Origin of the sequence: Brevundimonas vesicularis (genome assembly GCF_014204545.1) — a bacterium.
GTDB classification, from domain to species: Bacteria; Pseudomonadota; Alphaproteobacteria; order Caulobacterales; family Caulobacteraceae; genus Brevundimonas; species Brevundimonas vesicularis_B.
On sequence record NZ_JACHLJ010000001.1, the window covers coordinates 281697 to 335376 of the forward strand.

Annotated in this window: 64 protein-coding genes and 2 tRNA genes (2 of these 66 only partly in view); 45 read left to right on the top strand and 21 right to left on the bottom strand. The window is 65.7% G+C overall.

The features are described 5' to 3' along the window. On the bottom strand, positions 1-350 hold the 5' portion of the coding sequence (locus tag HNP47_RS01325; RefSeq protein ID WP_221414884.1) for an AraC family transcriptional regulator. Its footprint begins 529 nt before the window's first position; only the first 350 of its 879 coding nucleotides appear in the window; the start codon lies at positions 348-350; the stop codon falls past the left edge of the window. A 144-nt stretch (positions 351-494) separates the two neighbouring features. Between HNP47_RS01325 and HNP47_RS01330 the strand changes: the two genes are divergently transcribed. After that, positions 495-1382, top strand: a complete 888-nt coding sequence (locus HNP47_RS01330; protein ID WP_184277772.1) for an oxidoreductase — start codon at positions 495-497, stop codon at positions 1380-1382. Between the two features lie 7 nt (positions 1383-1389). Here HNP47_RS01330 and HNP47_RS01335 read toward each other — a convergent pair whose 3' ends face one another. The 4 genes from HNP47_RS01335 to radA form a co-directional block, all read right to left on the bottom strand. Beyond that, complete coding sequence (locus HNP47_RS01335) at positions 1390-2142, bottom strand: SDR family NAD(P)-dependent oxidoreductase (protein ID WP_184277774.1); 753 nt, start codon at positions 2140-2142, stop codon at positions 1390-1392. Positions 2143-2199: 57 nt separating this feature from the next. Beyond that, a complete protein-coding gene (gene purF, locus HNP47_RS01340) occupies positions 2200-3705 on the bottom strand; it encodes an amidophosphoribosyltransferase (protein WP_184277776.1) in 1506 nt (501 codons plus the stop codon). A 26-nt stretch (positions 3706-3731) separates the two neighbouring features. Continuing rightward, positions 3732-4328, bottom strand: a complete 597-nt coding sequence (locus HNP47_RS01345) for a CvpA family protein (protein WP_184277778.1) — start codon at positions 4326-4328, stop codon at positions 3732-3734. Between the two features lie 174 nt (positions 4329-4502). Beyond that, the gene (radA, locus tag HNP47_RS01350; RefSeq protein WP_184277780.1) at positions 4503-5873 is read right to left on the bottom strand and encodes a DNA repair protein RadA; all 1371 of its coding nucleotides are present in this window, start codon (positions 5871-5873) and stop codon (positions 4503-4505) included. A gap of 172 nt (positions 5874-6045) precedes the next feature. Here radA and HNP47_RS01355 point away from each other — a divergent pair, with 172 nt between their 5' ends. After that, a complete protein-coding gene (locus HNP47_RS01355; RefSeq protein ID WP_184277782.1) occupies positions 6046-6675 on the top strand; it encodes a Yip1 family protein in 630 nt (209 codons plus the stop codon). Here HNP47_RS01355 and alr read toward each other — a convergent pair. The 8 genes from alr to rpsF form a co-directional block, all read right to left on the bottom strand. Then, a complete protein-coding gene (alr, locus tag HNP47_RS01360; protein ID WP_184277784.1) occupies positions 6669-7715 on the bottom strand; it encodes an alanine racemase in 1047 nt (348 codons plus the stop codon). The genes HNP47_RS01355 and alr overlap by 7 nt on opposite strands. A 38-nt stretch (positions 7716-7753) precedes the next feature. Then, positions 7754-9244: a replicative DNA helicase gene (locus HNP47_RS01365; RefSeq protein WP_055754947.1), complete on the bottom strand. Its 1491-nt coding sequence runs from the start codon at positions 9242-9244 to the stop codon at positions 7754-7756. Positions 9245-9355: 111 nt separating this feature from the next. Further along, positions 9356-9721 carry a hypothetical protein gene (locus HNP47_RS01370; RefSeq protein WP_184277786.1) on the bottom strand — a complete coding sequence of 122 codons (366 nt, stop codon included), beginning with the start codon at positions 9719-9721 and terminating at the stop codon, positions 9356-9358. Between the two features lie 160 nt (positions 9722-9881). Continuing rightward, the gene (locus HNP47_RS01375; protein WP_184277788.1) at positions 9882-12305 is read right to left on the bottom strand and encodes a TonB-dependent siderophore receptor; all 2424 of its coding nucleotides are present in this window, start codon (positions 12303-12305) and stop codon (positions 9882-9884) included. Positions 12306-12643: 338 nt separating this feature from the next. After that, positions 12644-15100, bottom strand: a complete 2457-nt coding sequence (locus tag HNP47_RS01380) for a TonB-dependent siderophore receptor (protein ID WP_184277790.1) — start codon at positions 15098-15100, stop codon at positions 12644-12646. A 332-nt stretch (positions 15101-15432) separates the two neighbouring features. Then, positions 15433-16017 carry a 50S ribosomal protein L9 gene (rplI, locus tag HNP47_RS01385; RefSeq protein ID WP_055754943.1) on the bottom strand — a complete coding sequence of 195 codons (585 nt, stop codon included), beginning with the start codon at positions 16015-16017 and terminating at the stop codon, positions 15433-15435. A gap of 1 nt (position 16018) precedes the next feature. Further along, complete coding sequence (gene rpsR, locus HNP47_RS01390; protein ID WP_008259463.1) at positions 16019-16297, bottom strand: 30S ribosomal protein S18; 279 nt, start codon at positions 16295-16297, stop codon at positions 16019-16021. Between the two features lie 12 nt (positions 16298-16309). Then, a complete protein-coding gene (gene rpsF / locus HNP47_RS01395; protein WP_026108635.1) occupies positions 16310-16696 on the bottom strand; it encodes a 30S ribosomal protein S6 in 387 nt (128 codons plus the stop codon). Positions 16697-16915: 219 nt separating this feature from the next. Here rpsF and HNP47_RS01400 point away from each other — a divergent pair, with 219 nt between their 5' ends. Beyond that, entirely contained in the window at positions 16916-18508 is a 1593-nt protein-coding gene (locus HNP47_RS01400) for a carboxyl transferase domain-containing protein (protein ID WP_184277792.1), read from the top strand. 50 nt (positions 18509-18558) lie between these two features. Then, positions 18559-19458, top strand: a complete 900-nt coding sequence (locus tag HNP47_RS01405; RefSeq protein ID WP_184277794.1) for an enoyl-CoA hydratase-related protein — start codon at positions 18559-18561, stop codon at positions 19456-19458. Positions 19459-19493: 35 nt separating this feature from the next. On the opposite strand, the gene HNP47_RS01410 is transcribed toward HNP47_RS01405, so the two are convergent. After that, positions 19494-20105 (bottom strand): TIGR02466 family protein, encoded by a 612-nt coding sequence (locus HNP47_RS01410; RefSeq protein WP_184277796.1) that lies wholly within the window; start codon positions 20103-20105, stop codon positions 19494-19496. Between the two features lie 87 nt (positions 20106-20192). Here HNP47_RS01410 and HNP47_RS01415 point away from each other — a divergent pair, with 87 nt between their 5' ends. Beyond that, entirely contained in the window at positions 20193-22154 is a 1962-nt protein-coding gene (locus HNP47_RS01415; protein ID WP_184277797.1) for a biotin carboxylase N-terminal domain-containing protein, read from the top strand. Here the strand turns inward: HNP47_RS01415 and HNP47_RS01420 are convergent. Beyond that, positions 22151-22441, bottom strand: a complete 291-nt coding sequence (locus HNP47_RS01420; protein ID WP_184277799.1) for an antibiotic biosynthesis monooxygenase family protein — start codon at positions 22439-22441, stop codon at positions 22151-22153. The genes HNP47_RS01415 and HNP47_RS01420 overlap by 4 nt on opposite strands. 104 nt (positions 22442-22545) lie before the next feature. On the opposite strand from HNP47_RS01420, the gene HNP47_RS01425 reads away from it, so the two are divergent. From HNP47_RS01425 to HNP47_RS01440, 4 genes are read left to right on the top strand one after another with little or no spacing between them, the layout of a single operon-like run. Beyond that, positions 22546-22944 carry a DUF1489 family protein gene (locus HNP47_RS01425; protein WP_184277801.1) on the top strand — a complete coding sequence of 133 codons (399 nt, stop codon included), beginning with the start codon at positions 22546-22548 and terminating at the stop codon, positions 22942-22944. Between the two features lie 50 nt (positions 22945-22994). Further along, the gene (locus tag HNP47_RS01430) at positions 22995-24353 is read left to right on the top strand and encodes an MATE family efflux transporter (protein ID WP_311769995.1); all 1359 of its coding nucleotides are present in this window, start codon (positions 22995-22997) and stop codon (positions 24351-24353) included. 54 nt (positions 24354-24407) lie between these two features. Next, positions 24408-26111: a methionine--tRNA ligase gene (gene metG, locus HNP47_RS01435; RefSeq protein ID WP_184277803.1), complete on the top strand. Its 1704-nt coding sequence runs from the start codon at positions 24408-24410 to the stop codon at positions 26109-26111. 17 nt (positions 26112-26128) lie between these two features. Then, a complete protein-coding gene (locus tag HNP47_RS01440) occupies positions 26129-26842 on the top strand; it encodes a 2OG-Fe(II) oxygenase family protein (protein WP_184277805.1) in 714 nt (237 codons plus the stop codon). On the opposite strand, the gene HNP47_RS01445 is transcribed toward HNP47_RS01440, so the two are convergent. The 3 genes from HNP47_RS01445 to rlmB are packed head-to-tail and all read right to left on the bottom strand — an operon-like array spanning position 26843 to position 28900. After that, positions 26843-27181 carry a rhodanese-like domain-containing protein gene (locus HNP47_RS01445; protein ID WP_184277807.1) on the bottom strand — a complete coding sequence of 113 codons (339 nt, stop codon included), beginning with the start codon at positions 27179-27181 and terminating at the stop codon, positions 26843-26845. After that, positions 27178-27984 carry a TerC family protein gene (locus tag HNP47_RS01450; protein ID WP_184277809.1) on the bottom strand — a complete coding sequence of 269 codons (807 nt, stop codon included), beginning with the start codon at positions 27982-27984 and terminating at the stop codon, positions 27178-27180. Before HNP47_RS01450 ends, HNP47_RS01445 begins: the two co-directional genes overlap by 4 nt. Before the next feature lie 31 nt (positions 27985-28015). Then, positions 28016-28900: a 23S rRNA (guanosine(2251)-2'-O)-methyltransferase RlmB gene (rlmB, locus tag HNP47_RS01455; protein ID WP_084375326.1), complete on the bottom strand. Its 885-nt coding sequence runs from the start codon at positions 28898-28900 to the stop codon at positions 28016-28018. A 149-nt stretch (positions 28901-29049) separates the two neighbouring features. On the opposite strand from rlmB, the gene HNP47_RS01460 reads away from it, so the two are divergent. The 4 genes from HNP47_RS01460 to HNP47_RS01475 all read left to right on the top strand — a co-directional run bounded on the left by HNP47_RS01460 (position 29050) and on the right by HNP47_RS01475 (position 32320). Next, a tRNA-Tyr gene (locus HNP47_RS01460) sits at positions 29050-29133 on the top strand. 81 nt (positions 29134-29214) lie between these two features. Further along, positions 29215-29288 (top strand) — tRNA-Gly (locus tag HNP47_RS01465). Positions 29289-29351: 63 nt separating this feature from the next. Continuing rightward, a complete protein-coding gene (gene tuf / locus HNP47_RS01470; protein ID WP_055753383.1) occupies positions 29352-30542 on the top strand; it encodes an elongation factor Tu in 1191 nt (396 codons plus the stop codon). A 182-nt stretch (positions 30543-30724) separates the two neighbouring features. Beyond that, positions 30725-32320, top strand: a complete 1596-nt coding sequence (locus tag HNP47_RS01475; RefSeq protein ID WP_184277811.1) for a carboxylesterase/lipase family protein — start codon at positions 30725-30727, stop codon at positions 32318-32320. Here HNP47_RS01475 and HNP47_RS01480 read toward each other — a convergent pair. Both HNP47_RS01480 and HNP47_RS01485 read right to left on the bottom strand, forming a co-directional pair. Continuing rightward, positions 32317-33384: a L,D-transpeptidase family protein gene (locus HNP47_RS01480; protein WP_184277813.1), complete on the bottom strand. Its 1068-nt coding sequence runs from the start codon at positions 33382-33384 to the stop codon at positions 32317-32319. The genes HNP47_RS01475 and HNP47_RS01480 overlap by 4 nt on opposite strands. Positions 33385-33423: 39 nt before the next feature. Next, positions 33424-33585: a hypothetical protein gene (locus HNP47_RS01485; protein ID WP_165117191.1), complete on the bottom strand. Its 162-nt coding sequence runs from the start codon at positions 33583-33585 to the stop codon at positions 33424-33426. Positions 33586-33728: 143 nt separating this feature from the next. Between HNP47_RS01485 and HNP47_RS01490 the strand changes: the two genes are divergently transcribed. From HNP47_RS01490 to HNP47_RS01500, 3 genes are all read left to right on the top strand, one after another. Continuing rightward, positions 33729-34895 carry a GNAT family N-acetyltransferase gene (locus HNP47_RS01490; protein ID WP_260394562.1) on the top strand — a complete coding sequence of 389 codons (1167 nt, stop codon included), beginning with the start codon at positions 33729-33731 and terminating at the stop codon, positions 34893-34895. 10 nt (positions 34896-34905) lie between these two features. Next, positions 34906-35820 carry a transcriptional regulator gene (locus HNP47_RS01495; RefSeq protein ID WP_184277815.1) on the top strand — a complete coding sequence of 305 codons (915 nt, stop codon included), beginning with the start codon at positions 34906-34908 and terminating at the stop codon, positions 35818-35820. A 98-nt stretch (positions 35821-35918) separates the two neighbouring features. Beyond that, positions 35919-36806 (top strand): GIN domain-containing protein, encoded by an 888-nt coding sequence (locus HNP47_RS01500; RefSeq protein WP_184277817.1) that lies wholly within the window; start codon positions 35919-35921, stop codon positions 36804-36806. A gap of 117 nt (positions 36807-36923) precedes the next feature. On the opposite strand, the gene HNP47_RS01505 is transcribed toward HNP47_RS01500, so the two are convergent. After that, positions 36924-37679 carry a porin gene (locus HNP47_RS01505; protein ID WP_184277819.1) on the bottom strand — a complete coding sequence of 252 codons (756 nt, stop codon included), beginning with the start codon at positions 37677-37679 and terminating at the stop codon, positions 36924-36926. A gap of 589 nt (positions 37680-38268) precedes the next feature. Here HNP47_RS01505 and rpsJ point away from each other — a divergent pair. The 29 genes from rpsJ to HNP47_RS01650 form a co-directional block, all read left to right on the top strand. Next, a complete protein-coding gene (gene rpsJ / locus HNP47_RS01510; RefSeq protein WP_003164367.1) occupies positions 38269-38574 on the top strand; it encodes a 30S ribosomal protein S10 in 306 nt (101 codons plus the stop codon). A gap of 21 nt (positions 38575-38595) precedes the next feature. Beyond that, entirely contained in the window at positions 38596-39345 is a 750-nt protein-coding gene (gene rplC / locus HNP47_RS01515; RefSeq protein ID WP_055753390.1) for a 50S ribosomal protein L3, read from the top strand. Continuing rightward, the gene (rplD, locus tag HNP47_RS01520) at positions 39345-39983 is read left to right on the top strand and encodes a 50S ribosomal protein L4 (RefSeq protein ID WP_017506058.1); all 639 of its coding nucleotides are present in this window, start codon (positions 39345-39347) and stop codon (positions 39981-39983) included. Before rplC ends, rplD begins: the two co-directional genes overlap by 1 nt. Then, positions 39983-40285 carry a 50S ribosomal protein L23 gene (locus tag HNP47_RS01525; protein ID WP_008260292.1) on the top strand — a complete coding sequence of 101 codons (303 nt, stop codon included), beginning with the start codon at positions 39983-39985 and terminating at the stop codon, positions 40283-40285. Before rplD ends, HNP47_RS01525 begins: the two co-directional genes overlap by 1 nt. 4 nt (positions 40286-40289) lie before the next feature. Continuing rightward, positions 40290-41126: a 50S ribosomal protein L2 gene (gene rplB / locus HNP47_RS01530; protein WP_017506056.1), complete on the top strand. Its 837-nt coding sequence runs from the start codon at positions 40290-40292 to the stop codon at positions 41124-41126. A gap of 2 nt (positions 41127-41128) precedes the next feature. Further along, positions 41129-41407: a 30S ribosomal protein S19 gene (gene rpsS, locus HNP47_RS01535; RefSeq protein ID WP_017506055.1), complete on the top strand. Its 279-nt coding sequence runs from the start codon at positions 41129-41131 to the stop codon at positions 41405-41407. Positions 41408-41410: 3 nt separating this feature from the next. Then, positions 41411-41791: a 50S ribosomal protein L22 gene (gene rplV, locus HNP47_RS01540; RefSeq protein WP_017506054.1), complete on the top strand. Its 381-nt coding sequence runs from the start codon at positions 41411-41413 to the stop codon at positions 41789-41791. Next, the gene (gene rpsC, locus HNP47_RS01545; protein WP_017506053.1) at positions 41791-42546 is read left to right on the top strand and encodes a 30S ribosomal protein S3; all 756 of its coding nucleotides are present in this window, start codon (positions 41791-41793) and stop codon (positions 42544-42546) included. Before rplV ends, rpsC begins: the two co-directional genes overlap by 1 nt. A 3-nt stretch (positions 42547-42549) precedes the next feature. After that, the gene (gene rplP, locus HNP47_RS01550; RefSeq protein WP_017506052.1) at positions 42550-42990 is read left to right on the top strand and encodes a 50S ribosomal protein L16; all 441 of its coding nucleotides are present in this window, start codon (positions 42550-42552) and stop codon (positions 42988-42990) included. Continuing rightward, a complete protein-coding gene (rpmC, locus tag HNP47_RS01555) occupies positions 42990-43187 on the top strand; it encodes a 50S ribosomal protein L29 (protein WP_008263673.1) in 198 nt (65 codons plus the stop codon). Before rplP ends, rpmC begins: the two co-directional genes overlap by 1 nt. Before the next feature lie 10 nt (positions 43188-43197). After that, positions 43198-43440, top strand: a complete 243-nt coding sequence (rpsQ, locus tag HNP47_RS01560; protein ID WP_017506051.1) for a 30S ribosomal protein S17 — start codon at positions 43198-43200, stop codon at positions 43438-43440. 18 nt (positions 43441-43458) lie between these two features. Further along, positions 43459-43827: a 50S ribosomal protein L14 gene (gene rplN, locus HNP47_RS01565; protein WP_003164378.1), complete on the top strand. Its 369-nt coding sequence runs from the start codon at positions 43459-43461 to the stop codon at positions 43825-43827. A gap of 1 nt (position 43828) precedes the next feature. Beyond that, on the top strand, positions 43829-44137 hold the full coding sequence (gene rplX / locus HNP47_RS01570; RefSeq protein ID WP_039248554.1) for a 50S ribosomal protein L24: 309 nt from the start codon (positions 43829-43831) through the stop codon (positions 44135-44137). Continuing rightward, positions 44137-44697 (top strand): 50S ribosomal protein L5, encoded by a 561-nt coding sequence (gene rplE / locus HNP47_RS01575; protein WP_017506049.1) that lies wholly within the window; start codon positions 44137-44139, stop codon positions 44695-44697. The genes rplX and rplE overlap by 1 nt, the downstream gene beginning before the upstream one ends. Positions 44698-44716: 19 nt before the next feature. Beyond that, complete coding sequence (rpsN, locus tag HNP47_RS01580; RefSeq protein ID WP_055753393.1) at positions 44717-45022, top strand: 30S ribosomal protein S14; 306 nt, start codon at positions 44717-44719, stop codon at positions 45020-45022. A 15-nt stretch (positions 45023-45037) separates the two neighbouring features. Beyond that, the gene (gene rpsH / locus HNP47_RS01585) at positions 45038-45436 is read left to right on the top strand and encodes a 30S ribosomal protein S8 (RefSeq protein WP_008262310.1); all 399 of its coding nucleotides are present in this window, start codon (positions 45038-45040) and stop codon (positions 45434-45436) included. Between the two features lies 1 nt (position 45437). Beyond that, positions 45438-45971 carry a 50S ribosomal protein L6 gene (gene rplF, locus HNP47_RS01590; RefSeq protein ID WP_184277821.1) on the top strand — a complete coding sequence of 178 codons (534 nt, stop codon included), beginning with the start codon at positions 45438-45440 and terminating at the stop codon, positions 45969-45971. A gap of 3 nt (positions 45972-45974) precedes the next feature. Next, positions 45975-46331: a 50S ribosomal protein L18 gene (rplR, locus tag HNP47_RS01595; protein ID WP_008259637.1), complete on the top strand. Its 357-nt coding sequence runs from the start codon at positions 45975-45977 to the stop codon at positions 46329-46331. 12 nt (positions 46332-46343) lie between these two features. Next, positions 46344-46952 carry a 30S ribosomal protein S5 gene (gene rpsE / locus HNP47_RS01600; RefSeq protein ID WP_055753395.1) on the top strand — a complete coding sequence of 203 codons (609 nt, stop codon included), beginning with the start codon at positions 46344-46346 and terminating at the stop codon, positions 46950-46952. Between the two features lie 3 nt (positions 46953-46955). Continuing rightward, the gene (gene rpmD, locus HNP47_RS01605; RefSeq protein WP_184277823.1) at positions 46956-47144 is read left to right on the top strand and encodes a 50S ribosomal protein L30; all 189 of its coding nucleotides are present in this window, start codon (positions 46956-46958) and stop codon (positions 47142-47144) included. A gap of 142 nt (positions 47145-47286) precedes the next feature. Continuing rightward, positions 47287-47880: a 50S ribosomal protein L15 gene (rplO, locus tag HNP47_RS01610; protein ID WP_055804617.1), complete on the top strand. Its 594-nt coding sequence runs from the start codon at positions 47287-47289 to the stop codon at positions 47878-47880. Positions 47881-48008: 128 nt separating this feature from the next. Beyond that, positions 48009-49388: a preprotein translocase subunit SecY gene (gene secY / locus HNP47_RS01615; protein WP_017506043.1), complete on the top strand. Its 1380-nt coding sequence runs from the start codon at positions 48009-48011 to the stop codon at positions 49386-49388. Between the two features lie 37 nt (positions 49389-49425). Then, positions 49426-49986 carry an adenylate kinase gene (locus HNP47_RS01620; protein WP_017506042.1) on the top strand — a complete coding sequence of 187 codons (561 nt, stop codon included), beginning with the start codon at positions 49426-49428 and terminating at the stop codon, positions 49984-49986. 27 nt (positions 49987-50013) lie between these two features. Continuing rightward, on the top strand, positions 50014-50745 hold the full coding sequence (locus HNP47_RS01625; protein ID WP_184277826.1) for an energy transducer TonB: 732 nt from the start codon (positions 50014-50016) through the stop codon (positions 50743-50745). A 138-nt stretch (positions 50746-50883) separates the two neighbouring features. Next, the gene (gene rpsM / locus HNP47_RS01630) at positions 50884-51252 is read left to right on the top strand and encodes a 30S ribosomal protein S13 (RefSeq protein ID WP_026108555.1); all 369 of its coding nucleotides are present in this window, start codon (positions 50884-50886) and stop codon (positions 51250-51252) included. A gap of 9 nt (positions 51253-51261) precedes the next feature. Beyond that, positions 51262-51651, top strand: a complete 390-nt coding sequence (gene rpsK / locus HNP47_RS01635; protein WP_013268944.1) for a 30S ribosomal protein S11 — start codon at positions 51262-51264, stop codon at positions 51649-51651. Between the two features lie 93 nt (positions 51652-51744). Continuing rightward, positions 51745-52764: a DNA-directed RNA polymerase subunit alpha gene (locus HNP47_RS01640; RefSeq protein ID WP_017506040.1), complete on the top strand. Its 1020-nt coding sequence runs from the start codon at positions 51745-51747 to the stop codon at positions 52762-52764. Positions 52765-52868: 104 nt separating this feature from the next. Further along, a complete protein-coding gene (gene rplQ, locus HNP47_RS01645; protein WP_184277829.1) occupies positions 52869-53288 on the top strand; it encodes a 50S ribosomal protein L17 in 420 nt (139 codons plus the stop codon). Positions 53289-53377: 89 nt separating this feature from the next. Then, on the top strand, positions 53378-53680 hold the 5' portion of the coding sequence (locus tag HNP47_RS01650) for a GNAT family N-acetyltransferase (protein WP_184277831.1). The gene runs 156 nt beyond the window's last position; the window shows 303 of its 459 coding nt (coding positions 1-303); it begins with the start codon at positions 53378-53380; its stop codon lies beyond the right edge, outside the window.

The following is a 53680-nucleotide window of genomic DNA, read 5'->3' on the forward strand; positions in this document are numbered from 1 at the left end:
GGCTGATCCGAGGGGGCTGGCACGTCGATCTCCAGCATCAGGCCAGCGATGGCGGCGGGGTTGAGGTCGAAGCTGAGGGCGCGATACGGCGCCTCGACGATGCTGCCGCACACCGGCAGTTCGGCCGAGACAACCAGGCAATCGCCGGCCTGATAGGAATAGACGGTCTCGCCCAGGATCGTCTGTTTGGCGCCGCACACCACCAGGCACAGCATGGGATCATAGGCGACGGGGACCAGCCGCGTCTGCGCGTCGCTGCCATACAGGCGAAGACCCGGCACGGCCGATCGCGACAGATCAGGCGGCGCGTGACGCGCCACGATGTCGCTCATTTCGGGCAAAAGGCTCATGACGGCATTCAGCGCCCGTCATCGGCTATTCGCAAGCGGGCGAGGGCGGTTTGACAGGATCGTGCAAGCCTTCGCCCGGATCGCCCTAACGCCGGGCGCCCGAAACCGCGTGTTCTCCGCCTGGTCAGGCAGAGGAGATTTCCCATGACAACAACCAACCAAAAGACTTGGCTCATCACCGGAGCGGCGCGCGGTCTGGGCGCCGGGATCGCCCGCGCGGCCTTGGACGCGGGCGACCGCGTCGTCGTCGCAGGTCGAAACCGCGACGCCCTGGTCAAGGCGTTCGGACCGGATAGCGACACGGTGCTGAGCCTGATGTTGGACGTCACCGACACGGCCGCCATCGCAGCCGCCGTCGAGGCGGTCATGGCGCGCTTCGGCCGCATCGACGTTCTGGTGAACAACGCCGGCTATGGCCACCTCGGCATCTTCGAGGAAACCAGCGCACAGGATGCCCGCACCCAGTTCGACACCAATGTCTTCGGTCTGTTCGACATGACACGCGCGGTGCTGCCGATCATGCGCGCGCAGAGGTCGGGTCATGTCTTCAACATCTCGTCGATCGGCGGCCTGATGGGCGGTGAGAGCGGAGCGATCTATTGCGCGTCCAAGTTCGCGGTCGAGGGATTCAGCGAGTCCGTCGCGCAAGAGGTGCGTCCGTTCGGCATACACCTGACCATCGTCGAGCCGGGCTTCTTCCGCACCGACTTCCTCGACGCCTCGTCGATCCGATACGGCGATAATCCCATCGCCGACTATGCCGAAGCATCGCGCGCCATCCGCGCCTTCTATGACGCGCGCAGCCATAATCAGGCAGGCGATCCCGCGAAGTTGGGTCAGGCCTTGGTCGTCTTGGCGAATGCGGAAAATCCGCCGGTGCGATGGTCTGCGGGCACAGACGCCATCGGCGTGGTCGAGATGAAGGCGGACAGCCTGAAAGCCGAACTGGCGGCCTGGCGCGATCTTTCAGCCTCAACCGACGGCGACTTCACCTTCCGCGAAGAGCCAAGGCTAGGCGGCGCCTGGGGCTGATCCCAGCCTAGACCAGCGCTTCCGTCGTCGGTCCGGCCGCCCAGTCGCGGAAGCGGATCGTCAGCGGGGGCGTGGCGTCGGGGCGGGCCAGATCGACCACTAGGGGGCCGATCTCGGAGGGGTGGGGCAGGACGGACGGGTCTTCGCCCGGATAGGCCTGGGCGCGCATGGCGGTGCGCATGCGGCCGGGATCGACGATGCTGACGCGGACGGGCGTGCTCTCGATCTCGTCGGCCCAAGCCTTAACCAAGGCCTCGGCGCCCGCCTTGGTCGCGGCGTACATACCCCAGAAGGCCTTGGGTGCGGTCGCGACGCTGGTGGTGAAGTGGATGGCCCGGCCGGCGTCGGAGGCGCGCAGCAGCGGCTCCAGCGAGCGGATCAGGCGATAGACGGCGGTGAAGTTGGTCTTTTCGACCTTGGCGAACTCGCGCGGGTCGGCGTGCGACACCGGCGTCAGGCCCGACGGGCCCATGGTGGCGGCGCAGTGGACCCAGATGTCCAGCTTCTTGAACCGTTCGAAGATGGCGCCGCCCAGCCGGTCGATGGCCCCGCCGTCGACCAGATCGAACGGGATCAGGGTCGCATGGCGGCCGGTGGCGGCGAAGATGGCGTCGTCCAGCTCTTCCAACCCCCCTTGCGTGCGCGCTGTCGCGATGACGTGGGCGCCGGCCTTGGCCAAGGCCAGGGCGCTCTCATAACCGATGCCGCGCGAGGCGCCGACGACGAGGGCGATACGGTCGTTCAGGGGAAGTTCGGACATGGCCGCTGATAGCGCGGCCTTGACCCTCAAGCCAAGGCCGCGCGCTCAGGTTTCGCCCTAGGCGCTGACCAGCAACGACAGCTGTTTGGCGCCGAACTCGCGTCCGCCTTCCTCGATCTCGCGATCCAAGAGGCGGGTGGGGTAGTCACCAGTGAAATAGTGGTCAGTGAACTGCGGCGCGGCGGCGTTGCGGCCGGTCTCGCCCATCGCGCGATACAGGCCGTCGATGGACAGGAAGCCGAGCGAATCGACCTCCAGCATGTCGCGCATCTCTTCCAGCGTCTTGTTGGCGGCCAGCAATTGGGCGCGCTCGGGCATATCGATGCCGTAGAAGTCGGGGAACAGGATTTGGGGGCTGGCCGAACGCAGGTGGACCTCGGTCGCGCCGGCGGCGCGCACGGCGCGGACCAGTTTCAGCGACGTCGTGCCGCGCACGATGGAATCGTCGATCAGCACGACGCGCTTGCCGGCCAGGGCAGACTTGTTGGGGCTATGCTTCATCCGCACGCCCTTCTGACGGGCGCCCTGGCTGGGCTGGATGAAGGTGCGGCCCAGATAGTGGCTGCGAATGATGCCCATTTCGTAGGGGATGCCGCTTTCCTGGGCGTAGCCGAGCGCGGCCGGAACGCCGGAATCCGGCACCGGCACGACGATGTCGGCTTCGACGCCCAGTTCGCGAGCAAGGCCGCGGCCCATTTCCTTGCGGACCTCATAGACGGAGCGGCCGTTCACGACCGAGTCCGGGCGCGAGAAATAGACGTATTCGAACAGGCAGGGGCGGGCCGCGCGGGCGGGGAAGGGCTTGAGCGAGCGCAGGCCGCTGTCGTCGATGACGACGATCTCGCCGTGTTCGACATCGCGCACGAAGGTGGCGCCCATCATGTCCAGGGCGCAGGTCTCGGACGCCAGAACCCAACCGTCGCTCAACTGGCCCAGCACCAGCGGGCGGATGCCCAGCGGGTCGCGCGCGCCGATCATCTTGGTGCGCGTCTGCGCCACCAAGGCGTAGCCGCCCTCGATCCGGGCTAGGGCGTCGGTGAAGCGATCGACGATCTTGGCTTTGCGGCTGCGCGCGATCAGGTGGAGGATGACTTCGGAATCCGAGGTCGACTGGAAGATGGCGCCTTCGCTGACCAGCTGGCTGTGCAGGAATTTGAAGTTGGTCAGGTTGCCGTTGTGGGCGATGGCGATGCCGCCCTGGTCCAGATCGGCGAACATCGGCTGGATGTTGCGCAGGAAGCTGCCGCCGGCGGTGGAATAGCGGGTGTGGCCCACGGCCGCGCGGCCGGGCATCCGCGTCATCAGGTCGGCGCCGCCGAAGGCCTCGCCCACCAAGCCCTGGTGGCGTTCGGTGTAGAAACGCTCGTCCTTGACGCTGGCGATGCCGCAGGCTTCCTGGCCGCGATGCTGAAGGGCGTGAAGACCCAGGGCGACGACGGAAGAGCCTTCGTCCTCGTCCGCGCCCCAGACGCCGCAGACCCCGCATTCCAGACGGAGCTGGTCATCCTCCGGCTCGCGCCAGTGCTCGCGGTGAACGACGGGATCGGCGATATGGTGGCGCATCGTGGGGCTCCGATGACCGGGGAAACTTAAGGGGCGGCTTCGCGCGGCGAGTTAGGCTCTGATTGCGTCGGGGGCAAGGCTTCGTCGTCCGAAAAGCCCCGGCGTACGGACGAATCCACGACGGGCGTGATGGCGTCGGCGCCGCGCCCGATGCTGGGCAGGACGATCTGGATCATCCGAGCGCCCATGGCGCTGACTGGATAGAGCGCCGCCTTCCCGAGCCAGAGCGGCGTGCGCTCGCCCGGCAAGGCCGCGACGATGACCAGATGAACCGCGCCGATCAGGACCAGCGCACGGACGCCGCCGATGAAAAGTCCGAAGATGCGGTCGATGACGCCGAGGTGCGGATGGTCCTTGGCGCTCTTGGACATCATCGAGCCGACCAGGCGCAGGCCGAAATAGACGACGAAGAAGGTCAGGACGGCGGCCAGGATCGACCCGGCCCACTCGGGATCGACGAAGGCGCGCGTGACGCCCGCGGTCCAGGGCAGGGCGATCAGGGCGACCAGGGCCGCCAGGGTCGCGCTGAGCAGGGTGATGACCTCGCGCACCCCGCCGCGCACCCAGCCGGCGGCGACGGAGAACAGGATCACCACTATGGCGAAGACGTCGTATCCGGTCACTTAAGTAACTTGCTCTCCAAAGAGCCCCACCGTCCCCAACCCCGTCATCCTAGGGCTTGTCCCTAGGATCCATACGCCCGGTGGCGCCGGGGACTCCCGGCTTCGACGGAGTTTATGGATCCTCGCCACAAGGGCGAGGATGACGAAGCGAAAGAAAGCGCGACCGTCTATCCTCTAATAGCGGTTCTGCGAGATTCGTTCGACCACATCCGTCAGGCGCGTGACGGATGTCACCTTCACCCCCTTCGTCTTGGCGGTCAAAGTCGGGCTCAGAACCTGATCGAAACCCAGTTTTTGCGCTTCGCGCAGCCGGGCCTCGGCGCGGCCGACGCTGCGGACCTCGCCCGACAGGCCGATTTCGCCGAAGACGACGCAGCCCTGAGGCAGGGACACGCCGGTCGCCGAGCTGATCAGCGCCGCCGCCGCCGCGAGGTCCGCCGCCGGTTCGTTGATGCGTAAGCCCCCGGCGACATTCAGATAGACGTCCTGATCGCCAAATCCGAAGCCGCAGCGGGCCTCCAGCACGGCCAGCACCATGGCCAGACGTCCCGTCTCCCAGCCGATCACGGCGCGGCGCGGGGTGCCATAGGCGGACTTGGACACCAGGGCCTGCATCTCGACCAGTACCGGCCGCGAGCCTTCGATCCCGGCGAAGACGGCGGCGCCCGGCGCGCGCTCCTTGCCGTCGCCCAGGAAGAGGGCGGACGGGTTGGCGACCTCGCGCAGGCCGGCGTCGCCCATCTCGAACACGCCGATCTCGTCGGTGGCGCCGAAGCGGTTCTTGCCGGCGCGCAGGATGCGGAACGGATAGCCGCGCTCGCCCTCGAAAGTCATGACCGCGTCGACCAGGTGTTCGACGACGCGCGGGCCGGCGACCTGGCCGTCCTTGGTGACGTGGCCGACCAGGACCACCGCAACGCCCTGCGACTTGGCCAGTCGCACCATCTCGCCGGCGCAGGCGCGGACCTGGGTGATGGATCCGGGGCCGCTTTCGTGCACGTCGGACCACAGAGTCTGGATCGAATCGACGATGACGATGTCGAACTGTTCGCGCTTCAGCGTGCCCAGGATGTCGCGCAGCGCCGTCGCGGCCGCCAGATTGACCGGGGCGTCGGCCAGGCCCATCCGTTTGGCGCGGGCGCGGATCTGCTCGACGGCTTCTTCGCCCGAGATATAGGCCACGCGCGATCCGCGCAGCGCCGCCTTGGCCGCGACCTCCAGCAACAGGGTCGATTTGCCGACGCCCGGATCGCCGCTGAGCAGGATGGCCGAGCCGGGCACCACGCCGCCGCCGCAGACCCGGTCGAACTCCGCCACGCCCGTCGTGATGCGCGGCGGCTCGGGCGTGTCGGACTGAAGCGTTTCGAACTGAATGCCGCGCGTGCGGGCCGAAGCCGCCGCCGACGGCTTGATCGCGCCCGGCGGAGCCGAGCGGCTTTCTTCGCTCAAGGTGTTCCACTGGCCGCAGGAGCCGCACTGGCCCGACCACTTGCTGTGGACCGAGCCGCAGGACTGACAGACGTAGAGGGCGGAATCGCGAGCCATGGGCTTCCTTAGCAGATCGAACGGTCGCGTCGGACATGGCGTCGGCTCACGACAGTTTCGGTCGCAAGCGCAACCTTTGCCATATTGAGGGATTGAGAATGTGTCGCACACCCTTGCTTCTTGAAGCGACGCAACGTCAACATCCGCCCATCTTCTCTCGCCGAGGCCTGTCATGAGCGATCCGACGACCCACTCCCAACCCGCTGTCGATCCGGCCCTGGTCGCGCGGGTCAAGGGGATTTTGGTCCAGCCCAATGCGGAATGGCTGCGCGTCGATGGTGAGTTCGCCACGACCAAAACGCTGTTCACCCGTTACGCGATGATCCTGGCCGCGATTGGTCCGATCGCTGGGTTGATCGGCAGCCTGATTTTCGGTGACGCGTCGATTACCGGAGCCTTGGTGGTAGCTCTGATATCCTACGGTCTGTCCCTTGCCGCAGTCTTCGTGCTCGGCATTCTTATCAATGCGTTGGCGCCCAGCTTCGGTTCGACCGTTGATCAGGTTCAGGCCATGAAGGTGGCCGTTTACGCCTCGACCGCAGCATGGGTCGCTGCGGTATTCGACCTGATTCCTGTATTGAGCGTCTTGAGCCTGATCGGCGCGATTTACAGCCTAGTGCTGCTGTTCATCGGCCTGCCGCTGCTGATGAAAACGCCGGACGACAAAAAGGTGGTCTACTACGTTGTCGTGCTGATCGCGGGCTTGGTTCTCTATGCGATTATAGGCGCGGCGATACGTGGGGTGACACTCTCCGTCGCCGCTACGACCGCTGGTCTCGCCGGAATGGGCGCCGGCTACTGAGAATAGACGCGCGGCACGCGGGGGGTGATCGAGGTCAGCAACTCGTAGCTGATGGTCCCCGCCGCGGCTGCGGCGTCATCCAACAGGCGGGTCGGGCCGAACAGTTCGACCGGATCGCCGACCGCGACATCCAGGCCAGTGATGTCGACCGCGCAGACATCCATCGAAACCCGACCCAGCAGCGGGCGGGTCTCGTTGGCGATACAGACCGCCCCCTTGGGCGAATAGGATCGCAGCAATCCATCCGCATAGCCGGCCGCCACGGTGGCGACCTTGATCGGGCGTTCGGCGATGTAGCCGCGCGAATAGCCGACGCTTTCGCCCGCCAGCACGTCGCGAACCTGAAGCACTTCGGCCGTCAGGGTCGCCACGGGTGCGATACGAGAATCGGGACGCCCCTCCGGTCCGCCGCCGTAAAGACAGATGCCCGGGCGCACGGTGTCGAAGGCGAAGTCCGGGCCCAGGAAACAGCCGCTGGAGTTGGCGAACGACCGGATCACGCCCGGATAGCGATCCAGCACGCCCGCGAAGGCGTCGCGCTGGCGCCGGTTCATCGGATTGGCCGGTTCGTCGGCGCAGGCGAGGTGGGTCAGCACCAAGGCCAGGCCGTCGATAGCCTCGGGCGCGTCCTCGGGCCGAATGCCCAGCCGGTTCATGCCAGTGTCGATCTGCAGGCCGCAAGTCCCGCCGCCCGCCGCCCTCCAGGCCTGGATCTGCGCCGGATGGTTCAGCACGGGCCGCAGGTCCGACGCCTTCAGCATCGCCGCATCGTCGCCGTGGCAGCCGTCGAGCACATAGATGACGGGACCGTCGGCGCCCAAGGCCGCCCGCAGCCGCACGCCCTCCGCCGCCCGCGCCACGAAGAAGGTCCGCGCCCCCTCGGCCATCAGCCGTGTCGCCACGGCCTGCGCCCCCAGTCCATAGCCGTCCGCCTTGACCACCGGATGCACCGGCTGGCCGCTGACGGCCTCCAGCGTGTGATAGTTGCGCGCGAGGGCGTTCAGATCGACGGAGAGGACGGCGGGGGTCGCTACGGTCATGGCGTCCTTATGCGCCAACACCGCGCCGATGGAAGAGGCTACTCGTAGCTGACCTCTTCATAGCCGTGCGCCAGGTTGCCGAAGCGGACGGTGTCGGCGTCGAAGGCCAGTTTGACGATGCCGATGGGGCCGTGGCGCTGCTTGCCGATGACGACCTCGGCCTGACCTTGCAGGCGGTCCATGTCCTGCTGCCATTGCAGGTGTTCCTCGGTCCCCTCGCGCGGCTCGGCGCGGCCCAGGTAGTAGCTCTCACGATAGACGAACATCACGCAGTCGGCGTCCTGCTCGATCGAGCCGGATTCACGAAGGTCCGACAGTTGCGGGCGTTTGTCGTCGCGCTGTTCCACCTGACGCGACAGCTGCGACAGGGCGATGATCGGCACCGACAGCTCCTTGGCCAGGGCCTTCAGTCCGCCGGTGATTTCGGACACCTCCTGCACGCGGTTCTTCTGGCCGCCGCTGTTCCCGGTCGTGACCAGTTGCAGATAGTCGACGATGATCAGGTCCAGCCCATGTTCCATGCGCTTCAGGCGGCGCGCGCGGGCTGCCAGCTTGGAGATGGACAGGCCGCCGGTGGCGTCGATGTAGAGGGGGCTTTCGCCGATCTCGACCGCCGCGTCGCGCAGCTTGCCGAAGTCGGTTGCGTCGATCTCGCCCTTGCGCAGCTTGTCCGACGAGACACCGGACGCATCGGCCAGAATACGCATCGCCAGCTGTTCGGCGCTCATTTCCAGCGAATAGAAGGCGACGACGCCGCCGTTGACGGTCTTGCGGCCCTCCGGCGTCGGCTCCCACTGATAGGCGCGCGCCACGTTGAAGGCCATGTTGGTCGCCAACGCCGTCTTGCCCATCGACGGACGGCCGGCGAGAATCAGCAGGTCGGACGGGTGCAGGCCGCCCAGTTTGCGGTCCAGATCGTTCAGGCCGGTGGCGAGGCCGGCCAGCTTGCCCTCGCGCTGATACGCTTCGGCCGCCATCTGAACGGCGCCGGACAAGGCGTTGGAGAAGCTGACGAAACCGGACGACGGTTTGCCTGTCTCTGCTAGCGAATACAGGGTCTGTTCGGCCTGTTCGATCTGTTCGTCGGCAGGCGTCTCCGGATTGGGCGCCTCCTTGATCATGTCGCCGCCGATGCGGATCAGGTCGCGCCGCAGCGCCAGGTCATAGACGACGCGGGCGTAGTCGGGGGCGTTGGCGGCGGGCGGCGCACGGTCCACCAGGTCGGCGAGGTAGCGCAGGCCGCCGAACTCCTGGAACGCCGGATCCTGCTTGAACCGCTCCATCAGGATGGTCGGTTCGGCGAGCAGCCCCTGGCGGATATGGTCCTCGATCGCGTCGAACAGCCGCTGGTGGAAGGGTTCGTAGAAGTGCGAGCCGCGCAGCCGGTCGTTCAACCGCTCGAACACGGCGTTGTCGAACATCAGCGAGCCCAGCAGCGCCTGCTCGGCCTCCAGATTGTGCGGCATCGAACTGACGCCGCCGGAGTCCAGCGGAGACGACGAGAAGGGCATGGGGGCGAAGGCGTTCATCGATTAACGCTTTAGCCCTCTCACGCTTCTGCGTCAGACGCGGACGCCGCCTGGACCGTGGACAGATCGCGCCGCCTTGGGGACGAACCGGAATTCCTCAATCGGCGCGGGTCAGGCGCACGGGTAGTCGTGCGCCATCCATTCGCGGAAGGCCTGGGTCACACTGATGTTGCGACGGGCCTGCGGAATGGCGTTGAAACGGTTCAGGATGGCGCTGGGCGAGACGCTGACCTTGTCCGGCATGCAGGTCGCGGGCTGACGGCCGGCCGCCTTGGCCTGGGTCTGTTCGGCGCGGACGGTGCGAACTGCGCCCCGGAACTCGGCCATCAGACGGCGGGTGTCGGAGCGTAGCAGGGCGGTCGGGTTCTGAGGAATGGCGTTGGCGGTGGTCAGGAATTCCTGAACCGTCATGGCGTTGGCCGCGCCGGCGAAAAGCGACAGCGCCAGGACGCCGGCTGCGATCGATCTGGTCTTCATCTGGTCCCCTCCAAAGCCCCCTCTGGCAGCGCCCAGATTGAACGGCGATATGTGTCGCAACTGCGGCGAAGCAGAACGGCCAAGCTGAAGGTTTCGTAATGCAAACAAGGAAAAGGGCGCTCCGAAGAGCGCCCCTGCCTGACTGGCGATCAGCCCAACCTCACCATTTGAGGCTAAGGCGCGCATAGCCGTAGCGGCCGTTGAAGCCGAAGGGCGAATAGTAGGGGAAGCCCAGAACGCCGTTGGAGTTCAGCGACGCCGGCACGAAGTCCGGATATTCGTCGAACACGTTGTCCACGCCGATCGCCACCCCGACGCGTTCGGTCAACTGGAATCGGCCTTCCAGATCCACGACCGTCTTGGCCCCGGTGCTGTAGTCGTTCGCCGCCGTCGATCCGGGTTGCAGCACGTCGCCATAGTAGGTGGCGCGAACCGTGGCGCCCCACTTGTCCCGGCTCCAGTCCGCCGACGCCGAGACCTTGGTGTCGGGCGTACCGTCCTCGATGGTCAGGATGCGTTGGCGCGCGAACAGGGTCGGGACCGGGTTCAGCACCGAGGAGGACGTCGGCACGCGGTTGACCGAGACATCGTTTAAGTTGGCTGCGACGGTGAAGTCGAAATCGCCGAGCGTGTCGGTCGGCAGACGATACCGTCCGACGACATCCACGCCTTCGGTCGAGGTCGAGACCCCGTTCAGGAAGAAGCGTGCGGCCTGGACGCCTTGCGGATCCAGCAGACTGGCGACCTGGCCCGAGAACGTCCGGTTGATCAGTTCGGACAGAACGATCTGATCGTCGATGTCGATCTTGTAGGCGTCGACCGTCAGGTCGAACCGGCCCAGTCGCACCACGGCCCCCACCGAATAGTTGGTGGAGGTCTCGGCCTTCAGCGGACGCGCGCCAAGGGGCCCTGCGACGGTGCTGGTGGCCGGGAAGGTGCCGGTTTCGACCACGGCGCCGTTCTGGATCACCGAGGCGGTCGAGGTGAAGAAGGACTGCTGTAACGACGGCGCGCGGAAGGCGGTCGAGACCGAACCGCGCAGGGCGAAGCTGGGGGTGAAGTCATAGCGGGCCGACAGCTTGCCCGTCTGGGTGTCGCCGAAGTCGGAATAGTCCTCGAACCGCACGGCGCCCTCGACCCGCAGCTTGTCGGTCAAGGGGATTTCGACGTCGGCGTAGGCGGCGAAGTTGTCTCGATCGACATCGACGGCGTTCGAGGGCTGGAAGCCGACGAAGCCCTGGGCGCCGCCGGTCAGGGCGGTGTTGGGGCCCAAGGGGCCGCGGTTGTAGCTCTCGGGCTGGCCGGCCTCGATCTTGTAGTTTTCCCAGCGCTGCTCCAGGCCCCAGGCGAAGTTCAGCGGCCCGCCGGACAGACCGACCTCGAACTCGCGGCTGAAGTCGGCGCCCAGCACCAGTTGGTCGTAGATCAGGCTGCCTGAATCGAAGCTGGTCGGCGAAGTCGCGCCGTAGGTGGAGTTCAGCGAATCCTCGGTGCGGAAGTCCAGGGCATTGCGGCCATAGGTCAGGCTGATGTCCGTGTTCCAGCCCGCCAGTTCGCCGCGCAGGCCGCCGGCCAGCGACGCGTCTTTGGAATTGATGGCGACCTTCGACAGGAAGCCGTTCGGGTAGATCGAGGCGACATTGTTGGCGTTGTCGGACAGGCGAGGGAAGGCGGCGCCTTCGCTGTCGCGGTCCTGATAGCCGGCCCAGCCATAGGCTTCCCAGCCGTTGCCCAGACCCTTGCCGGCGTTGGCGAAAACGGTCCACTGCTCCACATCCGGATCGCCGAAGCGGGCGGTGATCGCGCCGTTCGCGGCTGCGCGGGGATCGTAGTCCGAGCGGTTGGTCGATTCGCGGCTCAGATATTCGGCCGACAGGGTCAGAAAGCCGTCGTCGCCCAGCGAGAACCCTTGCCAGGCCGAGGCCGTGACGGTGCCGCCGTCGGTCTCGTCGCGTTCACCGCGCGCGGTCTTCACGGTGGTGAAGTACTGGCCGTAGGTCACGCTAGCGCCGCCGCCGCTGGAGGCTTCCTTCAGGCGCAGGTTCACCACCCCGGCGATGGCGTCCGAGCCGTATTGGGCCGAGGCGCCGTCGCGCAGCACCTCCACCCGGTCCAGAGCGCCGGTCGGAATGGTGTTCAGATCGACGGCGGCCGAGCCGCGCCCCACTACGCCGTTAACGTTGACCAGGGCCGAGGCATGGCGGCGCGTGCCGTTGACCAGCACCAGCGTCTGATCCGGCGACAGGCCGCGCAAGGTGATCGGGCGGATCGAGTCCGAGCCATCGTTGGCCGACGGCCGCTGGAATGTCAGCGACGGCACGGCCTGGGCCAGGGCGGTGGCGAACTCGGTCGTGCCACGCGTCTGCAACGCCTCGGACGTCACGACATCGACGGGCGCCAGGGTGTCGAGGCGCGAGCGGTTCTGGACCCGCGTGCCGGTCACGACAATGTCGTCCACCTGCGCCGCCTCACCGGCGACGGGTTCGGCGTTCTGAGCAAAGGCCGGGGCGGCGCTCAGCAGGGCGAAGGTCGAAACGGTGGCGAGCAAGGCCGGTGCGGCGGCCCGTTGAGAAAGAGAGCGCATTGAGAGATTTCCTAAGGCTTGTTTTGGCGCGAACGCGCATCGCCGCCGCTGCTCGCGACGGGCTTTGAAGTCGATTTGCAGTTCAGGTGTATTGCGGTCTCAGCCGCAACATCGCGCGATGGCGGGCGGCGTCGCCGTAGTATGGGGGGTGATCTTCATGGCCTCTCCAACCGCAAGGTCGGGGAGATCCCGGCGGTCATGGCCATATCAGGGCGAAGGTGCGGCGGGTCAATCGACGCAGAGGGCCATGTTTCGTTGCAGCAGCCAGTAGGAAATCTATCGCCACGCAAAATGGGGCGCTCCGAAGAGCGCCCCATTCGGGTGTGATATCGGTTGGCTTAGAAGTTGTAGCTCAGACGGCCGTAGAAGAAGCGGCCGTTGAAGCCGTAGGGTGAGTAGCTCGGGTAGCCCACCGAACCGGTCGCGCCGTTGATGTTGGTCGGCGTGGCGGTTGGATATTCGTCGGTCAGGTTGTTCACGCCGACCGCAAGCGAGACGCCGAACGGCAGGGTGTAGCGGCCCTCAAGATCCACCAGCAGTGCGTCGCCCGTTTCGTAGTCCAGGGTGGCGTTGTTGTTGGCGACCAGAACGCTGTCGTAGCTGGTGCCCTTCAAGGTCGCCCCGAAGTCGCCCAGCGACCAGTCCACGCTGGCGACGATCTTCTGTTCCGGCGTGCCCTGTTCAAACGACAGTTTGGAGGAGCGGTCGAACAGGAAGGCGTCGGACGGCGCAATGGCCAGGTTGCTGGGAACGGCTGGCGTCTTGGTCACTTCGGTCGAGTTGAAGTTGCCCGCCAGTGTGAAATCGAACCGCCCGAAATCCTGCTGCGTCCGATAGCGCGCCACGACATCGACGCCGCTGGTCGAGGTGTCCACACCGTTCAGGAAGAACCGCGCGCCGGTCACGCCGAACGGAGCGAGCAGAGCCTGAATGGCCGCCGTGGATTGCGCCGTCTGGCTGGGCCGCGACACGCCGAGCGTCTCGGAATAGATGATCCGGTCAGCGACATCGATGCGGTAGGTGTCCACCGTCAGTTCGAAGCCCTCATGTCGGAAGACCGCGCCGAGCGAGTAGTTGGTCGAGGTTTCGGGCTCCAGCGGCTTGGAGCCCAGGGCGATCGCGATGGGATCGTCGACCCGGTACGAGCCGTTCTGCTGAAGCACCACGCCGCCCGCTGTGGCGACGAGGTTGGTGGCGATGTAGCTGAAGTACTGTTGCTGAAGGGCTGGCGATTTGAAGCCAGTCGATATGGCGCCACGCAGGGCGAAGGCCTCGGTGAAGTCGTAGCGCCCCGAAATCTTGCCCGTGAACTGATCGCCGAAGTCGGAATAGTCCTCGTAGCGCCCGGCCAGACCGACACTGAACTGTTCGGAGAATTTGCCCTCCAGGTCGATGTAGGCGCTGATGTTGTTGCGATCGACATCGACCGCATTGGACGGCGCAAAGCCAGGGAAGCCTTGCGATCCAGCGCCGCCGGCCGTGACGGGGCCTTTGTTGTAGGAGGTCGGTTCGCCTGCGGTGACGCTGAAGTCCTCGCGTCGGTATTCGACGCCGAAGGCGACGTTCAACGGTTCGTACAGGTTTGCTTCGATCTGTTTGACCGCATCCACGCCGATGGTCAGTTGGCCGTAGCTGAGGCCGCCGGCGTCGAACTGGGTCTGAGACGCGGCGCCATAGGAGGCGTTCAGGGAGTTGAGGACGCGATAGTCCAGCTCATTGCGCCCATAGCCGACCGAGATGTCCCAGTCGAAGCCGGCCGCGGGGCCTTTCAGGCCGCCGTATATATTGTAGTCGGCGATGTCGGCGGAAATGATTGGCAAGAAGCCATTGGGATAGATGGCGGTGACGTTGTTGGAGTTGTTGAAGGCGCGGGCCGTCGCCGCAGCCTCGGATTTGCGCTTCTGATAGCCGCCGAAGGCGTAGGCTTCCCACTCGCCGCCAAGGGGTTTCCCGGCGTTGAAATAGCCGGTGTAGGCTTCGGTATAGGGATCGCCGAAGCGACCGATGACGGTCGTCGCATTGCCGCCGTTGACGGCGGTGGTCGCAGCGTAGTCGGAGCGATTGGTGGGCTGGCGTTTCTGGACTTCGCCCGAAAGGGTCAGGAAGCCGTCGCCGAACAGGGGCAGGCCGATCCAGCCGGCGAGCGAGGTCTGTTCGCCGTCGCGGCGGCTGTGCTCGCCGCGCGCGGTCGTGAAGTCGGTGTCGTAGATGCCGTAGTTGGCGGTGATACCGCCGCCGCTCGAGGCCTGGCGCAGACGCAGATTAATGACGCCGGCGATGGCGTCGGCGCCGTATTGCGCCGAAGCGCCATCACGCAAGACTTCGACCGAGCCAAGGCTGATCGACGGAATCGTATTCAGGTCGAAGGCGGTCGAGCCACGGCCAAGCGCGCCGTTGACGTTGACCAGGGCGCCGACATGGCCGCGCTGACCGTTGATCAGGACCAGGGTCTGGTCAGGAGCCAGACCGCGCAGGGTTGCCGGACGAACGTGATCCGAACCATCGGAAATGGCCGGACGAGGGAAGTTGATGGACGGGGCGGTGGCGGCGAGGGCGGCGGCCAGCTCTGTGCCGGTGCCCTGTTTCGCCAGAGTTTCGCCGGTGATGACATCGACGGGCGCGACGCTGTCGAGCCGGCTGCGCCCGACGGTGCGCGTGCCGGTGACGACGATCTCATCGACATCGGTGGCTTCACCTGCCGGAGGCGTGGTCTGGGCGAACGCCGATGAGGCGATGAAGAGCGCGCTGGTGGAGGCGAAGGCCAACAGGGCCTGACGACCGTATCCGATTTTCATTGATAGTCCCCGACGATGCATGACAGCCCTCTGTGTCGGCGCTCGACAGGCCGCCATGCCGTCGCCCTCGGCCGGCGTCTCGAAAAGCGCAATAATCTTGCGCATATATTCGAAACGCAGGTCTCGATTGCAGGCTGTGACCACAATGTGACGACGTCAAGCAAGCTTGATGTCTAGATGTCCATTTGAGAGATCAATGATCTGGCTTTGTTGTAATCTTGTCATAGGTCAAGCTGACGATCGGCCATGCGGTTGGCGATAGCGTCCCGCGCAGCAAAAAGGGCGCGTCCCTTGCGAGACGCGCCCTTGATGTCGTTTGGGATCCGGTCGGATCAGGCTTCGTCGCCGAAGCCTTCCTGTTGACCGGCGCCGCCTTCGATCAGTTCCTGGGCCGATTGCTCGGCGGCCTGGCGCTCATCGTCGAACTGGCTGCGGATCACGTCCTCGCCCTTGGCTTGGCGCTCGGCCTCGTCCATCGAGCGGGCGATGTTGATCTTGACCGTGGCGCGGACCTCGGCGTGCAGGCGAACCGGCACTTCGTGGACGCCCAGGCTCTTGATCGCCGTGTTCAGGACGACCTGCGAACGCTCGACCTTGCCGCCTTCGGCCTGGATGGCCTCGGCGACGTCGCGACCGGCGACCGAACCGTACAGGTGACCGGTTTCACCGGCCTGACGGATCATGACGTAGGTCTGGCCGTCGATCTTGTCGGCGACCTTCTGAGCGTCGGCCTTGTTCTTCTCGTTGCGCTGCTCGATGGCGGCGCGGTCGAGTTCGAACGCCTTCAGGTTGGCGGCGGTGGCCCGGCGGGCCTTGTCGCGCGGCAGAAGGAAGTTACGGGCGAAGCCGTCCTTGACGGACACGACGTCGCCGATGGCGCCGAGATTCTCGACGCGTTCAAGCAGAACGACCTTCATCTCACTTCACCACGTAAGGCAGGAGGGCCAGATAGCGAGCGCGCTTGATGGCCTTGGCCAGTTCACGCTGCTTCTTCTGGGAGACGGCGGTGATGCGCGAAGGCACGATCTTGCCGCGTTCGGAGACGTAACGCTGCAGCAGCTTGACGTCCTTGTAGTCGATCTTCGGCGCATTGGCGCCCGAGAACGGGCAGACCTTGCGGCGACGATAGAAGGGGCGGCGGCCGGCGGCGCCGGAGCCCGCCGGTGCGCCCGGGGTCGGGGCGGTGGTATCGGTCATGTTCCGGGTTCCTTATTCGGCGTCGGCGGCGGCGTCGTCGCGCGGGGTGCGCTCGCGCTCACGCTCGCGTTCACGCTCGCGGCGGGCCAGCAGCGGCGACAGTTCCAGGTCGAGTTCCTCGACGCGGACGGTCAGCCAGCGCAGCACGTCTTCGTTGATCGACAGCTGACGCTCGACTTCGGCCATGGCGGCCGGAGGGGCGTCGACGGCCAGCAGCGAATAGTGAGCCTTGCGGTTCTTCTTCACGCGGTAGGTCAGGTTGCGCAGACCCCAGTATTCGATCTTGGCGACCGAGCCGCCACCGGCGACGATCAGATCCTTGATGGTGTCATTCAGCGCTTCGGCCTGTTGCGCCGAGATATCCTGGCGCGTCATGACCGTGTGCTCGTAAAGAGCCATGCGGTAGTCTCCCTTGTGGGCGTCGGCGCGGAAACGACCGGGTAAGTCGGTCTCCACGATGGCTCCTGGCGCGGCGGCCGGACCGAACGTCCAACCCTTTGGTGCTCCGCGACAGGACCGAAGCCCTGGAAAGGCGGGGCCTATAGGCGAAAAGGGGCGAGGAAGCAAGGATGGCGGCAGACGCTTGTGGCGCCCCTCGACCCCGCCTAAACCAGCCCCATGCCGAAGCTGACGTCCGCGGTCGATCCGCAAAGCCAAAAGTACAAGTCCCTGCACGCGCACAACAGCGCCCTGGTCGCCGAGTTGCGCGACCATGTGGCCAAGGCCGCGCGCGGCGGGTCCGACAAGTCGCGCGACCGTCACGTCGCTCGCGGCAAGCTGTTGCCGCGCGACCGTGTCGAGCGCCTGCTGGATCCCGGCTCGCCCTTCCTGGAGATCGGGCAACTGGCTGCGCACGACATGTATGACAGCGAGGCCCCGGCGGCGGGCGTCATCGCCGGCATCGGCCGGGTGTCGGGCCGTGAGGTCATGATTGTCTGCAACGATCCGACGGTGAAGGGCGGCGCCTACTTCCCCATGACGGTGAAGAAGCACCTGCGTGCGCAGGAGATCGCCGAGCAGAACCGCCTGCCGTGCGTCTATCTGGTCGATAGCGGCGGGGCCAATCTGCCGCACCAGGCCGAGGTGTTTCCCGACCGCGACCATTTCGGCCGCATCTTCTTCAACCAGGCCCGGATGAGCGCCAAGGGCATCGCCCAGATCGCCTGCGTCATGGGCCTGTCCACCGCGGGCGGCGCCTATGTGCCAGCCATGTCGGACGAGACGATCATCGTCAGGAACCAGGGCGCTATCTTCCTGGCCGGCCCGCCGCTGGTGAAGGCGGCGACCGGCGAGGTCATCTCGGCCGAGGAGCTGGGCGGGGCCGAAACCCACGGCCGTCGCTCGGGCGTAGTCGATCATGTCGCCGAGAATGACGAGCATGCGCTGGAGATCGTGCGCTCCATCGTCGGCAATCTGAACACGACCAAGACCGTAGAGATGGATGTGCGCGAGCCGCGCGCGCCGGCCTTCGACGCAGAGGAGCTGTACGGCCTGATCCCGGACGACGTGCGCGCCCCCTATGACGTGCGTGAGGTCATCGCCAGGTTGGTGGACGGGTCGGAGTTCGACGAGTTCAAGAGCCTGTACGGCTCGACCCTGGTGTGCGGGTTCGCGCGCATCTGGGGTTATCCGGTCGCCATCCTGGCCAACAACGGCGTCATCTTTTCCGAAAGCGCCCAGAAGGGCGCGCACTTCATCGAACTGGCCTGCAAGCGCAAGATTCCGCTGCTGTTCCTGCAGAACATCTCGGGCTTCATGGTCGGCGGCAAATACGAGGCAGGCGGCATCGCCAAGGACGGCGCCAAGCTGGTGACGGCCGTGGCCTCGGCCGAGGTGCCCAAGTTCACCGTCTTGATCGGCGGCAGTTTCGGGGCGGGGAACTACGGCATGTGCGGCCGGGCCTATTCGCCGCGCTTCTTGTTCACCTGGCCCAACAGCCGGATCGGGGTCATGGGCGGCGAGCAGGCCGCCAGCGTCTTGGCCACCGTGCACCGTGACGCCGAGACCTGGAGCGCGGAAGACGCCGAGGCCTTTAAGGCGCCGATCCGTCAGAAGTATGAGGACGAGGGCAATCCCTATTACGCCACCGCCCGCCTGTGGGACGACGGCGTCATCGACCCGGCCCAGACCCGCGATGTGTTGGGCCTGGCCATCAGCGCCAGCCTGAACGCCCCGATCCCGGAGACGACGTTCGGCCTGTTCCGGATGTAACCTATTGGTCCGCGCCTCGTTGTGAGCGGACACGCAGTTTGGAGACCCCCATGGCCGATCAACCGACCGAAGCCGACCTTAACGCCCTGGACGTCACCGACGCCGAGGCGGCCGAGATCAACAGCATCGCCCAGCCGCTGGTGCCCGATGCCGCGCCGGACGCCGACGACGATCTGGTGCAGATCGATTCGACCACCGACGGCGTCGTCTTCGTCACCATCAACCGTCCGGCCAAGAAGAACGCCTTCGACGCCGCGACCATCGCGGCCCTGCATGAGGCATTCGAAACGCTGCACGGCGCGGACCGGGTGCGGGCTGTCTTCATTCGGGGGGCGGGCGGCACCTTCAGCGCCGGGGCCGATCTGAACTGGATGCGCGACGCCGCCAGCTGGTCCGAGAGCGACAACCGCGACGACGCCATGGGTCTGGCGAAAATGCTGAAGGCCCTGCACGACATTCCCGCCCTGACGGTGGCGGTGGTCGAGGGCAACGCCATGGGCGGCGGAGCGGGCATTGTCGCCGCCTGCGACATGGCCGTGGCGGTCGAGGGCGCGCGCTTCGCCTTCTCCGAAGTGAAGCTGGGTCTGATCCCGGCGACCATCGCTCCCTATGTGATCGAGGCTGTCGGCGCGCGCCGCGCCCGCCAGTTGTTCCTGACCGCCAACGCCTTCGAAGCCGACTACGCCGCCCATGCCGGCCTGATCGACCTGGTCCTGCCAGAAGGATCGGTGGACGAGTTCATCTCGATGCTGAGCGACAGCCTGACCAACAATGCGCCGGGCGCGATGGGCGAGGCCAAGCGCTTGGTCAACGACATCGCCCACCACAAGATCGACAACGGCCTAATGGACGAAACCGCCAAACGCATCGCCCGCGCCCGCGTATCGGACGAAGGCCGCGAGGGCGTCGCCGCCTTCCTCGAAAAGCGCAAGGCCAGCTGGACGGTCTGATTGCGCTGATCGGCCGACGGAAACGGCGGCCGACTTCAGGCGTAGTTGAAGCTGATCGAGATTCGATCGGCCTTGGCCAGGTTGGTCGGCACCTCGTGCCGCAGCCAGCTTTCCCACATCAGCACCGTGCCTGCCTGTGGCTGCAGATAGACGAACGGCCGCTCGGCTTCGGTCGCGTCGTCAGTCACCGACGGGCGGGCCATCATGAAGGGCAGGCGGGGATCTTCGAGCTTTAGCGATGAGGCGCCGTCTGGCACGTCGATATAGACGGTGCCCGACAGGAAGGCGTGCGGGTGGATGTGACCCGTATGGCCGCCGCCGGGCTTCAGAATATTGACCCACAGATTGTCGAGGCGGGGTTTGCGCGCCAGGTCGAAGTTCAGCGCCTTGGCGTAGGCGACGGCATGGCGATCCAGGTGGCGCTTCAACTCGGCGAACTCCGGGAAGCGTTGGGGCAGGTCGTTCAGTGATCCGTAGGAGGTATAGCCGCGATAGGCGTTGACCTTGCACCATCGGCGGCCTGCCTCGTCCTCCTCGGCCATCATACGGATGACGTCGATCAGCTGTGCGTTGAAGTCGGACCAGCCACGCCCTTCGGCGAGGGAGGCTTCATAGACCTGGGTGACGAAGAGGGGGCGCAGGGACATCGGAGAGGCTTAACGCCTGCCGCGCTGTGTGAGAAGGGTCGTGCTCTGCCTCTCGCCTGATGCGCACGATCCGGCTAAGACCGCTTCATGTTCAAGTCCGTCCTTGTCGCCAATCGCGGCGAAATCGCCTGCCGTGTCTTCCGCACCGCCAAGCGGATGGGGATTCGCACCATCGCCGTCTATTCCGAGGCGGATGCCAACGCCCTGCACGTGCGCGAAGCCGACGAGGCGGTGCTGATCGGTCCGGCGGCGGCGCGCGAATCCTATCTGGACGGCGCCAAGGTGCTGGCGGCGGCCAAGGCGACGGGGGCCGAGGCGATTCATCCCGGATATGGCTTCCTGAGCGAGAACGCAGACTTCGCAGAGGCCGTCGCGGCGGCGGGCCTGATCTGGATCGGGCCGGACCCGTCCTCGATTCGCGCCATGGGTCTGAAGGACGCGGCCAAGGAGCTGATGATTCAGGCCGGGGTGCCGGTGACGCCGGGCTATCAGGGCGCGGACCAGTCGGAGGAAACCCTGACGGCCGAGGCGGCGCGGATCGGCTATCCGGTGTTGATCAAGGCGGTCGCGGGCGGCGGCGGCAAGGGTATGAAACGGGTCGATGATCCGGCCGATTTCGCCGCCGGTCTGGCCAGCGCCAAGCGAGAAGGGGCGGCGGCCTTCGGCGACGACCGCGTTCTGATCGAACGCTACATCACCCGCCCACGCCACATCGAGGTGCAGGTGTTCGGCGACAAGCATGGCGAGGTCGTCCATCTTTATGAGCGCGACTGTTCGCTGCAACGCCGCCACCAGAAGGTGATCGAAGAGGCGCCCGCGCCCGGCATGAGCGATGACGTGCGCGCCGCCGTGACCGGGGCCGCGATCAAGGCGGCCCGGGCGGTGAACTATGTCGGGGCCGGGACCATCGAGTTCATCGCCGACGCCTCGGACGGGCTGAAGGCGGACGGCGTCTGGTTCATGGAGATGAACACCCGGCTGCAGGTCGAGCATCCCGTGACCGAGAGCGTGACGGGCGTCGATCTGGTCGAATGGCAGTTCCGTGTCGCGGCGGGTGAGCCGATGCCGTTGAAGCAGGCCGAGATCCAGCTGAACGGCTGGGCCATGGAGGCGCGGCTGTATGCCGAGGACCCGGCCAACGGCTTTCTGCCCTCCATCGGCAAGCTCGAGCATTTCGTCATGCCCGAAGGCATCCGCGTCGATACCGGTGTGGAGCAGGGCGGCGAGGTCAGCCAGTTCTACGACCCGATGATCGCCAAGCTGATCGTGCATGAGGACACGCGCGAAGCGGCGGCGGCGCGGCTGGCTGAGGCGGCCGGCGAGGTCGAGGTCTGGCCGGTCAAGGCCAACGCCGGCTTCCTGAAACGCTGTCTGCAGCACCCGCGCTTCGTCGCGGGCGATGTGGACACGGGCTTCATCGCGGCGGAAGAGGCGGCGTTGCGGCCGCAGCCGTCCGACGAAGCAACGCTGGCGGCCCTGACCCTGATTGCGGAAGCGGCGGCGGAGGCGGTCGAGGCGCGTTCGGACCGTTTCAGCCCCTGGGGCGGGCAGCCGGGTCTGTCCTATGGCGTGCGCCTGAATGCGCCGGCGCAGACAACCATCTGGGCCAATGTCGATGGTCAGGGCGTGTCCGCTGCGGTGACGCCGGTAGAAACGGGCTGGCTTGGTTCGCAGGGCGAACTGGCCCACGTCGGGTTCGACCAGGTTCAGGCCGGGGATCGACTTTTCGGCTATCAGGCCGTCAACGACGGTTTCGTCCTGTTCGTCGACGGCGAGGCGCGTCGCGTCACGCCCTATCGCGCCGCCGTGGGTTCAGGCGCGGGCGCGGTGTCGGATGGGTCGCTGCGCGCGCCGATGCCGGGCAAGATCGTCGCGACGCCGGTCAAGGCCGGTGACGCCGTCACCAAGGGCCAGCCGGTCGTGGTGCTGGAAGCCATGAAGATGGAACACGCCCTGACCGCGCCGTTCGACGGCGTGGTGGAAAGCGTCGCGTCTCTAGGCGATCAGGTCGTCGAGGCGGCCGTCCTGGCGGTGGTGAAGGCGGACTAAAGCCCCACGCCGCCGATGGGGCGCGTCACGACCGTATCGCCCCATAGCGCGATCAGGCCGAGCGCCGGACGCATCACTCCGGATTTGCGGATCGTGTCGAACCAGGCATCGTGTGAGGGCTTGCTCATCCATACCTCTGTGACGAGCAGGGCGTCGGCGTCATTCACGTCGTGCGCCACGACGTAGCTGTGGCAACCCGGACGCTTCACATTGGGATCCAGCAGGCAGAGCGCTAGTTCATCGCGGCGGCCGGGATGGGCCGTCAGGCGAGTAATCAATCCGTACATACTGGTCCTAAGCGCGTTGGGCGAAGTGAACTGCGCCGGAGAATGGTTAGGGGGCTAAGATTAAGAATCTGGCCAATGCGCCTAAGGGGCACTACGTGGGCGCCATGCCGCTTCACATGATCAAGCTGGGCGTCGGAGTGCCGGACGTCGAATGGCTGGAGGCCCGCGCCGCCCGGGGCGGGGCGCTCGTCGTCCACACACGTATGACGCCCAAACGGGCGACCGAGATCGAGGACGGCGGCTCGCTTTATTGGGTGGTGAAGGGGACGATCGTGTGTCGCCAACCGGTGCTGGACATCGCGACGCTGGGCGAAGGCAAGCAGAGCCGATGCGAAATCACGCTCGAACCCAAGGTCATACGCACCGCGCCCATGGCCCGGCGGCCCTTCCAGGGGTGGCGATACTTCGAGCCCAAGGATGCGCCGGTCGATCTGACCGACCTCGACGCTGGCGAGGCGCCTGAGGAACTGGTGCGTCAGCTTCGCGAACTGGGCGCCTGGTAGGCTGAACATCAAAGTTTTTGGGAGTTGACCCCGGCGGGTCGGCGTGGCCTGTGCCGCGTCCGATGATCGCGCTCAGCCCCCAGACCCGTACCGCCTTGCGCGACCTGCTGAACCTGGCATGGCCGGTGATCCTGGCGCGCATCGGCATCATGACCATGGGGCTGACCGACGCTATCGTCGTAGGCAACTATTCCAGCAAGGAACTGGCGTTCCATTCGTTGGCCTGGGCGCCGACGTCGATCGTGGTGACGACGGCGGTGGGCCTGATGCTGGGCGTTCAGGTGATGACGGCGCGGATGCTGGGCGAGGGGCGTCGGCACGCGGTCGGATCGGTGCTGCGTCGCGGCCTGACCTATTCGTTGCAGATCGGCGTGGTGTCGATGATCGCCCTGATCGCCATTGGCCCCTGGGGGCTGGGCAAGTTGGGGTTGGAGGACGGTCTGGCGGAGGGCGCCGGGCCTGCCCTGGTGGTCTTCGCCCTGTCCATGCCCTTCTATCTGATCTCGGTGACGGAACAGTTCTTCCTGGAGGCGCTGGGCCGGCCCAAGCCCGGCATGGTCGCCATGTGGGTGGCGAACGGGGTCAATCTGGCGCTGAACATCGTGTTGGTGCCGGACCTGCTCGGCTTCGGCTTCGACGGCGCCTTCGCCTCGGCCTGGGCGACGTTCGGGGCGCGGGCGGCGCTGGCGATCTTCCTGGTGATCTACATCCTGCGTTTGCCCGAGGCGCGGGCGCTGGGCATTTTCGACAAGCCCGAGCGCGATCCCCAAGCCGCGCGCGAACAGGTCAAGGTCGGCCTGGGCGCCGGGGCCTCCTATTTCATCGAGGTCGGGGCCTTTTCCGGTTTCACGTTCTTCGCCGGTCAGATCGGCACAGCGGAGACGGCGGCCTGGGCGGTTGTGCTCAACGTCTCAGCGATCGTCTTCATGCTGCCCATGGGGCTGTCGTCAGCGACGGCGGTGCTGGTGGGCCGCAGCTATGGCGCTGGCGACGGGCGAGGGGTGTTGCGCGCGGGTCTGGTCGGGTTGGGCGTCGTGACGGCCCTGACATTGGTGGTCGCCTTGCTGGTCTGGCCCAGTGCCCATCTGATCGTCGGCGCCTATAATCGCGATCCGGCCCTGCTGGCTATCGCCGCGCCGGCCCTGGTGCTGGCGACCCTTTTCTTCGTAGCGGACGGTATTCAGGTCGTGGCGGCCCAGGCCAACCGCGCGGCGGGCGACGTCTGGTGGCCCACCATCATGCATTTCGCGGCCTACGGCGCGGTGATGATGCCGCTTGGCTGGGTGCTTGCGCACCAAATGGGCGTCAACGGCCTGGTCTGGGCGGTGGTGATCGCCAGCCTGGCGTCCTCGACCCTGCTGACCGGACGGTTCATCCGTATTGCGCGCCGTCTGCCGCAAGGCGTTTGAGGAAACGGCCTCGCCGCTCTATATCCCTGCGCTTCCCCGAACTCCTGGACGATCATGGCCCGCATCCTCATCACCTCGGCGCTGCCCTACATCAACGGCATCAAGCACCTGGGGAATCTGGCGGGCTCGATGTTGCCGGCCGACGTCTGGGCGCGGTTCAAGCGGGCCCAGGGGCATGAGGTCCTCTATATCTGCGCCACCGACGAGCACGGCACCCCGGCCGAGCTGGCCGCCGCCGCCGCCGGTCAGGACGTGCGCACCTATTGCGACGAACAGCACGAGATCCAGAAGGCCGCCGGTCAGGCCTTCGGCCTGAGCTATGACTGGTTCGGCCGGTCGTCCAACCCGCAGAACCATCGCCTGACCCAGCATTTCGCCGAGGCGCTGGAGAAGAACGGCCTGATCGAGGAGCGGGTGGATCGGATGATTTATTCGATCGACGACGCCCGCTTCCTGCCCGACCGCTATGTCGAGGGGACGTGCCCGCACTGTGGCCATGTCGGCGCGCGGGGCGACCAGTGCGACAACTGCGGACGCCTGCTGGATCCGACCGACCTGATTGATCCCTATTCGTCGGTGTCGGGCTCCAAGAATTTGGAGGTGCGCGACACGCGTCACCTCTATTTGCTCCAGACCAAGATCGAGCCCGAGATCCGCGCCTGGGTCGACGGCAAGACAGGCTGGCAACAGTTGGCCAAGTCCATCGCCTACAAGCATCTGGACGAGGGGCTGATCGACCGGGGCATCACCCGCGACTTGGCTTGGGGCGTGCCGGTGACCAAGGACGGCTTCCCGCGCCCGGGCATGGAGGACAAGGTCTTCTACGTCTGGTTCGACGCCCCCATCGAATACATCGCCGCGACCGAGGAATGGGCCGAGGCGACGGGCGGATCGTGGCGTGACTGGTGGCGTCTGGACGAGGGGGCGGAGGACGTTCGCTATGTCCAGTTCATGGGCAAGGACAACGTCGCCTTCCACACCGTCAGCTTCCCCGCGACCATCATCGGCTCGGGCGAGCCGTGGAAGACCGTGGATCAGCTGAAGGCTTTCAACTGGCTGAACTGGTACGGCGGCAAGTTCTCCACCAGCCAGAAGCGCGGCGTCTTCATGGATCAGGCGCTGGAACTGCTCCCGGCTGACTACTGGCGCTGGCGCCTTACAGCCTATGGGCCGGAGCACGCGGATTCGGCCTTCACCTGGGAGGATTTCCAGGCCTCGACCAACAAGGACCTGGCCGATGTGCTGGGGAACTTCGTCAACCGCATCGTCAAATTCGCGGAATCCAAGTTCGACGGCGTTGTGCCCGAAGGCGGCGAGGCCGGACCGGTCGAGATCCAGCTGGAAGCCGATATCAAGGCCGCCGTCGCCGAGGCGACCGAACAGCTGGAGGCGATGGAGTTCAGAAAGGCCGCCGTCGCCATCCGCGCCGCTTGGGTGCTGGGCAACGAGTATCTGCAGGTCGCGGCGCCCTGGACAGCGCTGAAGACCGATCGCGACCGCGCGGCGGTGGGCGTGCGCACGGGTCTGAATCTGGTGGCCCTGTTTGCGCGTCTGGCCGCGCCGATCCTGCCCTTCACCGCGCCCAAGATCGCGGCGTCGGTGGGGGTGGAGGATCTGAGCTGGCCCGGCGCCGACGAGGATCTGCTGCACCGTCTGCCGGTCGGCGGCAAGGTCGAAGCCCAAGGCGTCTTGTTCGCCAAGATCGAGGACGCCCAGGTCGCCGAATGGTCCGAACGCTTCGGCGGCCCGGACGCCTGATCCGAAGGGGATAAGCGATGACGCCGACCCTGACGCCCCTGACCAACGCAGCGCGCGCCGCCATTCGCGAGCGGTTGGGGCGCACGGGGCGGGCGCAGATCGAGGGCGTCCTGGCTCCTAAGGACGCGCAGACGCTCTACGACGCGGCGACGCGCGCCGAATACAATGTCGTGACGCGACGCGGAACCGGCCATGTCGATCTGCCCGCCGCCTGGCTGGCTTCCCTGACGCCGGATCAGAAACAGGCGCTGGGTCAGGCGGTGCAAGCCTCAGCCCAGACCGACTTCCAGTATCTGTACGACAATCACCCGATCTACGATCTGGTCCAAGCAGGGCAGGCGGCGCCGGTGTGGTCCGATCTGTTGGCCTTTCTGAACGGCGAGGCCTTCCTGGGTCTGATGCGCGACATGACCGGGGAGCCGCGGCTCGCCCTGGCCGATGCGCAACTGACCCGTTATCGCGCCGGCCATTTTCTGACCGAGCATGACGATCACGCCGAGGGCAAGAATCGCTTCTTCGCCTATGTGCTGAACCTGACGCCGGTCTGGCGCATCGAGTGGGGCGGCCTGCTGGCCTTCCATGGCGCCGACGGCAATGTGGCGGAGGCCTTTACGCCGCGCTTCAACACCCTGAATCTGCTGAAGGTGCCGACGCCCCATTCGGTGACGCAGGTCGCCCTGTCGGCGGCGGCGGACCGGATTTCGGTCACCGGCTGGCTGCGCGGTCGCTGATCAGTCCTGTTCGGCGAACACGACGGGAAGGCCCGCCGCGTTCCAGGCCTGGATGCCGCCGGTCAGGTTGAACAGCGGCTGGCCCTCGGGGCCGGTCGGGCCGACGAACGCGCAGACCTGGTGGCTGCGGCCGCCCTTCAGGCATTGGACGATGATCTTCTTGTCGGCCGGAAGGTCCAGCGCCCCCCAGGCGGCGGGCATCTGGCTGAGCGGCGCCAGGATCGCGCCGTCGATTCGCGCGGCGGCGAACTCGTCCGGCTCGCGCACATCGATCAGCACCGCTTCGCCGGCCTGCAGCCAGGCGGCGGCCTCTTCGACGGTGACGGTGGCGACGGTCATGGCGCGACCGTCGGTTCGGCGGGCGCCGGCGTCGGGCTGTCCGCGGTGCGCTTCTGACCCAAGTGTTTGGCCGCTTCCTTGGGACCGATCTCAAGGAAGGCCGGGGCCGAGGCGTTGAATTCGTCCATATGGCCGGTGCGGACCACCACCTGACGGGCGCCGTCCCAGACCATGTGCAGGGCGACATAGAGCACGACGACCAGACCGATGTAGCCGATCCAGCTGAAGCGATGCAGCAGCTTGGCGATATAGGTGGCGGCGACGCCCATCAGGGCGATCGACAGCACCAGGCCGAAGACCATGATCCAGGGGTGTTCGTGCGCGGCGCCGGCGACGGCCAGCACATTGTCCAGCGACATGGTGATGTCGGCGACCAAGATCTGAAGCAGGGCGGCGCCGAAGCTCTTGCGCTTGATGCCCAGTTCCTCGGGCGACGGACCAGAGCCATGCTCGATGCTCATGGCCAGTTCGAGTTCTTTTTCGGCCTCGGCCTGGTCGTGGGTCGCCTGCTCGCGCAGTTCGCGCCACATCTTCCAGCACACCCACAGCAGCAGCAAGCCGCCGGCCAGCAGCAAGCCGACCAGGGCCAGAAGCTGCACGGTGATCAGCGCAAAGCCGATTCGCATGACGACGGCGGCGGCCAGGCCGATCAGAATGGCCTTCTTGCGCTGGTCCTGGGGCAGGGCGGCGGCGGCCAGGCCCACGGCGACGGCGTTGTCGCCGGCCAGGACGAGATCCATCAGCAGGACCTGGCCCAGGGCCGTGGCCTGGCTGGCGAGTTCGGGAGACGAAAGGAATTCCATTTCCGCTCCTTAGCCTCGGTGCGGCCTTCTGTCAGCCGCGTTGCGCGCGCGCCGCTTCATAAAGCGCGACCGCCGCCGCATTGGACACGTTCAGGCTCTCGAATCCGCCCGGCATGGGGATTTTGGCCAGAACATCGCAGTGTTCAGCCACCAGACGACGGATGCCGTCGCCTTCGGACCCCATGACCAGAACGGTCGGCTGATGATCCAGCGCTTCTTCCAGCGTCTGTTCGCCCGTTCCGTCCAAGCCGACGGCGCGCCAACCCAGATCGGCCAGCCGCTCCAGCGCACGGGACAGATTCGTGACGCGCGCATGGGGCAGGCGTTCGGTGGCGCCCACAGCCGCCTTGGCCAGGGCGCCGGCCAGGGCCGGAGCATGACGGTCCTGAACGATGATTCCCCGCGCGCCGAACGCCAGGGCCGAGCGGAAGATGGCGCCGACGTTCTGGGGATCGGTTAGCTGATCCAGCATGACGATGACGCCCTCAGCCGGCTCGGCCAGCTCTTCCAGCGACACGCCTTCCAGCGGCTGGACCTTGAAGGCCAGTCCCTGATGCACGGCGCCGGGGGGCAGCATCCGGGTCAGGGCCTGGATTTCGACCACCTCGATCTTGTGGCCGTTTGCGAGAGCATTGTTCTCGATCTCGGCGGCGCGCTCGGCCGTGGCCAGCAGACGACCCATCCCGCGACGGGCGGGATTCGCCAGAGCGGCCAGAACTGGATGTCGGCCCCACAGAAAATTATCGGCGTCCGACTTGCCCCGATCGGGCGAACGGGGCTGGCGAGGGGTTTCCTCGCGCCGGCCAAACCCTTGCGCAGCGGGCTTTTGGCCCTTGTCGCGGGGGCCGTCGGGACGGTTTCCGAAGACCGGTTTTTTACCGCTTTTACGGTCGTTGCGTTCTGATTTCGACGACACTATAAGACGCCCTCCGATTTGGAGCCCCAAGGGCTTTCGGGTCTGGGCGCCCCCTCTATCCTAGAGGAGGCGACAAGCCGAAGGCTTTTGTTTCGTCCCGCTTCTTTATGGGCGGAAACGAGGGGTCCGACGGTTCGACAAGGCGCGCTGGGGGAATGTCCCGAGTGGCAAAGGGGGGGGACTGTAAATCCCCTGCGTAAGCTTCGAAGGTTCGAGTCCTTCTTCCCCCACCACGCGCCTTGACGGATACGACGGATCAGGACGACGGAGAGGAACCGGCTGCGGCGTTCCGAAAGAACTTCCGCAGTCTCCGCGCGGGTATAGCACAATGGTAGTGCAGCAGCCTTCCAAGCTGAGGATGTCGGTTCGATCCCGTCTACCCGCTCCAGGTTTTTAAAAGATCAGCATCGCGCCCCTCCGCTGACGGACCCGGGCCATCAGGAGTTTGGCCATGGCCAAGGAAAAGTTCGAACGGACGAAGCCGCACTGCAACATCGGCACGATTGGTCACGTTGACCACGGCAAGACGACGTTGACGGCTGCGATCACGATGACGCTGGCGAAGGCCGGTGGCGCGAAGGCGATGAACTACGCCGACATCGACGCTGCGCCGGAAGAGAAGGCTCGCGGCATCACGATCAACACCGCGCACGTGGAATACGAGACGGCCAACCGTCACTACGCCCACGTCGACTGCCCCGGCCACGCCGACTATGTGAAGAACATGATCACCGGCGCCGCGCAGATGGACGGCGCGATCCTGGTGGTGTCGGCCGCTGACGGCCCGATGCCTCAGACCCGCGAGCACATCCTGCTGGCCCGTCAGGTCGGCGTGCCGGCCCTGGTGGTCTTCATGAACAAGGTCGACCTGGTCGACGACGAAGAGCTGCTCGAGCTGGTCGAGATGGAAGTGCGCGAGCTGCTGAGCTCGTACCAGTTCCCCGGCGACGACATTCCGATCACCAAGGGTTCGGCCAAGGCCGCGACCGACGGCGTGAACCCGGAAATCGGCGAACAGCGCGTTCTGGCCCTGATGGAAACCGTCGACGCCTACATCCCGCAGCCGGAGCGTCCGGTCGACCTGCCGTTCCTGATGCCGGTCGAAGACGTGTTCTCGATCTCGGGCCGCGGCACCGTGGTGACGGGCCGCGTCGAGAAGGGCATCGTCAAGGTCGGTGAGGAAGTCGAGATCGTCGGCATCCGTCCGGTCCAGAAGACGACCTGCACGGGCGTGGAAATGTTCCGCAAGCTGCTGGACCAAGGTCAAGCGGGCGACAACGTCGGCGTGCTGCTGCGCGGCACCAAGCGTGAAGACGTCGAGCGCGGCCAAGTGCTGTGCAAGCCGGGCTCCATCACCCCGCACACCAAGTTCCTGGCCGAAGCCTACATCCTGACCAAGGAAGAGGGCGGTCGTCACACCCCGTTCTTCACGAACTATCGCCCGCAGTTCTACTTCCGCACGACGGACGTGACCGGCATCGTTCACCTGAAGGAAGGCGTCGAGATGATCATGCCGGGCGACAACGCCGAGCTGAACGTCGAGCTGATCACCCCGATCGCGATGGACCAAGGCCTGCGCTTCGCCATCCGTGAAGGCGGCCGCACCGTCGGCGCCGGCGTCGTGGCCAAGATCGTCGAGTAAGAAGGCATCCTTTCGGCCTAACGCGCTCACGCGCTGCTTGAGGCCGGTTGGATACAGAGTAGCGTAACAGAACGGCCCCCGGAGCAATCCGGGGGCCGTTTTGCTGTGGGTGAGCCACCGGCGCTCGCAACGGGCATGCTGTTCAGGCGTTAGGATCGTCTGCCGAACAGCCAAGGTTCAAGATGCGTCTGATCTCGTTGCTTGCGTGCCTTGTCGCCCTGTCGGCCTGCGCCACCCATCCCGGCAAGGTGGATCAGGTCCGGTTCGCCAAGGACGCCAAGCCGGTGTTGGCGACGACCGAATCCGGGACGGTGCGCGGCGTCGATGGGGCGGGGACGAGAGCGTTCCTGGGCGTGCCGTTCGCAGCGCCGCCCGTCGGCGAACAGCGCTGGCGGGCGCCGCAGCCGATCCAGGCTTGGCAGGGCGTTCGGGACGCGACGCGGATCAGCTCGGACTGCACCCAGGCGATCGGGCGACGTTCGATCCTGGGCGGCGGCGGCGGGATCGTCGTCGGGTCCGAGGACTGTCTGTATCTGAACATTTATACGCCGGGCGGAGACGCGGCCGAGGCGCGGCCGGTGATGGTCTATATCCCGGGCGGCGCTTTCACCGTGGGGGCGGGCGCCAACTACGATCCGTCGAAACTGGCGCGCGAGCAGGGACGGGTGGTCGTGACGATGAACTATCGGCTCGGCGCGCTGGGCTGGCTGGCGCATCCGGGGTTTCAGGCGACCGGCGAAGGCTTTGGGGGAAACTTCGGCCTGATGGATCAGCAGGCCGCGCTGAAGTGGGTGCATCGGAACATTGCGGCCTTTGGCGGCGATCCAGGCGACGTTACCCTGTTCGCCGAGAGCGCGGGCGCATGGACGGCCTGTTACCTGATGGCGTCGCCGCAGTCGCAACGGCTGTATCAGCGCGTCATCATGCAGAGCGGCGGATGTCTTGAGCCGTCGTCCCTGGTCAGTGCGCAGGATGCGGCCCAGTCGGGGCCGATGTTCGCCGAAAGGCTGGGCTGCACCGGCGACGATCAGATTGCTTGTCTGAAAGCGCTTCCGGCCTGGCGGCTGTCGCGGGCGGCGTCATTAAGGGCGGGGATCAACGGGCCGGGATCATGGGGGCCGGTGCACACGGACGCCACTGTGCCGGAAAACCCGGCGGTCGCGATCCGCGAGGGGCGGTTCACGCGCGTGCCCGTCCTCGTCGGGACGAACCTCGATGAGGGGCGGCTGTTCGCTAACGAGGTGCAGGACATGGATCGCTATCAAAAGGAGACGATCTGGATGTATGGCGACCAGGGCGCGCGGGTGCTGGCGCGCTATCCGGTGGGAGAGGACGGCCCCGCCTATGCCATCGCCACCAACTTCACGGATCAAAGGTTCGCCTGTCCGTCACAGGCCTTGCGGCGACTGCTGGCCCAGCATGTGCCGGTGTGGGGCTATGAGTTCGCGGATCGCAGGGCGCCGTTTGTCTTGCCGCATCGGATCGTCGGTCTGGATTTAGGCGCCTATCACGCCAGCGAACTGGCCTATGTGTTCGGCACGCGCTGGGTGTTTGCTGATCCCAAGCGGTTCACGCCTGAGCAGAAGGCGCTGTCGGAGCGGATGCAAAGGTTGTGGGCGACGTTCGGCAGGTCGGCCTTCGCCGCCGAATGGCCCCGCGTCGAGGGTGCGGGGCCGGTGCGGGTGTTCAAGCCAGACGGCGATGTCATGGACGACGGCTTCTTCGAACGCCACCACTGCGACTTCTGGGACGGGACGCCGTTCGGCGCCGTCCACTAGATAAAGCGGACGGTGACGCCCGGCTTGACCTTGTCGGCCAGCATCCAGGCGTCCCAGTTGGTCAGGCGCACGCAGCCGTGCGAGGCCGTCTTGCCGACCAGATGCGGGTCTGGCGTGCCGTGGATGCCGTAGCTGGGCTTGTTCAGATCGATCCAGACGACGCCCACGGGATTGTTCGGACCGGGTTTGACGACGACCTTCGTCTTGCCGTCGCCATAGCTGAGTTTCGACGGGTCGTAGGTGTAGTCCGGGTTCCGCGCCACGCCGTTGACCTTGACCGTGCCGGTCGGGGTCGGGTTGTCGCCGCTGCCGATGGTGGCCGGGAAGTAGGCGATCAGCTTGCCGTCGGCGCCGAATGCCTTGACCGAGCCTTCGCTCTTGTCGACGTCGATGTGGTCCACGTCGGCGGGCAGGGGTGCGCTGTTGACGGCGGGGACAAGTAGGCCTTGGCCAACGCGGTTGAAGTCGGCGCCGGGGTTCATGGCGCGCAGCAAGGCCTCGGTGACGTGGAAACGTTCGGCCAAGGCCTCGACGATATTGGCGTAACCCATGTGCGCCGCCTGACCCTGAGCCTCCAACTCAGTGGGCACGACGCCGAGGTAGGGTCCGGCGATGTCCTGCTGGGTGATGGTGTAGGTGGTGGTCACAGCGCCCGGTCCGGCGGCGGCGCGCAGTCGGCCGAGCACGTCAGCGTTCAACTCGCCGTTTACGGTCATGCCGTTGGCTTCCTGAAACGCCGAAATCGCCTGACGCATGTTCGACCCGGCCAGGCCGTCGATCGCGCCGGGCGAGAAGCGGGCGCGCTCCAGAAGCACCTGGGCGCGGATCAGGGCGGGCTGCGGCTGCGGCTGGGCGGCGTTCGGGGCGGCTGGCTGGCCGTCTTGCGCGGCGGGCGGCGGCGCATAGGCGGTGTTTTCGATGGCGTCACGTGAAAGCGGGCCGGTTTGGCCCACTTGCGCGGCCTCGGCCGTCTGCGCCGCTGGGGCGGCTGCGTTTTCCTCCTTCGGCGAACAGGCGCCCAGAGAGAGAACTGCGAGTGCGGCGAGGTAGGCGGGACGGTTCATATGGGACTTTCGAGATAGTGAGTGCAGACGGTCGGTGTTTCAGTTGGGTTCGCCGGTTGCAGGGTCGGTTTCGGTCTCGCCGGAGTTCGACGAATCCTTCGAGCCCTTGGGTTCGGTCGCCGGGCGCGGCGGCTGGCCGTCGGCGTCCGGGCGCAGGTTTTCGTTCTCGACGGCTTTGCTGTCAGGGCGTTGATCGGTCATGGTCTTCTCCTTGGCTCACTCAAACGCGCCAAGGCGACCGCGGCTCCGTGAACGCGCGTTCACCATGCCGATGAACCCTGATGAAACACGCATAGGGCAGATTGGGGTGCGGAATGGACCTTGCTGCGCAGGGCCCCGAGAGGATGCGTATGGGCGGAATGCTGCAGGTCGAGATCAGGGACGCGGCGGCGATGGACGCCGCCGCCGTCGCCCTGTGGCGCGGGTGGACAGCTGGCAACCCTGATCTGGCCAGCCCCTATTTCCGCTGGGACTATGCCGAGATCGCCTCGCGGGTCTGCCCCGGCGCGGCGATCGCCGTGTTCCGGCGGGATGGCGAGATCGTCGGCTTTTTCCCGCATCAGCGACGCGGGGGAGCGGTGCAGCCGCTGGGCGCGCCGATGAACGACTATCATGGCGTCATCGCCCCGGCGGACGAGACGATCACGCTGGAAGAGGTGGCGCGGCTGTTGAAGGCCAAGCGGCTAAACGTGCCCGGCTGGATCGGTGCGGGCGAGACGGGGCAGGCGCGAGAGACCGTACAGGTGGCCATGTCCAAGACGGGCTATGACGACTGGTACGCCGAGCGTCGCAAGACCTTCGCCAAATACTTCAAGGACAAGGAGCGGGCGCGCCGCAGCCTGGAGGCCGAACTGGGGCCGATCCGGGTGGAGCGGGGTCTCAGAGATCCTGCGCTGCTGGATCATCTGATCGCGCTGAAGGCGGTGCAGTATCGCCGCTCGGGCCTGCACGACATCTTCGCCTGCGGCTGGACGCGGGATCTGCTCCACGCGCTGATGAGCGAGCCGCGAGCAGGCTTCGGCGCCTCGATGGCGGCGATGCACGCGGGCGACAAGCTGGTGGCGATCGAGTTCTCGCTGCACGCCGGGCGGCATTACCATTTCTGGTTCCCCGCTTATGAGCCGACGCTGGCGCGGTGTTCGCCGGGCATCCTGCTGAGCATGGACACGATGCGGCTGGCGGCGGCCGAGGGCTTCCGGGTGTTCGACTTCGGCTTCGAGGGCGAGACCTACAAGAAGTATTTCGTCAACGCGCGGCAGACGGTTCGCGAGGCCGTGGTGATGCAGCCGGGCGTGACCCAGGCGTTGGGCGACATCACGGTGGCGGCGTTGAACAGGGCGGGTGGACGCGGCGAGGCGGTGCGGGCGTCCCTGCGCCGGCGCTGGGCCACCATCGAAGCCTGCGAGGCGACGCCGGTCGGGCGGCTGAGGGGCGCGGCGGTCGCCGCACGGTCGGCTGTCCAGAAGGCGGCCGCCAAGAAGAAGACGCCAGCGCGCGTCGCCCACGTTTGAGGATATCGGCATGACCCAACGTCGCACACGCTATCCGGGCCCGATCGCCGAGGCCAAGACCCACGCCCACACCCTGATCGAGCAAGGGTTCGCCGAGGACGGGGCGCTGGCCGCCGTGCTGGATCGCTATCCGGCCGAGCTGTTCGACATCAACCTGTATGATTACGACGACGACGGGCAGGTGTCCTTGCGCACCGGCGCACGCGGGCGGCTGTCGGGCGAGGAGCTGCTGGAGGCGATCAAACAGGGTCGGCTGTGGGTCAATCTGCGCGGGGTCGAGACGGGCTGGCCTGAACTGTGGGCGGCGGCGATGGAGGATTTCGCCGCGATCCAGGCGACCTATCCGAAAATGCGGGCGGTGCGGAATGCGGGGCAGCTGATCCTGTCGTCGCCCAAGGCGCGCGTGCCCTATCATTTCGATGCGGCAGGCGTGGTGCTGTTTCACCTGCGCGGGCGCAAGCGGCTGTTCGTCTATCCCGGCGATGAGGGCCATCTGCCCGAGCGAAACATGGAACAGGTGGTCGCGCGTCAGACGACCGAGGAACTGCCTTACACGCTGGCGTTCGAACAGGACGCGCAGATCATGGATCTGGAGCCAGGCCACGCCCTGACCTGGCCGCTCTATGCGCCGCACCGGGTGGAGAATCTGGACCGCTTCTGCGTCAGTTTGTCGATGGATTTCCAGACCTGGCCGTCGCGGTTCCGCAACGGGGCGCTGTTCACCAATGCGGTGATCCGCAGCCGGGGCGGGCGGCCGCGCTTCACCGACGGCATGACGACGCCGGAGCTGGCGGCGCGCTGGGCCGCGTCGCTGGCGCTGAAGAAGGCGGGGGCGATGAAGAGCAAGATCGCCAACTTCGAGCGCGACTTCGAGCCGGAGATCGGCGCGGCGGACGGCGCGGGCGCGCTGAACGCCTCGTCATGAGCTCGGGGTGTTAATTCGAGTTCATGACCTCGAGTTAAAATGACTTGGGCGCGGGCGGCGCGCACCTTCTCTCCACATTCGGGAAGGGAACACCGCTCATGAAAACCGCACTGATCGCCGCAGCCGCCGTCGCCACCCTGACCGGGTTCGTCGCCGCGCCCGCTTCGGCCGCCGAGGTCGAGATCCGCAACGCCGTCGCCCGCGTGGTGGTGATCGTCGAGGATCGTCAGGATATCGGGGTCGAGGTCACGCAAGGCCAGACGCGCTTGCCGGCCATCCAGGTTCGCCGCGACGGCAATGACGTCAAGATCGACGGCGGCCTGCGCCGTAACGGCATGTGGGGCGGCAACAGCGCCATTCGCAACTGCAACTCCGGCCGCAGCGATGCGGGCCAGCCGGGGCAGGGGGCGACCGTCGAGGTGCGCGACCTGGGCCGCATCCGCCTGGAGGACGCGCCTTTGATCGTCGTGCGCACGCCGCGCGCGGTGGATGTCAGCGCCAGCGGCGTGGTCTTCGGCTCGGTCGGACGCGGCGCGCGATCGGTCGAGTTGGACAATGGCGGCTGCGGCAACTGGAACGTGGCCAATGTGGACGGCGATCTGGAACTGGGCCTGGGGGGCTCGGGTGCGATCCGCGCGGGAACGTCTCGATCGCTGAACGCCAGCGTCGGCGGTTCGGGTTCCATCTCCGCCGGCGCGACTGGAGCCCTGAAGGCGGCCGTGGGTGGATCGGGCAATGTCGAGGTGGCCAGCGCCGGCGGACGCAGCGAACTGTCCATCGGCGGCTCGGGCGGTGTGAATGTGCGGCAGGGCCGAATGGACAAGCTGTCGGTCGCCATCGGCGGCTCGGGCGATGTTCGATACGGCGGCGCAACGCGCGACCTGGACGTGGCGATCGCCGGATCGGGCAGCGTCCGCGTCGCCTCGGCAACGGGATCGGTTTCTCGCTCCGTCGTCGGATCGGGAACCCTGCAGATCGGGCAGTAAGACCCGAGCGACGAGAAGGCCCCCGGTCGTGGAACCCCGGGGGTGTTTTCCGGCCAAACAAAAAGCCCCGGCGGATTGCTCCGCCGGGGCTCTTCGTAGGGCTCAGGTCCGAGACGCTTAGAAGACGTTCAGGACGCTCGAGATCGCCGAGACGCCCAGGTTGGCGCCGGCGCGGTCACGCGCTTGCAGACCGCCACCGAACGAATAGCGCAGGCCGACCGACCAGGTGTCGACGTCCAGCGAATCGATGTCGGCGCGCGTGTAGGCGGCGCCCAGCGAGAACGGGGTGTTCTCGAACTCGTATTCGGCGCCCACGCCGTAGGTCCAGGCGTCGGTGTCGCCGCCCGAGAAGTCGACGTTGTTGTAGGCAACGCCGGCGTTCAGGCGCAGGTTCGGCATGACGTAGAAGGCGGCGTCGGCGCCGACGGTCCAGATGTCGGCGTCCACGTTGTCAGCGGTCGTGTAGGCGACTTGGCCGGTCAGGGTGGCGTTCGACAGATACTTCTGCGCTTCGGCGCCCACGGTCCAGATCGGCTCGTTGCCACTGCCGATGCCGTTGCCGGCGACGAACGCGCCGGCGCGGACGTCGGAGGACCACATCTTGGTCAGGTGAGCGGCGGCGGCGCCGGTGACGTCTTCTTCGCCGAAGGCCTTGGTGTAGTCGATCGCGCCGTTCAGGGTCACGGTCCAGTCCTGGGCCGGCAGGGCGACCGAGCCGTCAACGGTCCAGACGTCGGCGTCAACGTCGTCGCCGGCGACTTCGATCGACGGATTGGAATAGGTCACGCCGACCGAACCGATGGCGTCTTGGGCGAAGGCCGGGGCGGCGAACAGGGCGGCGGCGGCAGCCGTGGCGAGGAGGATCGTCTTCATTTTTCTTTTGTCCTTAGCAGTCTGCACCCGGATGGGGGTCCGGGGAGGGGCGCTGCTATCAGCCGAAGGCCAAGCGGAGCAATAAACCGGCGTTCGATCGGCTTGAGACAGCAAGGTTGTTGCGCAACAGCCACGCGTTGCGGCCAGAATGTGTCACGACTTGGCGATCTGTGGGGCAAGTCGTTGATCGCGCGCCGCAGTCGCGCTCATGCACTATAAAGAGTCGTCCGCCGCCGCCGATGTCGCCACTGAACGTGTCGTCGCGCCGTGCGCCGTCCTCGGCGAAGACCGCGTCGAAATCCTGTGTCAGCCCGGGTTTGCGCGCTTGACGAAATCAGAATCGATAGGCATAAGCCACCACTCTTGTTGGACCGGCTGTGCAGCTCGCTGCAAACGCGGTTCGCAAGAACGACCTAAGTCACTGTTCTTTGCAGCTTCTTGGGATATCAACGGCCTTCGCGGGCAACTGCGTGGGCCGATCGTTTTTGCGGATTTGCGTTCCCTGAGGGCTTTTTGCCCGAAGGCCTTCGGTCTTTGAAATGGTTCACAGGGACGCGGTCCTCCGACCGCATTGGAAGTAAGCACCGATATGGATCAAAGCATCCGCATCAGGCTCAAGGCCTTTGATCACCGCGTCCTCGATTTTTCGACGCGCGAGATCGTTAATACCGCCAAGCGCACCGGCGCGACCGTTCGTGGTCCGATTCCGCTGCCGACCCTGATCGAGAAGTTCACCGTGAACCGCTCTCCGCACGTCGATAAGAAGTCGCGTGAGCAGTTTGAAATCCGCACGCACAAACGCGTGCTCGACATCGTCGACCCCACCCCGCAGACCGTGGACGCGCTCATGAAGCTCGACCTGTCCGCCGGCGTGGACGTCGAGATCAAGATTTAAAGTAGAAAGAGGCGGGATCCGATGCGCACGGGCGTGATCGCCAAGAAGCTGGGCATGACCCGCGTGTTCGCCGATGACGGCGCGCACGTACCGGTCACTGTGCTGCAGCTCGACGGCTGCCAAGTCGTCGGCCAACGTACCCAGGAGCGTGACGGCTACGTCGCTCTCCAGCTGGGCGCTGGCACGAAGAAGGCTAAGAACACCAACAAGGCTCAACGCGAGACCTTCGCCAAGGCGGAAGTCGAACCGAAAGCCTATGTGACCGAGTTCCGCGTCGATGCGGACGGTCTGCTGGACGTGGGCGCCGAACTGTCGGCCGAACACTTCCTGGTGGGCCAGAAGGTCGACATCCAGGGCGAGACCATCGGTAAGGGTTTCGCCGGCGCCATGAAGCGCTGGAACTTCGGCGGCCTTCGCGCCACCCACGGCGTTTCGGTCTCGCACCGTTCGCACGGTTCGACGGGTAACCGTCAGGACCCGGGTCGCACGTTCCCCGGCAAGAAGATGGCCGGCCACTACGGCACCGAGACCGTCACCACCCAGAACCTGACCGTCGTCCGCGTGGACGCCGAGCGTGGCCTGATCCTGATCAAGGGCGCTGTCCCCGGTCACGACGGCAGCTACGTCAAGGTTCGCGACGCCATCAAGAAGGCTCGCCCGGCCGACGCTCCGTTCCCCGGCGCGCTGAAGTCGAGCAAGTCTGCTGCTCAACCCGCTTCGACCCCGGCTGAAGAAGCCCCCGTCGAAGCGACCGAAGGCGGTGAAGCGTAATGAAACTCTCTGTCATCCAACTCGACGGCAAGGCTGCTGGCGACGTGGAACTGTCGGACGCCGTCTTCGGCATCTCCGACATCCGCGGCGACATCCTGGCCCGCACCGTCAACTGGCAACTGGCCAAGCGCCGCGCCGGTACGCACAAGGTTCAAACCCGCAACGAGAACTCTCGTACGGGTAAGAAGATGTACAAGCAAAAGGGCACCGGCGGCGCTCGTCACGGTTCGCGCCGTGCACCGCAGTTCGTCGGCGGTTCGCGCGCCTTCGGCCCGATCGTTCGCGATCACGGCTTCTCGCTGCCGAAGAAGATCCGCGCCCTGGCTCTGCGTCACGCCCTGTCCTCCAAGGCCAAGTCGGGCGACCTGATCGTGGTCGACACCGTCTCGGTCAAGGAAGCCAAGACCGCTTCGCTGCGCGAAACGCTCGGCAAGCTGGGCTGGACCAAGGCGCTCATCATCGCGGGTCCCGAAGTCGACACGAACTTCGGCCTGGCCGCACGCAACATCCCGCACATCGACGTGCTGCCGAACGCCGGCCTGAACGTCTATGACATCCTGCGGGCTGACAAGCTGGTGCTGACGAAGGCCGCCATCGAGGCCATCGAAGCCCGCTTCAGCGATAAGGAAGCCGCGTAATGGCCGCTCAACCTACCGCCAAGCACTACGACACCATCCTGGCCCCGGTGATCACCGAAAAGGCCACGATCCTGTCCGAGCAGAACAAGGTCGTCTTCCGCGTCGCCGACACGGCGACCAAGGACGAGATCGCCGCTGCGGTCGAAAGCCTGTTCAAAGTCAACGTCCTGAAGGTCAACACCCTGGTTCAAAAGGGCAAGACCAAGCGCTTCCGGGGCATCCTGGGTCGCCGGGTCGACATCAAAAAAGCGATCGTGACGCTGGCTGACGGCCAGTCGATCGACGTCACCACGGGGCTCTGATCAGATGGCCTTGAAAACCTACAATCCGACTTCGCCGGGCCGTCGCGCCCTCGTGCTGGTCGACCGTTCGGAACTCCACAAGGGCCGTCCGGAAAAGTCGCTGACCGAAGGCCTGACCAAGTCGGGCGGACGCGGGCAGGGCGGTCGCATCGCGGTCCGCTTCCGTGGCGGCGGCGCCAAGACCCTGTACCGCAAGATCGACTTCAAGCGTCGCAAGTGGGACATGGTCGGCACGGTCGAGCGTCTGGAATACGACCCCAACCGCACGGCCTTCATCGCCCTGGTCACCTATGCCGACGGCGAGAAGACCTACATCATCGCGCCGCAACGCCTTAAGGCGGGCGACACGATTGTGGCGGGCGAAAAGACCGACGTAAAGCCGGGCAACGCCATGCCGCTCCGTTCGATGCCGGTGGGTACGATCATCCACAACATCGAAATGAAGCCGGGCAAGGGCGCCCAGCTGGCCCGTTCGGCCGGCGCCTACGCTCAGCTGGTCGGCCGCGATCAGGGCTACGCCCAGATCCGTCTCGGCTCGGGCGAACTGCGTATGGTCCTGGACGGCTGCATCGCCACGGTGGGCGCGGTTTCGAACCCCGACCACATGAACCAGAACCTGGGCAAGGCTGGTCGCAAGCGTCACATGGGCTGGCGTCCGCACGTTCGCGGCGTCGCCATGAACCCGATCGACCACCCGCATGGTGGTGGTGAAGGCCGGACCTCTGGTGGTCGTACCCCCGTCACGCCGTGGGGTAAGGACACCAAGGGCACTCGTACCCGCAAGAACAAGGCTACGGACAAGTACATTATCCGTACCCGCCACGTTAAGAAGGCTCGCTAAGAATGGCCCGCTCCTCCTGGAAAGGCCCGTTTGTCGACGGGTATCTGCTCAAGAAGGCCGACGCCGTTCAATCGTCGGGCCGCAAGGACGTGATCAAGACCTGGTCGCGCCGCTCCACCATCCTGCCGCAGTTCGTCGGTCTGACGTTCGGCGTCCATAACGGTCAGAAGCACGTGCCCGTGTCGGTCTCGGAAGAGATGGTCGGCATGAAGCTCGGCGAGTTCGCCCCGACCCGGAACTTCCCGGGTCACGCGGCGGACAAGAAGGCCAAAAGGAAGTAACCGATGGCCCAGACAAAAAACGAGCGTCGGGTCGCCCCGACCGAGGCCCGCGCCAAGCTGGTCAACGTGCGCATCAGCCCGCAAAAGCTGAACCTGGTCGCCGCTTCGATCCGCGGCATGCCGGTCCAGAAGGCGCTGAACGAGCTGGAATTCAGCCGTAAGCGCATCGCTGGCGACGTCCGCAAGGTCCTGTATTCGGCGATCTCGAACGCCGAGAACAACCACAACCTCGACATCGACAATCTGGTCGTCGCCGAGGCCTTCGTGGGCAAGAACCTGGTGATGAAGCGTTTCGCGAGCCGTGCTCGCGGTCGTTCGTCGCGCATCCTGAAACCGTTCAGCGAGATCACCATCGTGGTCCGTGAAGCCGGCGAGGCCGCCTGATGGGACAGAAAATCAATCCGGTCGGTCTGCGCCTCGGCGTGAACCGCACGTGGGACAGCCGCTGGTTCGCCGCCGGCGCCGACTATTCCCGCCTGCTGCACCAGGACCTGAAGCTGCGCGAGTGGCTGCGGGAACGCTTGGCCGCCGCCGGCGTGTCGCGCATCATCATCGAGCGCCCGCACAAGAAGTGCCGCATCACCATCTACGCCGCCCGTCCGGGCGTCGTGATCGGCAAGAAGGGCGCTGACATCGAGAAGCTCCGCAAGGACATCTCGGCGCGCACCGAGGGTGAAGTTCACCTGAACATCATCGAAGTCCGCAAGCCGGAAACCGATGCGCAGCTGATCGCCGAGAACATCGCGCAGCAGCTGGAGCGCCGCGTGGCCTTCCGTCGCGCCATGAAGCGTTCGATGCAGTCGGCCATGCGTCTGGGTGCCAAGGGCATTCGTATGAATGTCTCGGGTCGTCTGGGCGGCGCCGAAATCGCACGTATGGAATGGTACCGCGAAGGTCGCGTGCCGCTTCACACGCTGCGCGCCGACATCGACTATGGCTTCTACGAAGCCAAGACGACCTACGGCATTATCGGCGTGAAGGTCTGGGTCTTTAAGGGTGAAGTGCTGGAGCACGATCCCATGGCGCAGGACAAGCGTTGGGCCCAGGAAGCTTCGGGTCCGTCCTCGAACGAAGGCCGCGAACGCGGCGGCCCCCGTGGCGACCGCGGTCCGCGTCGCGACCGGGGACGTGAGAACTAAGTCATGTTGCAACCGAAGAAGACCAAATACCGCAAGGCCTTCAAGGGCCGGATCCATGGCTCGGCCAAGGGCGGTTTCTCGCTGAACTTCGGGTCGTATGGCCTGAAGACGCTGGAGCCGGAACGCATCACCGCGCGTCAGATCGAGGCGGCTCGCCGCGCGATCACTCGCCAGATGAAGCGTCAGGGCCGCGTCTGGATCCGCGTCTTCCCCGACCTGCCCGTCACGGGCAAGCCGGCCGAAGTCCGGATGGGTAAGGGCAAGGGCGCCGTGGACCACTGGGCCGCGCGTTGCCACCCGGGCCGTATCCTGTTTGAAATCGACGGCGTGCCGGACGATGTCGCCCGCGAAGCACTCCGTCTCGGCGCCGCCAAGCTGCCGGTCCGCACCAAGGTCGTGACCCGTATCGACGCCGGCGTCGCGCATGTGGAGGCTGCCGCCTAATGACCAAGATCGCCGATCTGCGGTCGCAAACGACCGACCAACTGTCCGATGAGCTGCTGAAGCTCAAGAAGGAACAGTTCAACCTGCGCTTCCAGGCGGCCACCGGCCAAATGGAAAAGACTCACCGCGTTGGTGAAGTCCGCAAAGACATCGCTCGCATCTCGACGCTTCTGCGCGAGAAGCGTGCGGCCTCGTAAGGAAACGAATATGCCCAAGCGAATTCTTGAAGGCGTGGTCGTGTCCGACAAGGGCGAGAAGACTGTCGTTGTGAAGGTGGAGCGCACCCTGCTTCACCCGCTTCTGAAGAAGACCGTCCGGTCGTCCAAGAAGTACCACGCGCACGACGAAGCCAACGCGCTCAAGGTCGGCGACATCGCTCGCATCGTCGAGTGCGCCCCCAAGTCCAAACTGAAGCGCTGGGAAGTCCTTTCCAACGCCTCCGCCTCGTAATCAGAAGGATCTGATCTTATGATCCAGATGCAAACTAACCTGGAAGTGGCCGATAATTCGGGCGCCCGCCGGGTCATGTGCATCAAGGTGTTGGGCGGCTCCAAGCGCCGCTACGCCTCGATCGGCGACACAATCGTCGCCTCCGTGAAGGAAGCCATCCCGCGCGGCCGTGTGAAGAAGGGCGACGTCGTTCGCGCCATCGTCGTGCGCACCGCCAAGGACATCCAACGCAAGGACGGCTCGGTCATCCGCTTTGACAAGTCGGCCGCCGTCATCGTCAACAAGCAGAACGAGCCTGTCGGCACGCGGATCTTCGGCCCGGTTCCTCGCGAACTGCGCGCCAAGAACCACATGAAGATCATCTCGCTGGCTCCGGAGGTCCTGTAACATGGCCGCCAAGATCAAGAAGGGCGACCGCGTCGTCGTCCTCACCGGCAAGGACAAGGGCCGCACGGGCAACGTGCTGAAGGTCCTGCCCACCGAAAACCGCGTCCTTGTCGAAGGCGTCAACATGGTTCAGCGCCACACGCGCCCGAGCCAGGCTGACCCGCAGGGCGGCATCAAGAACAAGGAAGCCTCGCTTCACCTGTCGAACGTCGCGATCGCCGACGCCAACGGCAAGGCGACCCGCGTCGGCTTCAAGATCGATGGGGACAAGAAGGTCCGCATCGCCAAGACGACGGGAGACGTCATCTGATGGCTACCGAGAAGTACACCCCGCGCCTCAAGGACGAGTATCACGCTCGCATCCGCCAGGTGATGAAGGAAAAGTTCGGCTACACGAACGAAATGCAGGTGCCCAAGCTGGACAAGATCGTCCTGAACATGGGTATCGGCGAAGCTGTCGCTGACTCCAAGAAGGCGAACACCGCCCTCAAGGATTTGACCGCCATCGCCGGTCAGAAGGCCGTCGCCACCAAGGCCCGTAACTCCATCGCCGGCTTCAAGCTGCGCGAAGGCATGGTCATCGGCGGCAAGGTCACCCTGCGCGGCGACCAGATGTACGAGTTCCTGGACCGGTTCATCACGATCGCGCTGCCGCGCGTGAAGGATTTCCGTGGTCTGAAGGGCACGTCCTTCGATGGTCGCGGCAACTACGCCACGGGTCTGAAGGAGCACATCGTGTTCCCGGAGATCAACTACGACCAGATCGATCAGATGTGGGGCATGGACATTGTCGTCTGCACCACGGCCAAGACCGATGAGGAAGCCAAGGCTCTCCTCACCGAGTTCAAGTTCCCGTTCGTGAAGAACTGAGCGGGAAGGGAAGAGCACAATGGCTAAGAAAAGCGCCGTAAACCGCAATGAAGCCGTCAAGGCCCTGGTTGCGAAGTATGCCGCGAAGCGGGCCGCCCTCAAGGCGACCGCCAACGACGAAAACCTGCCGCTGGAGGAGCGCTTCGACGCGCGCCTGAAGCTGGCCGAACTGCCGCGCAACTCCGCGCCGAGCCGCATTCGCAACCGCTGCGAAGTGACGGGTCGTCCGCGGGCGTTCTACCGCAAGCTCAAGATGAGCCGGATTGCGCTGCGTGAACTGGGCAACCTAGGCCAGATTCCCGGCCTGACGAAGTCCAGCTGGTAAGGGGAGCGAACAGACATGATGATCAACGATCCCCTGAGCGACATGATCGCTCGCATCAAGAACGCGGCGACCCGCAAGCGTTCCAAGGTGCTGACCCCGGCTTCCCGTCTGCGCCAGCGCGTCCTCGACGTGCTGCAGGACGAAGGCTACATCCGCGGCTACAACCTGGTTCAGAACCCGGGTGAGTTTCCGCAGTTCGAGATCGAGCTGAAGTACTTCGACGGTCAGCCCGTCATCGCCGAGATCGCGCGCGTGTCCAAGCCGGGCCGCCGCGTCTATTCGGCGATCGGCGATCTGAAGCCCGTCAAGAACGGCCTCGGCATCTCGATCCTCTCGACTTCGAAGGGCGTCATGTCCGACGCTTCCGCCCGCGACGCTAACGTCGGCGGCGAAGTCCTCTGCAGGGTCTACTGATATGTCCCGTATTGGCAAGAAAACCATCGCCGTGCCGAAGGGCGTGACTGTCACGCTCGACGGCCAGAACGTCACCGTCAAGGGACCCAAGGGCGAGAGCGCCTGGACCGTCGCCGACGAGATCGAAGTCAAGCAGGAAGGCGACGAACTGTCGCTGACGCCGCGTTCGGACACGCCTCGCGCTCGCGCGATGTGGGGTCTGTCGCGCACGCTGGTCGACAACATGGTCGTCGGCGTCACCACGGGCTTCGAAAAGTCGCTGGAGCTGGTCGGCGTGGGTTACCGCGCCGCGATGAAGGGCGACGCCCTTTCGCTGCAACTCGGCTTCTCGCACGAAGTCGATATCGCTCCGCCGGCCGGCGTCAGCTTCGCTGTGCCGAAGCAGACCGAGATCAAGATCTCGGGCGCTGACAAGCAAGCCGTCGGTCAGATCGCCTCGGTCATCCGCAAGCTGCGTCCGCCGGAGCCCTATAAGGGCAAGGGCGTCCGTTACGCGGGCGAGACCGTCCGTCGCAAGGAAGGCAAGAAGAAGTAAGTCATGGCTCTTTCTCTTCGACAACAAGCCAAGCGTCGCTCGGAGCGCACGCGTCGCCGCCTGAAGGCTGTCGCCAACGGTCGTCTGCGTCTGTCGGTCTACCGTTCGGACAAGAACATCTCGGCCCAGATCATCGACGACGCCCAGGGCGTGACCGTCGTGGCTGCCTCGTCGCTGGAAGGCGGCAAGGGCAAGCGCGGTTCGGACACGGCTGCGGCCGCCGCGATCGGCAAGCTGATCGCCGAACGCGCCATCGAGAAGGGCGTCAAGGACGTCGTCTTCGACCGTGGCGAGTACATCTATCATGGACGGGTGAAGGCGCTGGCGGAAGCCGCGCGTGAAGCCGGCCTGAACTTCTAAGGGACGCGACAGATGGCGCAACAACCCCAACGCGGCGGCGGCGGCAACGATCGCAACCGTCGTGACAACCGCAACGGTCCCGCTGCTGATGGTCCGGATTCCGACATCGTCGAGAAGCTGGTGCACATCAACCGCGTCGCCGCCACCGTCAAAGGCGGCCGTCGCTTCAGCTTCGCAGCCCTGATGGTCGTCGGCGACGGCAAGGGTCGCGTCGGCTTCGGTCACGGCAAGGCGCGCGAAGTGCCGGAAGCCATCCGCAAGGCGACCGAAGAAGCCAAGAAGACGATGATCCGCGTTCCGCTGCGCGAGAACCGCACCCTGCACCACGACGGCAACGGCCGTTGGGGCGCCGGCAAGATCATGATGCGCGCCGCCCCTCCCGGGACCGGCGTCATCGCGGGCGGTCCGATGCGCGCTGTGCTCGAAACCCTCGGCGTCCAGGACGTCGTGGGCAAGTCGACCGGTTCGTCGAACCCCTACAACATGATCCGCGCGACGTTCGAAGCGCTGAAGGTCCAGTCCTCGCCCCGTCAAGTCGCGTCCAAGCGCGGCAAGAAGGTCGCGGATCTGATGGGCCGCCGCAACGACGGCGCCTCGGCGCCCGAAGCCGTGGAGTCCTAAGTCATGGCTGAGAAGAAAACCGTCACCGTCAAGCAGACCGGCTCGCCGATCCGCCGCAAGAACGACCAGCGCGCCACCCTGGTGGGCCTGGGTCTGAACCGCCTGGGTCGTGAATCCACGCTGGAAGACACGCCTTCGGTTCGCGGGATGATCGCCAAGGTCGCCCACCTGACCGAGATCGTCGAGAAGTAAGCCGTTTCGCCCTCTCCCGAACCCGGGGGAGGGCGTTTCTGCACTTGCGAATACCCAGAGGGTCGCCTATCAGCGGCCCTTCATTTTTTCCAAGCCGAGTCCGGACGATGTCCGGGCGCTAGCACCCGAAAGGATCAGGCATATGAAACTGAACGAAATCCGCGACAACGAAGGCGCCCACAAGAAGCGCATGCGCGTCGGCCGTGGCCCCGGTTCGGGCAAGGGCAAGACCGCTGGCCGTGGCGTCAAGGGTCAGAAGTCGCGTTCGGGCGTCGCCATCGGCGGCTTCGAAGGCGGCCAAATGCCGCTGTACATGCGTATGCCCAAGCGCGGCTTCAACAACGCCAATGCTCTGAAGCTGGCTGAAGTGAACCTGTGGCGCCTGCAGGACGCCGTCGACGCTGGCAAGCTGGACGCCAAGTCCGAACTGAAGGGCGACGCTCTGGTCGCCGCTGGCGTGATCCGTCGCGTCAAGGACGGCGTGCGTCTGCTGGGCACCGGCGAACTGAAGCAAGCGCTGAACCTGGTCGTCTGGTCGGCCACTGCCGGCGCCAAGAAGGCCATCGAGGCCGCTGGCGGCTCGGTCGTCGAGCAACGCATCGAAGCCGAAGCCAAGGCCGCCGCGCGCGTCGAGAAGCGCAACGCCGCCAAGGGCAAGGCTCCGGCTCCCAAGGCGCCGCGCGGCGACGAGAACAAGATCTCGGCCCGCACCAAGCGTACCGCCGCCAAAGCCTAAGTCACGCGTCGTCGCGGCGATTAGGTCGTGACCTGATTACATCTGCGACGACGAAAGAACGGAAGCGGCCCTCGCATGAGGGCCGCTTTCCGCCTATCTGACGACTCAATCAGTCGTGGGGACGCATAATGGCTTCGGCCGCAGAACAACTCGCCGCCAATATGAATATGGGCTCGTTCGCGAAAGCGACCGAGCTGCATAAACGCCTGCTGTTCACGCTGGGCGCGCTTCTGGTCTATCGCATCGGCACCTATGTGCCGATCCCTGGCATCAACTCGCAGGCCTTCCTGCAGTTCTTCCAGAACCCGGACGGTCAGCGCGGCATCCTGGACATGTTCAACATGTTCTCGGGCGGCGCGGTCGAGCGTATGGCCATCTTCGCCCTGAACGTGATGCCCTACATCTCGGCCTCGATCATCGTGCAGCTGATGGGCACGGTGTATCCGCCCTGGGAGAAGCTGAAGAAGGAAGGCGGCGAAAGCGGCCGCAAGCAGCTGAACCAGTACACCCGCTATCTGACGGTGTTCCTGGCGCTGGCGCAGTCCTTCGGCATCGCGGCGGGCCTGAACAGCACGGCCGGCCTGGTCGACAACCCAGGCATCTTTTTCATCATCTCGACGGTCGTGACCCTGACCGGCGGCACCATGTTCCTGATGTGGCTGGGTGAGCAGGTGACGGCGCGCGGCGTCGGCAACGGCATTTCGCTGATCATCTTCGCCGGTATCGTGGCCGTTCTGCCGTCCACCATAGCCCGCCTGCTGGGTCTGGCCCAACAAGGCCAGATGTCGGCCTTCGCCCTGCTGTTCATCGCCATCCTGGCTGTGGCCACCGTGGTCTTCATCGTCTTCATGGAACGCGCCCAGCGCCGTCTTCTGATCCAGTATCCGAAGCGCCAGGAAGGCAACCGCATGGCTGGCGGCGAGCGTTCGTTCCTGCCGCTTAAGGTCAACACCGCCGGTGTGATCCCGCCGATCTTCGCCTCGTCGCTGCTGATGCTGCCGACAACGGTTGCGACCATGACGGCCAACGCCGACCTGCCCAGCTGGATGAGCTGGCTACCGCTGGTGACGGCGCAGCTGACGCACGGTCAGCCGCTGTTCATGGCGCTGTACGCCGCCCTGATCGTCTTCTTCTGCTTCTTCTACACCTCGATCACCTTCAATCCCGAGGACACGGCCGAGAACCTGCGTAAATACGGCGGCTTCCTGCCGGGCATCCGTCCGGGCAAGCGGACTGCTGAGTATCTGGACTATGTCCTGACCCGCCTGACCGTGATCGGCGCCGCCTACATCACCGCAGTCTGCCTGCTGCCGGAGTTCATCGTCAGCCAGTTCGGCAACAGCCTGTACTTTGGCGGAACGTCTATCTTGATCGTCGTCTCGGTCACCATGGACACTGTGGCCCAGATCCAGTCCCAACTGCTGGCGCACCAGTACGAAGGCCTGATCAAGAAGGCCAAGCTGCGTGGTCGTGGCGGTCGCGGCGCTCCCACGCCCGTCCGCCGCTAAGTCTTAGGTTGTCAGACGCCCAGGGGAGGGCTGAAGCATGAACTTGATCCTGTTCGGACCGCCGGCGGCGGGCAAGGGCACCCAGGCCAAGCGGCTGGTGGAAGAGAAGGGCATGGTCCAGCTCTCCACCGGCGACATGCTGCGCGCAGCCATCGCTTCGGGCTCGGAACTGGGGCTCAAGGTCAAGGACGTGCTGGCGCGCGGCGATCTGGTCACGGACGAGATCGTCATCGCCCTGATCGAAGATCGCCTGACGGAGGCCGAGGCCGCCGGCGGCGCCATCTTCGACGGCTTCCCGCGCACCGTGGCCCAGGCCGAGGCGCTGGACGAGATGCTGGCCAAGCGCGGGGTTCAGATCGACGCCGTCGTCCGCCTGAAGGTTGACGACGCCGCCCTGACCGAACGGATCGCCAAGCGCTTCGCCGAACAGGGCCGGCCGGACGACAATCCGGAATCGTTCAAGGTCCGGCTCGAGGCCTACAACCGCAACACGGCGCCGCTGCTTCCCTACTATGAAGCCCAGGGCAAGCTGACCGAAGCTGACGGCATGGGCTCGATCGAGTCCGTCGCCAAGGCGATCGACGAGGCCCTGGCCTGATTTGCGTTTTCGGGCGTTGATCGCCTGATGACTGAGTTGGACGACCCCAAACCCGAGAAGACCCGCCTACGCCGCTGGCGTATGGCGGGCATATTCGTCGCCGTCGCGGCCGCGGAAATCGGCCTGTTCCTATTGCTGGGACAGGTGAGGGGACCGGCCCCGACGCCCGTGGTGGAGCCGCCGCCGTTCGAGGTCGTCCTCTACGATCCGCCGCCGCCGATTTCCAACGAACCCCCGGCGCCCGAGACCGGCGGCGGCGCGCCCGCTGCGCCATCCGTCATTCACACGCCGCCGCCTCCCCCCAAGGAACGCCCGCGCGAAGTTCCGGCGCCGCCCGTCAAGGCGCCGGAGCCTGCGCCCGTCGTCGGGGTCGCGCCGGCACCATCGCCGCAACCCGGCTTCGGCCAGGGCGGGCAGGGGACAGGCAGCGGATCTGGTGTCGGCTCTGGATCCGGCCCCGGCAGCGGCTCGACCGGACCGCGTCTGGTCACAGGTCCCACCATCGGCCAGATTCGCGCCAACCACCCGCCGGGCGCCCGCAGCCGTTACGGCCGGGTCGAACTGTCCTGCGTCATCCGTTTGGACAGCCGGCTGGACGGGTGCCGCGTCGTTCAAGAGACGCCCCCCGGTCTGGGCTTCGGCGCGGCCGGCCTACAGGTGTCTGGCTATTTCCGCTTCCAGCCGCCGACGGAAGACGGTCGACCGGTTGAGGGGCAGCGGGTCACGGTCGGCGTCGATTTCGGCCGCCCGCCACGCTGAAGCGGCGCCGCGCCGGAGCGGATGTTGACGCCCGGTGAATCATCTGTATAAGGGCGCCTTCCCGCGAAGGGCGCCACGCTCCTGGTTTGTTAACCGGAGCGTTTGTTGCGTCTGACTAACGCGTATCTGGAGAATTTCGTGGCCCGTATTGCTGGCGTCAACATCCCGACCAACAAGCGCGTAGAGATCGCGCTTCAGTATATCCATGGCATCGGCCCCGCCGCCGCCAAGGACATCACCGAGAAGGTGGGCATCGAGCCCGCCCGCCGGGTGAACCAGCTGACGGACGCCGAAGTCCTGTCGATCCGCGAAACGATCGACAAGGATCACACCGTCGAGGGCGACCTGCGCCGCGAGACGTCGATGAACATCAAGCGTCTGATGGATCTGGCCTGCTACCGCGGCCTGCGTCACCGTAAGGGCCTGCCGGTCCGCGGTCAGCGCACCCATACGAACGCCCGCACCCGCAAGGGTCCCGCCAAGCCGATCGCCGGCAAGAAGAAGTAAGACAGACACATGGCCAAGGAACCGGGTCGCGTAAAGAAGCGCGAGCGCAAGAACATCACCTCGGGCGTCGCCCACGTGAATGCTTCGTTCAACAACACCATGATCACGATCACCGATGCCCAGGGCAACGCGATCTCGTGGTCTTCGGCGGGTCACATGGGCTTCAAGGGTTCGCGTAAGTCGACGCCCTACGCCGCTCAGATGGCTGCGGAAGACGCTGGCAAGAAGGCCCAGGAACACGGCGTGAAGACGCTGGAAGTGAACGTCTCGGGTCCGGGCTCCGGCCGTGAGTCGGCCCTGCGCGCGCTGCAGTCGGTCGGTCTGACGATCACGACGATCCGCGACGTCACGCCGATGCCGCACAATGGTTGCCGTCCGCCCAAGCGTCGTCGCGTCTAAGCGATAGCGTTCCAAGGCACCCCCAATCTCCGTCCGCTCCATCATGGCCTCGTCGACAAGGCCGGAGCAGGCGAAACCCGTTCGAGGGACAAAATGATCGAAAGAAACTGGCAAGAGCTGATCCGTCCCGAGAAGCCGCAGATCGAGATCGGTTCCGACGCCCAGCGCAAGGCGCGCCTGGTGGCTGAACCCCTCGAGCGTGGCTTCGGCGTGACGCTCGGCAACGCGCTCCGTCGCGTTCTGCTGTCCTCGCTGCAAGGCGCGGCCGTCACGGCCATCCAGATCGACGGCGTCGTTCATGAATTCTCGTCGCTGGAAGGCGTGCGCGAAGACGTGGTCGACATCGTCCTGAACATCAAGCAACTGGCGCTGCGCATGCACGCCGAAGGCCCCAAGCGCATGACCCTGCGCGCCACGGGCCCCGGTCCGGTGACGGCCGGCCAGATCGACGTGCCGGCGGACATCGAGGTTCTGAACCCCGACCACGTCATCTGCACGCTGGACGACGGCGCCTCGGTGCGCATGGAACTGACCGTCCAGAACGGCAAGGGCTATGTCGCCGCCGAGCTGAACCGTCCGGAAGATGCGCCGATCGGCCTGATCGCCGTCGACGCCCTGTATTCGCCGGTCAAGAAGGTGGCTTATCGCGTCGAGCCGACCCGTCAGGGCCAGTCGCTGGACTACGACAAGCTGCTGCTGGAAGTCGAAACCAACGGTGCGGTCACGCCGGTTGACGCCGTGGCCTACGCCGCGCGCATCCTGCAGGACCAGCTCCAGATCTTCATCACCTTCGAAGAGCCCAAGAAGGCTGTCGAGCAGTCGGACGGCAAGCCCGACCTGCCCTTCAACCCGGCGCTGCTGAAGAAGGTGGACGAGCTGGAACTGTCGGTTCGTTCGGCCAACTGCCTGAAGAACGACAACATCGTCTACATCGGCGACCTGATCCAGAAGACCGAGGGCGAAATGCTTCGCACCCCGAACTTCGGCCGCAAGTCGTTGAACGAGATCAAGGAAGTTCTCACGACGATGGGCCTCAGCCTCGGCATGGACGTGCCGAACTGGCCGCCCGAAAACATCGAAGATCTGGCCAAGAAGTTCGACGACCAGATCTAAGTTCAACCCTCCGCCCGTCTCCTTCGGGAGAATGTCGGGGCGGTTAGAAGATTACGGTTCCAGGTCCCTGTCGGGATACCGGTTCCGGAGTAGGAGAGACCCAGATGCGCCACGGCGCCGCCCATCGTAAACTCGGTCGCACGACCAGCCACCGCACCGCCATGTTCGCCAACATGGCCGCCTCGCTGATCAAGCACGAGCAGATCACCACGACCCTGCCCAAGGCGAAGGAACTGCGTCCCTTCGTCGAGAAGCTGGTCACCCTCGCCAAGAAGGGCGACCTGCACGCGCGTCGTCAGGCCATCAGCCATGTTCGCGACGTGCCGCAAGTCGGCAAGCTGTTCGAAACGCTTGGCCCGCGCTACAGCGAGCGTAACGGCGGCTATATCCGCATCATGAAGGCTGGCTTCCGCCACGGCGACAACGCCCCGATGGCCGTCATCGAGTTCGTCGACCGCGACGTCGAAGCCAAAGGCAAGGACTCCGGTCCGGTCCTGGCCTTCGAAGGCAACGACGAAGACTAAGATTTGGTCGTTAGACCAAACGCCGGAAGGGCGGTCGGAGTGATCCGACCGCCCTTTTGCTTTGCGTGCACACCGGGCATGAGGGGTGAATGACCGTCGCCATCGTCGATTTCCGTCCCGATCACGCCGCCGCCTGGGCGCAGTTGAACACCGCCTGGCTGGTCGAGGGCGGTTTCGCCATCGAGGCCAAGGATCGTCTGGCTATAGATGATCCGCAGGGCGTGTTCCTGGACAAGGGCGGGCGCATCTTCATCGCGCAGAGGGATGGGGAGCCAGTCGGCTGCTGCGCCCTGGTCCCGACCAACGACGGGGTGGAGGTCTGCAAGATGACGGTCACGCCCGCCGCGCGCGGCCTGGGGCTGGCGCGACGCCTGCTCGAGGCCTGTGAAGCG

Excerpts from the sequence above, each read along its gene's own strand:
- rpsK (WP_013268944.1), top strand. The coding sequence starts at position 51,262 with ATGGCCAAGGAACCGGGTCGCGTAAAGAAGCGCGAGCGCAAGAACATC.
- rpmC (WP_008263673.1), top strand. The coding sequence starts at position 42,990 with ATGACCAAGATCGCCGATCTGCGGTCGCAAACGACCGACCAACTGTCC.
- HNP47_RS01440 (WP_184277805.1), top strand. The coding sequence starts at position 26,129 with ATGACGCCGACCCTGACGCCCCTGACCAACGCAGCGCGCGCCGCCATT.
- HNP47_RS01400 (WP_184277792.1), top strand. The coding sequence starts at position 16,916 with ATGCCGAAGCTGACGTCCGCGGTCGATCCGCAAAGCCAAAAGTACAAG.
- HNP47_RS01445 (WP_184277807.1), bottom strand. The coding sequence starts at position 27,181 with ATGACCGTCGCCACCGTCACCGTCGAAGAGGCCGCCGCCTGGCTGCAG.
- HNP47_RS01475 (WP_184277811.1), top strand. The coding sequence starts at position 30,725 with ATGCGTCTGATCTCGTTGCTTGCGTGCCTTGTCGCCCTGTCGGCCTGC.
- HNP47_RS01355 (WP_184277782.1), top strand. The coding sequence starts at position 6,046 with ATGAGCGATCCGACGACCCACTCCCAACCCGCTGTCGATCCGGCCCTG.
- rpsE (WP_055753395.1), top strand. The coding sequence starts at position 46,344 with ATGGCGCAACAACCCCAACGCGGCGGCGGCGGCAACGATCGCAACCGT.
- rpsN (WP_055753393.1), top strand. The coding sequence starts at position 44,717 with ATGGCTAAGAAAAGCGCCGTAAACCGCAATGAAGCCGTCAAGGCCCTG.
- HNP47_RS01500 (WP_184277817.1), top strand. The coding sequence starts at position 35,919 with ATGAAAACCGCACTGATCGCCGCAGCCGCCGTCGCCACCCTGACCGGG.
- HNP47_RS01375 (WP_184277788.1), bottom strand. The coding sequence starts at position 12,305 with ATGCGCTCTCTTTCTCAACGGGCCGCCGCACCGGCCTTGCTCGCCACC.
- rplN (WP_003164378.1), top strand. The coding sequence starts at position 43,459 with ATGATCCAGATGCAAACTAACCTGGAAGTGGCCGATAATTCGGGCGCC.
- rplC (WP_055753390.1), top strand. The coding sequence starts at position 38,596 with ATGCGCACGGGCGTGATCGCCAAGAAGCTGGGCATGACCCGCGTGTTC.
- rplB (WP_017506056.1), top strand. The coding sequence starts at position 40,290 with ATGGCCTTGAAAACCTACAATCCGACTTCGCCGGGCCGTCGCGCCCTC.
- HNP47_RS01370 (WP_184277786.1), bottom strand. The coding sequence starts at position 9,721 with ATGAAGACCAGATCGATCGCAGCCGGCGTCCTGGCGCTGTCGCTTTTC.
- rplR (WP_008259637.1), top strand. The coding sequence starts at position 45,975 with ATGGCTCTTTCTCTTCGACAACAAGCCAAGCGTCGCTCGGAGCGCACG.
- HNP47_RS01410 (WP_184277796.1), bottom strand. The coding sequence starts at position 20,105 with ATGTCCCTGCGCCCCCTCTTCGTCACCCAGGTCTATGAAGCCTCCCTC.
- radA (WP_184277780.1), bottom strand. The coding sequence starts at position 5,873 with ATGGCTCGCGATTCCGCCCTCTACGTCTGTCAGTCCTGCGGCTCGGTC.
- rpsS (WP_017506055.1), top strand. The coding sequence starts at position 41,129 with ATGGCCCGCTCCTCCTGGAAAGGCCCGTTTGTCGACGGGTATCTGCTC.
- tuf (WP_055753383.1), top strand. The coding sequence starts at position 29,352 with ATGGCCAAGGAAAAGTTCGAACGGACGAAGCCGCACTGCAACATCGGC.
- HNP47_RS01420 (WP_184277799.1), bottom strand. The coding sequence starts at position 22,441 with ATGTACGGATTGATTACTCGCCTGACGGCCCATCCCGGCCGCCGCGAT.
- rpsH (WP_008262310.1), top strand. The coding sequence starts at position 45,038 with ATGATGATCAACGATCCCCTGAGCGACATGATCGCTCGCATCAAGAAC.
- HNP47_RS01485 (WP_165117191.1), bottom strand. The coding sequence starts at position 33,585 with ATGACCGATCAACGCCCTGACAGCAAAGCCGTCGAGAACGAAAACCTG.
- rplD (WP_017506058.1), top strand. The coding sequence starts at position 39,345 with ATGAAACTCTCTGTCATCCAACTCGACGGCAAGGCTGCTGGCGACGTG.
- rplE (WP_017506049.1), top strand. The coding sequence starts at position 44,137 with ATGGCTACCGAGAAGTACACCCCGCGCCTCAAGGACGAGTATCACGCT.
- HNP47_RS01380 (WP_184277790.1), bottom strand. The coding sequence starts at position 15,100 with ATGAAAATCGGATACGGTCGTCAGGCCCTGTTGGCCTTCGCCTCCACC.
- HNP47_RS01525 (WP_008260292.1), top strand. The coding sequence starts at position 39,983 with ATGGCCGCTCAACCTACCGCCAAGCACTACGACACCATCCTGGCCCCG.
- alr (WP_184277784.1), bottom strand. The coding sequence starts at position 7,715 with ATGACCGTAGCGACCCCCGCCGTCCTCTCCGTCGATCTGAACGCCCTC.
- HNP47_RS01640 (WP_017506040.1), top strand. The coding sequence starts at position 51,745 with ATGATCGAAAGAAACTGGCAAGAGCTGATCCGTCCCGAGAAGCCGCAG.
- rpsQ (WP_017506051.1), top strand. The coding sequence starts at position 43,198 with ATGCCCAAGCGAATTCTTGAAGGCGTGGTCGTGTCCGACAAGGGCGAG.
- HNP47_RS01330 (WP_184277772.1), top strand. The coding sequence starts at position 495 with ATGACAACAACCAACCAAAAGACTTGGCTCATCACCGGAGCGGCGCGC.
- HNP47_RS01620 (WP_017506042.1), top strand. The coding sequence starts at position 49,426 with ATGAACTTGATCCTGTTCGGACCGCCGGCGGCGGGCAAGGGCACCCAG.
- purF (WP_184277776.1), bottom strand. The coding sequence starts at position 3,705 with ATGCGCCACCATATCGCCGATCCCGTCGTTCACCGCGAGCACTGGCGC.
- HNP47_RS01480 (WP_184277813.1), bottom strand. The coding sequence starts at position 33,384 with ATGAACCGTCCCGCCTACCTCGCCGCACTCGCAGTTCTCTCTCTGGGC.
- HNP47_RS01425 (WP_184277801.1), top strand. The coding sequence starts at position 22,546 with ATGCCGCTTCACATGATCAAGCTGGGCGTCGGAGTGCCGGACGTCGAA.
- rplI (WP_055754943.1), bottom strand. The coding sequence starts at position 16,017 with ATGAAGGTCGTTCTGCTTGAACGCGTCGAGAATCTCGGCGCCATCGGC.
- rpsJ (WP_003164367.1), top strand. The coding sequence starts at position 38,269 with ATGGATCAAAGCATCCGCATCAGGCTCAAGGCCTTTGATCACCGCGTC.
- rplV (WP_017506054.1), top strand. The coding sequence starts at position 41,411 with ATGGCCCAGACAAAAAACGAGCGTCGGGTCGCCCCGACCGAGGCCCGC.
- HNP47_RS01505 (WP_184277819.1), bottom strand. The coding sequence starts at position 37,679 with ATGAAGACGATCCTCCTCGCCACGGCTGCCGCCGCCGCCCTGTTCGCC.
- HNP47_RS01405 (WP_184277794.1), top strand. The coding sequence starts at position 18,559 with ATGGCCGATCAACCGACCGAAGCCGACCTTAACGCCCTGGACGTCACC.
- HNP47_RS01415 (WP_184277797.1), top strand. The coding sequence starts at position 20,193 with ATGTTCAAGTCCGTCCTTGTCGCCAATCGCGGCGAAATCGCCTGCCGT.
- secY (WP_017506043.1), top strand. The coding sequence starts at position 48,009 with ATGGCTTCGGCCGCAGAACAACTCGCCGCCAATATGAATATGGGCTCG.
- rpsC (WP_017506053.1), top strand. The coding sequence starts at position 41,791 with ATGGGACAGAAAATCAATCCGGTCGGTCTGCGCCTCGGCGTGAACCGC.
- HNP47_RS01495 (WP_184277815.1), top strand. The coding sequence starts at position 34,906 with ATGACCCAACGTCGCACACGCTATCCGGGCCCGATCGCCGAGGCCAAG.
- rplO (WP_055804617.1), top strand. The coding sequence starts at position 47,287 with ATGAAACTGAACGAAATCCGCGACAACGAAGGCGCCCACAAGAAGCGC.
- rplX (WP_039248554.1), top strand. The coding sequence starts at position 43,829 with ATGGCCGCCAAGATCAAGAAGGGCGACCGCGTCGTCGTCCTCACCGGC.
- HNP47_RS01365 (WP_055754947.1), bottom strand. The coding sequence starts at position 9,244 with ATGAACGCCTTCGCCCCCATGCCCTTCTCGTCGTCTCCGCTGGACTCC.
- HNP47_RS01625 (WP_184277826.1), top strand. The coding sequence starts at position 50,014 with ATGACTGAGTTGGACGACCCCAAACCCGAGAAGACCCGCCTACGCCGC.
- rplQ (WP_184277829.1), top strand. The coding sequence starts at position 52,869 with ATGCGCCACGGCGCCGCCCATCGTAAACTCGGTCGCACGACCAGCCAC.
- HNP47_RS01450 (WP_184277809.1), bottom strand. The coding sequence starts at position 27,984 with ATGGAATTCCTTTCGTCTCCCGAACTCGCCAGCCAGGCCACGGCCCTG.
- rpmD (WP_184277823.1), top strand. The coding sequence starts at position 46,956 with ATGGCTGAGAAGAAAACCGTCACCGTCAAGCAGACCGGCTCGCCGATC.
- HNP47_RS01335 (WP_184277774.1), bottom strand. The coding sequence starts at position 2,142 with ATGTCCGAACTTCCCCTGAACGACCGTATCGCCCTCGTCGTCGGCGCC.
- metG (WP_184277803.1), top strand. The coding sequence starts at position 24,408 with ATGGCCCGCATCCTCATCACCTCGGCGCTGCCCTACATCAACGGCATC.
- rplF (WP_184277821.1), top strand. The coding sequence starts at position 45,438 with ATGTCCCGTATTGGCAAGAAAACCATCGCCGTGCCGAAGGGCGTGACT.
- HNP47_RS01490 (WP_260394562.1), top strand. The coding sequence starts at position 33,729 with ATGCGTATGGGCGGAATGCTGCAGGTCGAGATCAGGGACGCGGCGGCG.
- rplP (WP_017506052.1), top strand. The coding sequence starts at position 42,550 with ATGTTGCAACCGAAGAAGACCAAATACCGCAAGGCCTTCAAGGGCCGG.
- rpsF (WP_026108635.1), bottom strand. The coding sequence starts at position 16,696 with ATGGCTCTTTACGAGCACACGGTCATGACGCGCCAGGATATCTCGGCG.
- rpsR (WP_008259463.1), bottom strand. The coding sequence starts at position 16,297 with ATGACCGATACCACCGCCCCGACCCCGGGCGCACCGGCGGGCTCCGGC.